This is a genomic window from Collimonas sp., assembly GCF_035566375.1.
GTDB lineage: Bacteria > Pseudomonadota > Gammaproteobacteria > Burkholderiales > Burkholderiaceae_D > Collimonas.
On sequence record NZ_DATMRK010000020.1, the window covers coordinates 1 to 57,008 of the forward strand.

Genomic DNA, 57,008 nt, shown 5'->3' on the forward strand with positions numbered 1-57,008 from the left:
TCATCAAACACCCCTTCATGACTCTGACGCGAACAGGGACGTTGGGCATGAACCCGGCCTGTTTCAAGCCGCTGCCATGCAAGCGTATCCAAAGCGTTTCGGGATTGTCGTCCTGATAGAAGGACACGGTGAGCCGTTGTGCTGCATTTACTACCGGCGTGTTGCTGTCTCGCGTATCATTGCGCTTAGCCATATTTAACTCCTGTTTAGTTACTTGTGGTTAGCGGGTTGGGGATGCTCTAACATCCCCAACCCGCGTCTTCTTCAAAACCTGTCAAAACAGCGCAGGCACTTAAAGCACTTCGCCTTTTTAAAAAGGTCTGACCAAATTACCATGTAAGAAACTGCAAAGACAGATTAAAAGATGCTTGCTGAAGGTTTTAAGTCAAAGCCCAATATACAGAGATAGAAGCCCATGCTCTTCCGCGCGCTCATTGCCTTCGTTGCTCTGCCAGGCGTGGTTGCAATCCTGGTTCCGGTGGTTTGGCTCTGGCTCACTTCACACTCCGATCTGGTTCACCCTTTGGGTCTCGTGCCGGTTGCCGTTGGCTTCGCAGCCCTGCTGTGGTGCGTGTGTGAGTTCTACTTATCTGGAAAAGGAACGCTTGCTCCTTGGGCGCCGCCAATCCGTTTGGTTGAAACGGGGCTCTACCGTTATTCGCGCAATCCCATGTATGTCGCAGTCACGTTGACATTGCTCGGTTGGGCAGCCGCGTTCGGCTCCTGGAGTCTGCTCATTTATGCTCTCGTCGTAGCAGTGGCGTTTCATCTACGTGTCGTACTCGGCGAAGAACCTTGGTTGTCGCGCACCCACGGTAGTCAGTGGGAGCAGTACAAGAGCCGGGTTCCTCGTTGGCTGTGATTAGTGAAGTCCCATATTCCTGGATGCCATTCCCGCGATTTTGGTGACCAGCGAGCGCGGCAGGAATCTGGGTAGCAATGTGCCCACTCGCACGCTCAGACGGGTAGGGTAGGCGACGCTTTTTCCTTGATCGAATGCTGCGAGCGACTTTTGCACCACGGACTCTGAACTGTCCATGTCTTTCGCCGATAGCTTGGTGGTGGTTCCGGCGAAGAAACTGGTGGCTGTCGGGCCCGGGCACACGGCCATCACATGCACGCCGTCGCCGGCTAGTTCGTAATTCAACGCTTCGCTGAAATGGAGCACGAAAGCCTTGGTCGCGGCGTAGGTAGCCATCGCCGGAAGCGGCTGAAAACTGGCGTTGGAGGCAAGATTGATGATGCCTCCCTTGCCACGGTTTTTCATGCCTTTGCCTAACAGATAGCTGAGGGAGACCAGCGTCTGTACGTTCACCTGGATGCTGCCTTGTTCCTGTTTCAGTTCGTGCGACAGAAAATTGCCGCTCAATCCTAAGCCGGCATTATTCACCAGCAGATCCACCTGGATGCCGCGCCGTTCAAGTTCGGCGGCAATCCAATTCGCGGACTCCGGATCAGCGAGGTCGGCATTGAGTGCGGTGCATTGAATGCCGTATTTGGCGGACAAGCGTTGTGCCAGGCTTTCCAAAGCGTCTAGCGAACGCGCAACCAGCACCAGGTTCATGCCGCGCGCGGCAAGATGCTCTGCGAAGACTTCGCCAATTCCTTTGGAAGCGCCGGTGACCAAGGCGGTCGATCCATGGTAGTTAAACATTTTCATTTCACTGTACCCCGCGCATACAACCAATACCCGCGAATGCTAAATGGAGGACGCTTTCCCTCTGTCAATCCAGCGACATTGCAAAAGAAGTTGCGAGTGGCTTCCAGATTGGTGGTGACGATGGTTGCGTGGTCAAGTTTCATGGGCGGCTGCTTTCGTTGAAATTAAGCTGATGGGCAGATTATCTGCGTAGTGTGTTCACTTGATAATTGGCATAGCATTTGAATTATTTTCAAATTATTTTGAATAATCTATGGACAACTTGGGGGACATCCGCCTTTTCGTGGAGGCTGCGAACCTGGGGGGATTGTCGGCTGCGGGACGCAAACTCGGCCTTACGCCTGCCGCTGCAAGCGCGCGACTAACCAAACTCGAAGAGACTCTGAGGACGCGCCTGTTTGAACGCACCACGCGGCAGTTGCGCCTTACCGACGAAGGCCGTCTTTATTTGGAGCATTGTCGTGTGGCGTTGCAAGCGCTCGATGATGCGCATGCGGCGCTGCAAACTGGCCGCAACATCGTGCGTGGCAAGGTGCGGATTTCAGCCACATCGGATTTTGGCCGCAATCTGCTGATTGAATGGCTCGATGAATTCAGTGCGCAATACCCGGAAGTAAGTTTCGCGTTGATCTTGTCGGATGGGCTCTCGAATATGCTGCAGGAAGACGTGGATTTGGCAATTCGCTTCGGCGTGCTTCCAGACAGCTCCCTCATCGCGCGGCGTCTTGCTTCGAATCGACGGATGCTCTGCGCATCGCCTGAATATGTCGCTCGGCACGGTATACCTAAAGAGCCACGCGACCTGGAGAATTTCCGTTGCATTGTTCACGGCACGGTGCCGGGAGCGATCAACGAATGGCGCTTCACGCGGGGTGAAGAAGTGCAGACCTATATCGTTCCGTCCGATACTGCACGCGAAACCAATGACGGTGCGGTCGCCCGTGAATGGGCGTTGCGGGGTTATGGCGTTGCAGTGAAATCGTTATGGGACATTGCTACGGACCTGCAGGCCGGGCGGCTGATGATCCTGATTCCAGAATGGCGTTGCCCGGAGGCGCCGCTGCACGCACTTTATCACCGCAACCGCTATCTGACGCCACGTTTGCGTGTACTGCTCGATTTCCTGGTCAGGCGTTTTGCACAGGCGGCGGATGAGCTGCAACCTCTCTTGAACTTGCCTTAGCGAACAAAGTTCGCGAAGTCCAGGAAAATACAAGTGCTGCAACGAAACTGCTTATCCCCGGGGCTTTTGATAAACCCTGATGTGGGACGTTAGCTGTACCCGGCATCCAAATAGCAGGCCAGGTACCTGATCGGCACGGTAGGGTTGCTCGTACTTCAAAAAAACCATAAGTCCATCTCACCTTGTCACGCGTGAATAAACGGGCGGACGTATATGCTTGCCCACCGTAATCTGATGAGTAATTGCATAATATTGCAATTCATGGTTATACCAACCCGTGGCATTGGCATTTGTACAGGAAGTGTCGGCATGGGCGGGAGCAGAGTCCGGGCCGCCACCACAGGCGACGATAATGAACGATAAGATTCCAGTTAAGACAATATTTTTTACCGTGGTTTTCATTTGGGAAGATCACCGCCAGCATCATGGGAATCACGACGATAGCGAGTGATTTTTGCTCCTTTTGTATTAATCAAACCAACCCAGCGTACGCTGGCAGAAAAATTCTCCGTTGCTGGAAAATCAAATTCGATTGCTGGAAAAGCCAGTCAACGTGGCTTGAATTGCATACTCCGTCAGTTCAATTCGTCTTCTGGCTTCCGCCCGCTTATGGGAGGGAATATTGGCAAGGTCAGGGCGAGGAATTTCGTCGCAGCAGAGCTGGTAGTCTCCGTCAGGACGTCCAGTCGCACCGATTTCCTGCCAAAAATCGTCATAATTGGCGAGCACCTTGCCGGTACGCACTTGATGGCACAGGACTCGATTTTGATTCCCGACCAGGATCATTTTTTTACATCCATAGGCGTGCCCGATCTCCCTTGCCAGGCGTACCATCAAGCTTTTCGGCCGTAAGCCGAACATGTCGCGGGTGGCGCGACGCACCTGCGCTTGTGCATCGTTGCCGCGCGGTCCTTGCAGGCAGCCGATCCCGATGCACGGCATCAAGTTCTCATGGTGAAAAGTAAAAGCGATCGAGAACAGCTGCTGTCGATCGCAGCAGAGCATCAGGGCCAGCTCGCCTTCGCGGTCAAGCGTGGCAACTGACGCTAGCCGAATCTCATAGACAGTCCCGGATTTCCCAGTGAAGCTACCGAGCGACACCGGCGATGTGCTTGCGCGCAAGACCAGCGGAGCAAGACCTTGCTGGCAAATGAAATCGTAATGATTCATAAGCAGATTCAGGCGCGCTCGGCGATGCTGCAGGCGTAGCGACTGGTAGGGGCGGTATATTTTCTGCAATAGCCGGGGAGTGGCTTTAGCCAGCTGGACGCGTATTGGCGTTGCGTTCCAATAGACTAACCAGCTCTGGGTCACCTGATAGTGCAGCATGCCTCTGACAGTGAGTTTGATGCGCTTTGCCAATCGTGAGAGACCTGGGCGTGAATGCGCAAGGCAGGTATATAACGTGACGCACTTGCTGCCCGTAACGGCGGTTGCCGGCACCCGCTTCAAGATGCGAAGCGGGATATTGAAAAACAAAGATGAAATCAGGAAAAAAGTCGGGACTGCGCAGCCGAGCCATACGGACTCTATGTCCGCAAACAGTAAAGGGAACAGCGCTATCGAGGGCAGCGCGCGCCTGTAATCAGATTTGAAATGCATAGCCATATCCAGAGCAAAGAGATATTTATCGGACCTATCTGCTCTGTATGTGCAACGAGACGGAGAAAGTGACGCTCTGTTACAAATTATTTTTTCATTCTGCGATGACGGTCACGGCAGTTGCCGGCCGACAGGCAATATCCGGGGCGGTCAGAACTCGAAAGTGTTGGTCAGCAGCAGTGTGCGGGCTGGTTCGACGCCCACCGTTGAAGTGGCAAAGTCGCTGTAGAGGCGTCGATTGAAGAGGTTTTTGACGCCCAGCGTTGTCGACCAGTGTCTTGATTTGTAGTAGATGCTGGCATCGGTACGGGTTTGACCTGCTATGCGGCCGAGCACATCGGTGTCCGGCAACGCCGTATATCCGCTGCGCGCCGTGAATCCCAGACCTGCACCCCAGCCGCGCCAGGCTTCCGACTGCAAATCATAGGTGGTCCACAGGCTGGCGCGGTGTCGCGGAAACTGCGAGATTTGCGGATCCTGGCCTGGCGGTTTCGCGTATTGAAAGGCGATATAGCTGTAACTTGCCGTCAAATTCCAGCCTGGCATCAGCCGCCCCGCGAAGTTCAGTTCGAGGCCCCGGCTGAGGGTAGAAGGAAGCAATACGTAATCGACATAAGTAGTCGCTGTAATCGGACCATTTATCGCTTGCAGGACGTTTGCATGCGTCGCCCGGAAAACCGCAGCGGAGAATGTCGCGCGATTGTTTAACAGTTTGAGCTTGAAACCGATTTCAGCCGACTTGCCGGTGGTTGGAGGCGCGGTAATTACCCCCGGAGGACCACCGTTCAGGGTGGCGTCAAGAATTGTGCTGCCCGGCGTGAAGCTGCGGAAAGTATTTGCATACAGTGTTGCATTCTCACTAGGCCGATAGGCGACGCCAAGGTTATACACCGGGGTGTTCTTGGGAGGTGATGTGTCGTGTTCCGTGCCGTTACTGTCAGTATCGGAGGAAAAATTATTGCGCTCCTGCTCATAACCTGCATTGGCCAGTACATGCCAGCGGCCCCAGGTCATCTGGTCTTGCAAGAAAAAATTGGTGTAATAGAAGGTGTCGTCAGTGGTAATGAGGCTTTGGGGTCCGGCTACAGGCGGCAGACGCAAATCGGACGGAGGCCAGGGGACGATGACGCTGCCTGGCGAGCTCGCATCGCTATACGACCCTAGCCGTGTCTGGCCATAACTCATGCCGGCCAGCAGCGTATGTTGCAACGGCCCGGTTTGAAATGTAGCGCGCACGCTATTTTCTATGTTGCGGCTGTAGCTCGTGATACTGGACTGATCGAGAAAACAAACGCCGGCGGTTGAGCCAAAGTCGGATTGGACGCAATTGTCGTATCCCGCCGCGTTATAGCGCAGTTTGCTATATTGCCCCTTGCTGAGAAAAGCCAGGTTTGGCGATAGGCGTTGCTCAAGATCGTAAAAAAACTCCGTTTTTGCTGAAAAGCTGTGGTCGTCAGAGCGCCCCCAAGGTGACGTATGCTGATCTGGCCCAGGGCCCTGCGCAGTCAGTTCGGCACTTTGGTAACCGCCAAACGGGGAGTGGTTGAGCTGATGGCTGAAGCCCGTGACGATGGCAGTTCCCTCATGTTTATAAGCTATCGACGGCGCCAGGTAGAGTTCGCGTGCGCCGTCGTAGCCATCGAATGTACGCGCATCGTCTGTAGCGGAGACAACGGTACGATAGGTCCAGCTTCGATCTGCCGACAGGCTGCCAGCCAGATCGAGTGCTGCATGCCGGTGGCCGTCGTTACCTATCTCTAGGGTTGCTTCCCTGATCAAATTTGCCTGCGGCCGCTTGGTGAGGATGTTGACGGTGCCGCCCGGTTCCATCGGACCACCGGCAATGATGGAATCCGCGCCCCCAAGCACTTCCACGCGCTCAACCGCGGCCATGGGAATATCTAACGAGGTGATTGAGCGTGATCCTGCTGCCCGGCCATTTGTCACATTGCTTAGTGAGACCAGGTCCGCCCAGCCGTTCTTCATGATCGGTGCAACAAAACCTCTGACGTAGATGGTGGCGGCCTGGTCAACGCCACTACCGCGCGCATACGTGACTGCACTCACATTGCGCAAGGCATCTACAACTGATTGTGCCTGTTGGCTCTCCATCAGATCCGTTGTCACCCCTTGAATTGATTGGGGGATGTCGGACAGCGGCGTATCAGTTCGCGTGGCAGATCGCGTGTTGCGCATGACGAATCCGGTGTCATGGTAGCCGTAGTCGATGTCGGCGTAGTTAGTAACGACGACCGATGGCAGTACCGACGGTGCAGGTTCGGAGGCGGCACTGACACTTGATGCCGGCACAATTTCCGGCGCAGTTGGCAACGCTGTTTTGACAGTAACGCGATGCACGCCAAATGATCCGTCGGGATTGGAGATAGCTTCCAGCCCGGTTCCCCGCATTGCCTCTCGCAGCGCGTCCTGCACAGTGAAGCTGCCGTTGACTCCGGCAGATTGCAACGATCCTGCCAAGGTCGGATCAAACAGGATGATACCTCTGACGGACCTGGCAATCGCGACCAGTACCTGCTCCAACTGGCCTGCAGGGATATTGAAGCTGACTTTGACAGGCAGGGTCGATGCAGCGGATGCGTGATCCGCCCAAACCGGCGTAGCGGCAACTACCAGCACAGATACAGTAAGGGGAGACATCATGACTCTGGTTGCACAACGATATCGCATGGTGGTTTGGGAGGAGAAGTGCCTTAGTCAATCTGCTGACTGCTGTGATCAACGAGATTTAAAATTCGAGATTTAAAATTGATGAACCAGCGTCGTGTCAGGTGACTATGCCAGCGCAGAAATCGTGACCCAGTATGGCGTAAAACGCGCAACCGCAACAGGCAGAGTGGCCGCCAATGCATTGAGCGCATGATCGGTATCATCCAGTGGAAAAGCGCCGCTAACTCTGAGTTGCGCCACCGCAGGTTCCACTCGGATCACGCCGCGGCGATAAGGGCGCAGGGCGCTAATCACATCGATCAATGGTGCATTAAATGCCGTGTAGTAGCCGTCCACCCATGAATTCTCATTGCCGCGATTGCTCTGAATCGAGGCAATTGTCCCCTGACTGAACCAGGTATGTTGACCTGGTTGCAACTGCCCGCTCTGGCCATTCAGCGTCGCCAGGTTGGTCAGCGAATGCAGGGATACAACTTCTGTGCGCTCTGCCAAAGAACGGACCAATAGTGTGCCGCTCAGAGTACTGGCACTACCATGCGCTGTTTCTATCACGAACGGATGTTGAGCTTGCGTGGCGACCTGGAGCTGCAATTCGCCCTCCGTCAGCCTAAGCAAGCGACGACTCTGGTCTATCCACCTGTCGGCAGAACTGCGTGCGTTCAATGTCACGACACTGCCGTCCGCCAGTGTGAAGGCCTGACGTTCGCCAGTGCCGGTGCGCAGGTCAGCATTCATGCCCCGGATCGGCGCAACCTGATTGACAAGCGCGGCCGCGCCAACGCTCAAACCAGCCAGGGCAGCGATCCGCTGCAGCGCCTTGCGGCGACTTTTCCGTTGCTGCAAAGTGATACGCAGTCCTTCGGTGGTCGCCCCCAATTGACGTGGCACATCGAACTGGCGCACCGACTTAGTCAAATTGGCGTAAGCCATTTCGTGGCGCGCATCTGCAGCACGCCAATGCTCAAAGGCTGCGCGATCGGCGTTGGTTAACTCCGGGAGTTCCAAGCGGAGCATCCATTCAATCGCTTGTTCGACGATTTTTTCTTCACTCATGGTCGAGGCTCAGGCAAGAGGCGCAAAAGAGCAGGCCTTGTAGCATTGCAGGAGTCCCTTCGCCACGCATCTTCTGGCGACACTCGCCGATATGCCCAACTGCAGCGCAATTTCCGGATAGGTCAAGCCATCGAGCTTGTACAGCAAAAACGCGGCGCATTCCCGAGCAGACAGCCCGGCCAACGCGCGGTCCATGGCGCGCAAAGCCTCGATCAACAGCATTTGATCCTCCGGCGAACTTGCAAATTGCTCGCCGCGACTGTGCTCGAGAGCTTGCAGGCAGGCCTGTTCAAGGTCACGCCGCCGCCAGATTTCATAGACAATGCGCTGTGAGATCGTTGTCAACAGCGCTTTAGGCTCACGAATATGTTGCGCAAGCGGAGCCGCCAGCAATTGTGCGAAGGTTTCGGCGGCGACATCATCGGCAGCAAATGCATCGCCGACACTACGGCGCAGACGAGTTCGCAACCAACTGTGATGCTGAACAAAGATGGCCTCGATATTATTAGCGTCAATTGATGAAACGGTCACAATGTCATTCCTGTCATATTTGAACTAGCAGCCGCAATAATGTGAATAGAAAAAAACCTTTAAGAACAGTGACTACACTGAGTAGTCAGCGCCAATGCCGATCCAAGAGTATCTAAAGTTTCACGCGACTGCACAAGCCATGTTGAGGCGATTGGCCAGGCGAATTTTGCTGTGGGGTTGATTAATGGCCAACTATCGTGATTTTGGGAAAACGACATTGTAAACGCGCCGTATTTTACCTTTATCTTATCGCCACGCCTTCCATTTGCTGGCACTGGGAAAATTATGTGTTTGTTCGTTACTCTATTCGGCGGAGGTTAAGGCAAAGGATAGGTAAAGCACCGTATCCCCCGACAGCGGGCGGGAGTAGTTAACAAGTAAAGTGGGGCTGCTCAAAGCGTCCGCCGTCCTCACTATTGTTCATACAACTCCAGCGGCAAGCCATCGGGATCGGCGAAGAAGGTGAAGCGCTTGCCGGTGAATTCATCGATGCGGATGGCTTCCACTGCGACGCCCTGTTGCTGCAATTCTTGCGCCGCAGCGGCGACGTCGGGCACCCGGAACGCCAGGTGACGCAAGCCGCAGGCTTCCGGCCGGCTTGGGCGCGGCGGCGGCGCGGGGAAGGAAAACAGCTCTATCTGTACGCCGTCTTGGGTGCGCAGGTCGAGCTTGTAGGAATCGCGCTGTTCTCTATAGGTTTCGGCAACGATAGCCAGGCCCAGCAGCTCGCTGTAAAAACGCTTGGAGCGCAGGTAATCGGAGGCAATGATGGCGACGTGGTGGATGCCGGAAATTTGCATGTGCGGTCGAAGGAAATAGTATCGGTAGGATGAATGTCAGCCGCCAGCTAGCGGCTCTCCAGCCATGACTATACCTGACCTATTCCGCTGAAACCCAGCAGCGCGCCGGCGGCCAGCACCCACAGCGGATGTACCTTGCTCTTGTAGGTGATCAGGGCGCAAGCCGCGGCGATTGCCGCTAGACCCCAGGTGTGTGCGGAGGCTTGTGTGATGAGGGCGGCGCTGGCTGCCACCAGGCCTACCGTCATCGGCACCAGCCCGGCTTGTACCGTGGCGCGCCAGGGCTTGTCCTTGAACCGTTGCCACAGATGCAGAACCACGCCGGTGAGTATCGATGAGGGGCCGAATTTCGCCAGGCTGGTGACCAGCACGCCGGGCCAGCCGGCGACATGCCAGCCGACCAGCGTCACCACCATCATGTTGGGCCCCGGTGCGGCTTGCGCCAGGGCGAACATGGCGCTGAAATCCTGGGGCGACATCCAGTGATGAATCTCGACTACCTGGCGTTGCATTTCCGGTAGGATGGTATTGCCGCCGCCAAAAGCCAGTAGTGACAATTGACTGAAAATCGTGGCAAGCGCGAGCAGGGTATCGGTCATGACGGCAGCTTCCAGATAGCGATTACGCTGAGCGGCGCCAGCACCAGCATGGTCGGCAGCAAGGGCAGGCGCAGCAAGGCAATCGAGATAAAGAACAGGGACGCGATCAGCAGCGGCAGCGGCTTCTTCAAGATCGGCATCAGCATTTTCAGCGCCATCGAGATCAACAGGCCGGAAGCAGCCGCGGCGAGGCCGGCAAACATATGCTGCACCGACGGATTGTCCTGGAAGCGCTGGTAGACCACGCCGAGCGCGATCACGATCGCCGATGGCGCTGCGATCAAACCCAGCAGCGACGCCAGCGCGCCGCTGACGCCGCGAAAGTGCAAGCCTATCGCCACCGACAGATTGATGATGTTGCCGCCGGGGAGAAATTGGCACAAGCCAAGCATGTCGGTAAATTCCGCCGCTGTCAGCCAGCGGCGCTGTTCGACGATGATGCGGCGCGCCAGCGGCAGCACGCCGCCGAAGCCTATTAATCCCAGCATCAGGAAACCGAGGAATAATTCCCGGCTGGAGGGCGCGGGAGTCTGGCGCACTGTGTTTTGGTCGGTGATGATGGTTTCTGTAGTCATTGCAGAATTAAAATTTAGACGTTAGCGACGATGAAAAGCCGTTTGAACGGCAATAGTGTGACGCCATTCTCGCGTTGCGGATATGCCGTGCGCATTGCTGCCGCATAGGCGGCGCGGAAAGCCGGGCGCTGATCCTCCGGCAAGGCATCCAGGTAGGGCCGCAAACTGGTGCCCGCGGCCCATTCCGCAACGGCGTCCGCGCCGCGCAAGGTATGCAGATAAGTGGTTTCCCAGATATCCAGCTTGGTGCAGTGGGAACGCAGCAGGTCGTAGTAGTTTTCCGCAGTCAGAATCGAAGGGTGTTGCGGCACTTTCTGCAGATGCGGGGCAAACGCCGGCGACCTGGCTAGCTCTGCCTGCATCTGGCGCAAGGGGGCGTTGTGCATGGCCGGCATCTGCACCGCCAGCCAGGCGCCACGGCGCAGGAACGATAGCAGCCTGGGGAGCAGGGCGGGGTGATCGGGCAGCCATTGCAGCGTCGCATTGGAGTAAATTACATCCAGCAAGCCATCTGGCTGCCAGTGCGCCAGGTCGGCGTGTTCGAAGCGGCATTCCGGCACCGCTGCCGCGGCGGCCGCCAGCATGTTTTCCGAGCTGTCGACCCCGAGTACGTCGGCGGCTGGCCAGCGCGCCTTCAACAAGGCCGACACGTTGCCGGTGCCGCAACCGAGATCGACTACCCGTTGCGGCTCCTGCTCTGGAACATAAGCCAGCAGATCGAGGGCGGGGCGCAGGCGCTCATTGCCGAAGTGCATGTACTGCTTAGCGTCCCAAAAATCTGCTGTCGTATTAGTTGTACTTGCATTCATGTCATCTCCTAGGATTTATCACAAGGTAAAGCGTCTGGGAAGTTCTTGGCGGGTCCCGATGAAATCCGTCGTTGCATCAGGAGTGCCGGTGAATATTGCCTCAATAAGCGCATGGTACAGAAATCGGGGCGCCTTACAAATCGACTTTTTTAACGGTTTGTTGTGACATATAATCACAAGCATGTCTCGACAACTCCCTCCCTTGCAAGCGCTGCGCGCATTCGAAGTCGCGGCGCGCTTTGAAAATTTCTCGGCCGCCGCCGAAGAGCTGCATGTGACGCACGGCGCTGTCAGCCGCCAGGTGGCGGCGCTGGAAGCCTGGCTTGGCATGCAAGTGTTTCATCGCATCGGCAAACGGGTGCAATTGACCGATGACGGCCGCCGCTACCTGCTCACCGTGCAGGCGGCTTTCGACAATATCGCCACCGCTACCAAACTGCTGCGTGAGTCCGGCACGGTACGGGTGCTGCACATCAACGCCTTGTCGACTTTTGCGATGCGTTGGCTGTTGCCGCGCCTGAGCGGCTTTCAGCGACTGTATCCGGGGGTGGAGCTGAAGCTGTCGACCTCTACCTCACTGCAGCCCTTGGGCGAAGCGGGCGAGCTGTTCGATGTCGCGATCCGGCGCGGCCCGGGCCATTGGCCGAATTGCGTGAGCGGCGAGTTCCTGGAGGAGAGTGAGTTGCCGGTGTGCAGCCCGGCGCTGCTGGCGCGTGCACCGATCCGGGTGGCCGGCGATCTGGCGGCCCACACCTTGTTGCATTCGGATACGCGTCCGGAGGCCTGGCCGAAATGGCTGGCGACAGCCGGCGTGGCGCCAGCCTTGTGCAAGAAAAAACAATCGTTCGATCATTTTTATCTGGCGCTGCAGGCGGCGGTCGACGGTCTCGGCGTGGTGCTCGGGCCGTTGCCGTTGATTACCGACGAGCTGGCCAGCGGCCGCCTGGTGATGCCTTTGGCCGAGCCGGTGATCCGCGCCAGAAGTTATTGGTGGATAGTGGCGAGGCATCAGGCCGATGTGCCATTGATCCGGCACTTTTGCGACTGGCTGCAAGAGGAGGCACTGCGGGAGGCACAACGCCAGACGCCGCGCTGACCTGGTTCGCTAAATAGTGATGCATAATGGCAACGGCTGTTTTGAACTCAGATCACAAAAAAACATGAGGAGACAAAAGTCATGCGCCTTATCCGCATCTGCAGTTGTTCCAGATTTCTTGCCGTCACATTACTTGGCCTGGCCGGCTTGACGCTTAGCGCCTGCGGCGGCGGTGGCGATAATTTAGCCCCGCAATCGAAAGCGTTTACGGCCGACGGCGGCGTATCGTCGTTTTACCGATGGGACGGCGCTGTCCCAACCACCCCCGGCGTTCTGCTGCAGCAGGAAGCGTTGGCGGCCGCTCAGGTGTTGCCGAATGCTGCGCAAGGCATCCGCATCCTGTATAGCTCGACCGATGGCGACGATGGCAAAACCGCGATCTACGTTTCCGGCGATTTGCAACTGCCCAAGGGCGCGCCGCCGGCCGGTGGCTGGCCGTTGATCGCCTGGGCTCACGGTACTGTCGGTGTGGCTGACGTTTGCGCGCCCTCATGGACCTTGCGTGACGCCCGCGATATAGCGTATCTGGACGCCTGGCTAGCCCAAGGTTATGCGGTGGTGTCTACCGATTACCAGGGCTTAGGCACGCCCGGCTTGCATCCGTATTTGCACGCACGGCCCGAAGCCTACAGCGTTCTGGATAGTATTCGGGCGGTCACCAAAGCGTTTCCGCAACTCTCCAGTTCGGTGGTGATCGTCGGCCAGTCACAGGGGGCGCAGGGAGCGATTGCGACTGCCGCCTATGCGCCCAGCTACGCTCCTGACATCAAGCTGCTGGGAACGGTGGCAACCGGCGTTCCGTATCAGTTGCAAAGCGTGCTGGCGTATCTGAACGCGCTGACGGCGCAGGTGCCAACCAGTGGTTTCACTTCGGTACTGTCGACGCTGGAAGCCTATGCCTGGCTGGGTTACGCCACTGCAGAAAGAGTCGTGCCGAATTTCCTGCTGTCGGATCATCTGACTGCCAAGGGCAAGGCGTTTTACTCGGTGGCGGCGACGCAATGCCTGGGGCCGATTGAAGATTACATCACGCAGAACAAGCTGGTCACTGCCGATGTGTTTAACGGCGACGTCACCGCCTGGGCCACCCAAACTCTGCAATCCGCCAATTATCCGACAGTCAAGTTCGCCGCGCCGATATTTGTCGGCACCGGAACCTTGGATACGGATATTCCAACCGTGGTCCAGTATCAGTTTGCCAAAGACGCTTGCAGCGCCGGCAGCACCGTTGAGCAGCATTATTATGTCGGCCAGCATCACGATGGCGCGGAGCTGGCGTCGCTGGTGGATTCAAAGCCGTTCGTACAGAAACTGTTTGGCGGCCAGCCGATTACCTCGAATTGCGCGGCGTTGACGCCACCGCCTTAGAGTTGTCCGGCGTTGACCTGCTCAGGGCGGCGGCTTGGCCACCAGATCCATGCGGCGTTGAATCCGCGTCTGCGCCTCGCGGTCGGCGGCTGCCCGGGCGCGCTGCAATTGCACTCCTAGCCAGGCCAGCAGTGGACGGCGCCAGCCTTGCGCTGAGGCGGTCTCGGTAGCGTTAGTGATATCCGCCGGCGTTAAGCGGCCGCTTTGCAATAGCGCGGCGGCGGCCACCAGCCGCGCCAGTGGATCGTCGATCTCGCCTATGCGGCCGCTGCTGACCACGGCCCTATGTTGGGCCGGCAGCAAGCCGGCGTCCAGTCCCTGCCATTGACCGTTTATATAAGCTGAATAACTGCGTTCGCTGGCGTCGGCGTCCGGCGCCAGCGGCTGAAATCCGGCGCAGTTGTCAAACTCCAGGCTGGCGGCACGGGCGGCGCAGCGCATCAGTTCGACACGCGCTACCAGATCGGCACGGCCGGTGCTGGCGACGGCATCGCGCGCGCGTGTAAACTCCAGATCGGCAACACGGCTGTCGCCGCTCAGGTAGGCCGAGGAAAAACTTTGCAGTGAACTAAAGGCGTTGCCCTGCCAGTCAGGCGCCGGCGGTTTGCTGCTGCAAGCCGCCAGCAGTACGGCTACAGACAGGGATAGTGATAGTGAGCCGGGCAGACAGGCGATTTTCATGGCAGTTTTAGCTCCGTATTGCGGGCGAAAGGCCATTTTCGGTTGATCTCATCGACCAGTTGGGTCACTTTACGCAAACTGACCTCCACTTCTGCGCGCAATGTGCCCAGATCGTTGCTGGCGACGCGGACATTGCTGCCAACCGCTTGCGCCTCGGCCAGCACCGCATCGACTTTGGTCAGGCTGGTGCGGGCGTCGGCCAATACTGCGTTGAGCTGGACGATGGCGGCTTGTGCATCGTCCATCACGCCGCGTTGGCCGGGCTGGCCGAATACGCGCTGGTCCGTCTTGGCCAGCAGCGCATTGACGCGGTCTAGCGTGGCGAGGAGTTTCCTGGCGTTTTCGTCGCTACCCAAGGCGCCGCCCAGAACCCCGTATGGTCCGGTCAGGCGGCCGGTCATGGCCTGCACATTCGCCAGGCTGGTGTTGAGGCTGGAATCGGCGGCGGTGATGGTTTGCAGGTTTTCCAGCAATTCCCGGGCGGTTGCTACCAGGCGCGGAATTTCCGCTGCGGTGTCGCCACGCAGCACGGTGCGTACCGAGTCGGGCGGCAGCAGCGGATCGTCGAGGACGCCGCTAAAGGCGCGGATGCGGGTGTCGCCGACCAGGCCGCGTTCCAGTGTGAATATGCTGCTGGTGCGCAGCCAGTTGGCGTCTTTGCTGGGGACGTCAATCAAGATGCGGGCCTTGCCGTCCGGACCCAGATCTATGCGTTGCACGCGGCCGATGGGAAAGCCGGAGAAAGTCAGGTCCATGCCCACCAGCACGCCCTCGGAATCGTCCGCCACCAGCACCAGGCGCTGCGTGCTTTCGAACACGCCGCGCGCATACATCACATACAGCACAAAACCGCATACCAGCGCAGCCATCAGGATCAGCAGCAAGAGCGCCTTGAATTCAACGTTGGCTGGCGGCTGGGGAGGTGCGGGAGGTACGGGAGAGTCGGGGGCTGATGCCATAATCGTGTTTTCTTATCGTCCGGGTTAAATATATTTCACTGCCAGCGCCCCGACCTCGATCAGGACCAGTACAAACAGCAGGCGGGTAGCGCCCGGTTGCAGCGTTGACGAGAGTGTGACATTGCACCGTGCGTTTTCAAGAATCGCCGCCGTCGGGACGACCGCCACCGCCAATCCGAATAACAGGGTTTTGAGGGCGAATCCGAGCGTCACCGCCGGCTCAAACACCCGCCCCACGGTGCGCGTGTAGTCAAGCAAGCCCCAAGGGGTTATGCCGTAGACATTGATATAAGCCAGCAGCAAGACGATCAAGCCGCTGACCGTCGCCAGGCTCATCACCGAAAAAGCGCTGGCGATCACGCGTGGCACCAGATCCTGTTGCAATTGCATTATGTCCGGCACTGCTGCGGTTTGGGCGGTGGCGGGGAGCTGCGCGCTGTTAAATGCCAGGCCGGCGCGCAGCGCGACAAACAGGGCTGCCGACAATGGGATCAACTCCAGTACCAGCACCCGCACCATCATTTCCAGTGCGTAGCGCGACAGGCCGTAGCTCAGCGCGGTGACAATCACGATGCGGATCAGCACCAGGCTGAGCAAGGCCGCCAGCAGGGTGAACCAGGGCAGGATTTGCCAGGTGCCGGTATAGATATAGCGGTAGGTCGCGTTGCGGTTAGCCTGGCGATAGGTAGACCGAGAAAATCCCATCACCAGCGCAATGCCGACCAGATGCAGCATATGCCACCAGCTGCTCAGGGTGCGCATGAAAGTCACGGCCCATTGTTCTGGTTTCAAGTAGCGGGAGTGGGGTGAGGTTGGATGCATGGTTCAATGATAACGCAGCAGCAACTGTCAAAGTGTTTCTTTGAATGGCTGCGAATTTAATTGCTGTATAACATCATTTTCAGTATGATCCGATTGCATAAAATCAACTACAAGACAACGCAACGGGTTTTCTCAGGGGGAAAGCAGATGATAAAAAGAACTTCGAGAACTTCGGCATTGCTTGCCGTAATGGCATGTTTCGCGCTCAGTTCATGCGCACCTATGGTGGCGGTTGCACCAGCCAAAATCGATCTGCCTGCTCAAGGCCAGGCTGCTCGGCAAATTCGTGTCTTGAAGGCCGCGCAAGTCACTCTCGACACCGGTTATCAGCGGGAGATAGCGCTTAACTCGATCTGGCGCTACGCCGGCAATGTGCCGCAAGGCCAGGTATTCCGCCCGTTCCAGACCATATTCACAATTGAAGGCAGGCAAGTGCATGAGGCTTATCTGGTGATCTCAGATGCGACGCTGGTGGGATTTTATTTGCCCGGTGAATCAAATTATTCCGCTTTATCTAACCATGTAGCTTTAACTATAGGAAATGTCTCAAATGATTAAGATGATTCGTCCATTGTTTGCGGTTGCCGTACTGGCGACCTTGGTAAGCGGCTGCGCCAGCGGCGTAAAGTACTCAGAAATGGCAAGTTCGATTCCCACTCTCAATGCGAATCAGGGACGCGTTTATTTCTTTCGTTCCTCGTCAATGTTTGGAGCCGCGATTCAACCGGAGATCCGTTTGAACGATAAGGTTGTAGGTAAGTCGCAGCCTGGTGGATTCTTCTACGTCGATCGCCCGGCCGGCCAATACAACGCAGTCTGCTCCACGGAAACCGATAAGACCTTGAGCTTTTCGCTGGACGCAGGCGAAACCAAATATGTACGGACCGCCGCATCGTTCGGACTGGCCGTAGGGCGTATCAATCCGACTTTGGAAACTCCTGAGTTGGCGAATAAGGAATTGCCTTCGCTTAGTTTTACCGGCGAGACAGCTGCAGCCAAGTAATTCTTTGTTTTGGCAGTCGCAGATAAAGCGGCCCTATATGGGCCGCTTTTTTTCTGGCGCTGCAGTTGCGTCTGCTAAGCGAGCAGAGAAGCATCAGTCCGATCGGCGCGAATAAGTAGGTGTAGACAGCGAAATGCACCGATCATCTGCAGCGCATCAAATCCATGCAGTCCTGAGGTCAGGCTGCTCCGCGGTAAGAATTCAGATCCGGTGTAAGCCGCTGCGGGCCTTGCGGTTGGGAGGGCAGTTTGGGCCTCTGCGACTCGGCGACGCTTTCTACGCCGTCGGCAGCAATCGCTTCGAGGAAGCCGAGGACGTTACGATAATAATCGACTCGCATTTCCGCTTCCAGCAATTGCCTCTCTGATTGATACAATGCCAGGCGCGTATCGCGCAGTTCATTTTCTGCCAGTTTTTCCGGCGTCAGGATATATTTCGTCGCCAATCGATTTAGCCATCCCATGTCGTCACCTCTTTTGTGTGGAGACGATTTGATCTTAAATCGTTCTCTACGAAAAGTGTGAATAATTGACATCAATTTACATCTTTTAACTTTGTTGTTGCGCAATTCCTACGCGAATATTTACGTAAAACAACAACGCATATTCGTTGGAAAATGCAAGGTGTGAAAAGCCGGCGGCGCTTAATGGACCAGCAGCGGCGAACGGTAAGATTTAATGCGATCAAGCTTGGCGGCATACAGATCGTGATCGTTGCGGCTGGTGCTGTTTTCCATGGCGATGCTCAAGTGTTTGACCGCCTGATCCATTTCACCCAGGCGCAGGCAGGCGATGCCCAGCCAATACTGGAATTCGTGATAGTAGGGATCGCGCGCCAATTCCCTGGTGAACTGCTGCTTTGCTGTCTTGAAATCTCCCGCGCGCATTGCCGCCATGCCTAGATTGAACGCCTGGAACGGCGCTTCAGGCTGCACTTGCGCCAGCTTGGCTGCCAGCGGTTTTGATTCGGAGAGTTTACCAAGGTCGTTGAGAACGCCGATCAGATTGAACATGACTACCGGGTTATCCGGTTCGCGTTCGAACACTTGCCGGAAGGTGCGCTCGGCTTCCTGCAAATTATCATGACGCCGGTAGATCACGCCCAAGGTATTGTAGGAAGCCAGGAATCTGGCGTCTTGCCGGATCGCTTCGCGCGCCCACCAGTAAGCGTCGTCCAGCTGGTGCGCAGCTAAAGCTTCGGCTGCCCGGTTATTCATATACATGGCGACGATGGTGCTCTCGTCGATCTCTTGCCGCCGCTGGCCGTCGGTATCTTCCGGCGGCAGGAAATCAATCGTCATCAGACGGTTTTGGTCGGATGAGGTGCGGATAGCGGTCGCTTTTCTGCCAAGGATCAGATTCACGTGTCCGCTGGCAAAATACAGGTCGTCATTGCGGCTCCAGGCGCGATCCATCAGTATGCTCTGGTAGTGCAGCGGCAGCCTTAGTTCCTTGGCGAAGGCGGCTGTCATGATCACCAGCGACAGGCAATTGCCGCTGCGGGCGGCGAAGGTCTGCGCCGCATTGCGGGTGCTTTCCGAGTTGTAGTCCAGCTTCAACTGGCCCTTGCTGTATAGCGCATCGAACAGCCCTTGCTGCATGCCGTTTGCGCGCATCTGACGGGCGGTCTTGCCGTTGCTCAGATATTCTTTCATTGCGGGGCTGACGGCAAATACGTCGTCGACGCTGATGCGCTGCGAGGGCGCGGAGAACAATTGATCGTTGAATAGATTATCGGCTCGCGGCGCCTGCGGCGCAGTCGCGCAGGCGGCGAGCATGATGCATAGAGGCAGGACTACCCAGCTTTTCATCTGAGGCCACCGTTTGGAAATTTCTGGTGGCTCCTAATATATACCTAAATGAATCAGGTTGGAGGGCGTCCCATGATGTAGTGTTCGAGCTGCTGAATGATGAACTGCTGCTCGGAAATAATATCCTTCACCAGATCGCCGATGGAGATGATGCCGATCAGCTTGCCATCGTCCATGATCGGCAAATGCCGCATGCGATTTTCAGTCATCAGCGCCATGCATTGTTCATTGGTGTCATCCAGACGCACATACATGACGGAGGAGGTCATGATGTCGCGCACGAAGGTGTCGGTTGACGAGCGCCCCTTGAGTATCATCTTCCTGGCATAGTCACGCTCGGTGACGATGCCGACGACTTTTTCCTGTTCCGTCACCAGCAGGGCGCCGACGCTTTTTTCCGCCATCATTTTTACCGCATCGAGCACTTTGGCCGCAGGAGAAATTGTATAGACGGCTTGGTTTTGCTTGGTCTTAAGAATCTGTGCGACGGTTTTCATCTGCTTTCCCTTCGGATAGGCCTGCAATTCGACTAATTATTTTCGACCCTGCTTAGTTGAGAAAGTAGCCTCTTCGTTTTCAAATTGCAAGGGACTTTAGTGAAGAGCTTCTGGCGCCGGGCTCAGCGTGGCTGGCAATTCTGACAGTAGCAAACGGATTGCCAACCATACTATCATTGCATTTTGGAAATAAAATCTTGTCCGTACCGGCATCCAACCGCAAGTGTGCGCTCGACTTAGTCGGAGAAACCCGAGACGGATGCCGAGGCTGTCGCATGGCACAGGAAACTCCCTATCAATGACGATATATTCCAGTGGTTGTTTTGCCGATGACTGATTCTGGTTTTGCCGCTGTACTGAAAAAAATACGGAAGTTAAATGTCGCAATGGTTTTGTCACGCGGATCGGATATCCGCTTGTCGCTGTTTCTTTTCGCAAGCCTATTAATCGCATGTATATGGGTAATAACCTTATTTGACGAAGCCAGCGAAACGCAGCGCGAGCTGGAGAAGGTCGGGCGTGATGCGCAGAATGTGGCAAGAGCGTTCGACGAGAACATCAGTCGTGTCATTCAGCAGGCGGATGAAGCCAGCAGTCTGCTGAAATTTCAATACGAGCGCTATGGAGAGAAAATGAACAGCCCGGAAAATCGGGATGCACGCTTCATACAGAACAGTCTCGCCAACCGTTTCTTCATTCTTAATGAGCACGCGGCGCAGATTTATGGCGATGAAGATTTTGTACTTGACGATCAGGTTGCTGAGCAACATATGCAAATGCATAGGCTGCGCGACACCGGTCAGCTGCTGTTCCTTGCCAAGCCGACGCGCGATCGCATATCCGGGGAGTGGTCGCTGCAAGCCAGTCGTCGCCTGAACCGTTCCGACGGCAGTTTCAGCGGTGTCGTCGGCGTTTCGATGAATAGTGCGATCGTGACCAACTTCTATCGTCAAATCAATATAGGCAGCAAGGGGGCAATCAGCCTGGTCGGTGATGACGGCACGATCAAGGCGCGAGAGCCGGACGCTAGCTTTGCTAGCGGACTGGATGTTTCCGGAGAGCCGTCGTTTGATCTGATCAAGGCTCGCCGCCAAGGTTATCTGATTACCCAAAGCCCGGTCGATGGCAGGTTGCGGGCGTATGCCTATCGGCATATGGAAAAATATCCGCTGTATGTGATCGTCGGTATTGCCATAGATGAGGCTATGCAACCCTTTTACAGCAATCGCTATCGTGGGGCGATGCTGGCCGGTATTGCGATCACGATGGTGTGTGCGTTCACCGGTTTTATGCTGGTCCTGGCGAATGAATTATTGAATACGCGCCGTACCGCGACACTTGCCAATCAGGCAAAGTCGCAATTCCTGGCCAATATGTCGCACGAATTGCGGACCCCGCTGACCGGCATCCTGGGTTACGCCGAGCTGCTGCGCGACGATCTGTACGGCACCGCCAGCTGGGATTTTGCGCAGGCGATTCATGACAGCGGCTCACATTTGCTGTTACTGGTCAATACCGTGCTAGACGCCGAGCGGATTGCAGCAGGGAAAATGGGGCTGACTATTGCAACAGAAAATTTGCGAGATCTGATGCAGCAGATCGTCGCCGGCCACGCATCCACTGCGATGCGCAAAAAGATCGCGCTGAGACTGATGCTGAGTCCTGTGTTGCCGCATGAATTCGCCTGTGACCGCAGCAAGATCGTCGCAGTGCTTAACAACCTGATCCACAACGCTCTCAAATATACGCATCAGGGAAGGGTAACGGTATGGGTTCTTGCTGCTGATCAAAAGCTGATATTCAAGGTGGTGGATACTGGAGCAGGCATCCCTGCGGAATTCCAGGATGCTATTTTTGAAAAATTTTTTCAGGTGGGAGGATCGGAAATGCGGGGGCAGACGGGCAGCGGCCTGGGCCTGGCGCTGGTCAAGGATCTGGTGTTGTTCATGGGCGGCACGATTGCGATGCGGTCGCGTCCTGGCAGAGGTTCCATCTTTACTTTCACGCTACCGGTCTGAGTAAAACGTTAGAGGGAGATCAAGATGCATAGTAAAAATATCGTAGTAGTGGACGACAATCCGCTCAACAGCAATCTTGCTTCGATCATATTAAGCAGGGCCGGACATTCGGTCCAGGTGTTTACCGGCGCATCCGAAGCTTTGCACTATCTTGAGAAAAACAGAGTGGATGTCGTGTTGAGCGATGTCGGCATGGGGGACATGAACGGCAAGGAATTTTGCCGCCTGATCAAGAATGGCGGCAATGCAGCCATTCCGCGCATGGTGGCATATACCGCATTTGCGATGGCAGAGGAATTGTCGTCGATCATGGCTGCAGGCTTCGATGCAATTGTAGTGAAACCGGCTAGCCGGGCGCAAATTCTTGCGGCCTTGGATCCTGTCCGCTCATCCTGATGAAAAGATGAACAGGCCGATCATGCAATCCCGACCCTGCAGCCATTTCAGCGCGGAGATGTTTTTAAGGCACTCCTACAACGACAACGTCATTCTTGCGAAGCTGTGCGGATTGTTTCTGCAGGTGGGGGGCGAGCAATTTACCCGGCTGGAAGCTGCCGTACGGGCGGGCGAAGTCGCAGCCGCGACCCGCGAATGTCATGCGCTTAAAGGGACGTTGCTCATCGCCGGCGCGCATTCCGCCACCCAGATATTAGATAGTATCGACGCTGAGTTTAATCGCCAAAAACTGGTGTGTACCCATGCCAGGTTTCTGGAGTTGCATACCGAAATAATGCTGACCTTTGATGAGGTGCGCTGTTTCCTTGATCGCATCGCAGAGCCGAGCGCTTCCCTTAAGTCTTTGTCTGGCGACGCCCCCCATTTTGCCTGACGACTATTCGTCGTCTGTCTGGTGTGACACGGCCGCACCGCCAGCCACTAAAGCTAGCCCTTCAATCGGATATTCATGGAATTGTGAGAATGCCCAGCACGCCAAGGCCGTTCACCGCCGGCTGGCCGGATCCTGCGATCGAAACAGACAAGCCCTTTACCGCGGTTTTGTCGGTCTCGCTCCTGATATTCAGGTTAGACACAACAAATTTCGTGTTGAATGTACCGCTGAGATTTTTGAGATTGGAAAGCAGCGCGCTTGATTGCCCCTGAAGCTGGCTGAGCATGTGTTTCAATACAATGCCCGTGTTGACCGTCAACTTGTTATCCACGACCTCGATGAATTGAATGTCTGAGATTTTGGTAAGCGTCAAATTGGCGCCAGTGCCGCCACTGGTTTTGGCGGACACATACATCTTGGCTCCTGCCGGTATCGCAACGGACAACTGCTTATTGCCGTCCAGCGACAGATCTGCCTGATCCACGATGACTTGCAGTACCAGTCCGCTGTTGCCGGTGTCCGCCAACTCAACTCCCAGGCTGACATTACTTGTCATGACGCCGCCGGCATTCCTGGGAATGGGGCTGCCGATCACCTTATACGTAAAGCTGACGGTATCGGTCGACGCCGGTTTGGCCGGCAGGACCACGCCGCTGGAGAACTGCTTCAGCGTATAAGGATTGCCGTTAAATTCGATGCGGTCATTCTGGATTGCGAGGAAGTTCGTAGGTTGTGACCAGCTACCGATGGCAACTGCCGGGGCCGAGACGCCAGCTAGCTGCGCTTGCGCGGCTATAGCCGATGACATGGCAGCACTTGCTGCTGCATCGTTGCTGCTGTCGCTGTCACTCAATACCGTCAGAGCGGTTCCCAATGTCGTCAAATCCACTTTGCCGGCGACGGCGGTAGTCAGCAAGACCGCCACCCCGGATGCCGCGTTTGCAATCGTAGGATCTGCTTGCAGCGACTGGGTCAGGCTTAGCAAGTCAGTGTCGCCGGCTTTAGTCAACGCCTGTGCCTGGCCCGCAACGGCGCCTGAGATCAGCACCGCCACGCTGCTTGCACTAAAACCGCCCAGGCCGGCCTTGGCGGCAGTCAATGAGGTGTCGCTCGCGGCCGCTATGTTTGTCACCGACTGTTGCACCATACCCGACACCAATGAAGCATTTACGCTGTTGTCGCCGCCAATCAGCTTTGCCGTCGGGTCGGCTACCAGCGTGGTCGTAACTGCCTTGGCCACCTGGCTGTAAATTGCCTGGACAGTAGCGGGACTGGAGTCTTGCGCCAAAGCGCCAAGCGTATCCGTGACTTGCTGGATGATTTGCTGCATGGCCAGGGTCTTTTTATGAAGGTCGGCATTGCTCATCGGATCTGTCATGCGGATATCTGTACCGGCAGGCAGGCCCAAGGCGCTGGTAATCTGGGCAGCGGTCATGCCGCCATTCACCATCAAACTGGTCAATGGCGTTGCAACAGTGCTGCCGGCCTGGGCTTTCAGAGTGCCTTTGAACGGCAAGCCGGTGTCGATACTGCTGCCGCCGTTCACCACAATCGTGCTCGAGCATGCGGGTGCAAAGGTGAAATTGCCTTGAGCGTCGGTCGTGACAGCTGTTTCCCCGGCATCAGCCACACCGTTGTTGTTGGTGTCGCAAAGAGCCGACGCGCCGCTCAAATAGCCGTCAACCGCCTTCCCTGCGGCTGTCTCGGTGACTGCCGGTGTTGTGGGTGTGACGGCTGTCGATGTGCCGTCACTACCTCCGCAGGCGGTCAAAATCGAAGCGACGGCAACCGACAGTAGAGCCAATTTCTTCTCGAACATTTTGGAATTCCTTTAAGTTGATTGTCCGTGCCGGACAAATTCCCAAATATCAATTGAAGCTGTTCAAGGACGTCGATCGTATAAATTACATCATCAAGGGGAATGTAAATAGCTGTCAGAATTGACGGGTGGGGGACGTGTGTGACGCTCAGGCATGCAACGTAAGTTGAGAAAAATACGTATTAAGTCTTTTGCCTGGCGATGAAATCTATTTTGCCTGACGATCGTTCGTCGTCTGCCTGGTATGGCCCGACAGCAAAGCCGCCGCGCTCTCGATCAGGGGTTCAGTTGGGATGGGCTTGGCAAACGATGCTGCCAGCAGAGTCGCGAAGCTGCCGACGACGAGGGCGCGGTTCAACTCCGGCTTTGGCATTTGTTCTGCAAGCCAGAGAAAGCAGAGGCAAACAGCTGTTCCCAATATCCATCCGCTGAGCGCTTCTGAAATCGAATGGAAATGCAAAAGCACGCGAGACATGGCGATCAGTGCGGCAAAAGACATGCCGAGCAGGGCTGTGGAGAGGCGCACTGCGAGCGTGTTTTGTTGCAGGAGGATATAGAAAAACGGCGGGATAATGGCAGCGGCTCGCATCGCATGGCCGCTGAAACCGGTGAAGTCAACTGCTTCTATGCCGATGCCCCAGCCGACATAGGCGATTTTCGACGCTGCAACCAGCAGCAGGCCGCCAGCGAACAGCAGGCACCAATACCACGCCAGGCGCCAGGCCTGGCCGGCAGAAAGCCACGCCGCGATCGCGGCAGCGGCCGGCAGCAAGATAGTGCTGCCACCGATTTGGGTGATTTGCATCCATGAAAACATAGGACTAAGCGCCTGAACGTTGATGACAATACGGGTTTCTTGCGACAAAAGCAGAGCGATAGGCGCAGATCGCGTTGCTGCTGTTTATTCGGATGCAGCTGCCGGGGCCGCCAAACGAGATTGGCGCGCCTTGCGTGCGGCGCAGCCGCGCAAGAAGCCTCGCAGTTCTTCAAAGACAATAGGCTTTTGAAAGAACAGCACCTCATCCGGCAAGCCACCGCGGGCGTCCAGATCGTCTTTGTCGAGCGTAGTGAGAACCGCAATCTCGATATGCCTGAGCTCAGGGTTGGCTAGCACCGCCTTGACTATCTCATAGCCGTCTATCCCATCCATCACGATGTCGAGCAACAGGATGTCGTGCTTGCGTCGCGCGATTTCTATCAGTGCCTGATAGCCGTTTTCACAGAAACGGAGTTCGATCGGGATATTCCAGGAAGAAATCTCCTTCTCGTAGATCATCCGTTGCAGTTGATTGTCTTCAACGATCAATGCGCTCAAGTTCGAGGAAAGCGAGCCTTTGACTTTTTCCACCAGTAGATCGCTGCGTTCAGCTTTGAGCGCATCTATCGCTTCACGCGGAATGCGGCGATGCCCACCTTGTGTTTTCCAGGCAACCAGAACCCCGCGTTCCACCAATTGCTGAACCGAAGTAACGGAAATGCCGAGCAGGCGGGCTGCCTCTTGCGTGGTGACATCGCTTTGATTGAGTTTCACTGCTGTCATCGGGAGATTGGAGAAAGTTGGTTAAGTATTTTAGCAAATTATGAAATGTCATGGATCAACAGAATTTCTGGTTATTCAAATCAAAATACTATAAAATCACAAAAAACGTTATTAATTCAATTTTATCGGCATTTACGTTATATTTTTGTTTTGAAATTACATGCTTACTTTGCAATTGCCTCGCTTGGACGGGCTATTGCTAGTCAAACTGGAACGGCGTGAATGAAATTGAAAAAAATATTACTGCTGACTTTCTCTCGGACTTTCTCCCTGATTCTCTCTCTGGCCCTGGCCGGTTGCGCATTTGCGCCGGGCATGAAATTCGATTCAAATTCACCGTTGGATCCCAGTGATCCCGCTTCCATCCCGGTCATCACACCGATCACGCTTAAATTGATACAGCAGGAAAATGCCGAGCACGCACGGGAAAAGCTGCGTACCGACAATTACCGGGGGCTGATCGGCAAGCCGCAACCGTATCGCATGGGGCCGGCCGACGTCTTGTCCATCATCGTCTGGGACCACCCCGAACTGGTGGTTCCCAATCTGACCTATACCCTCGGCGCAACCGGCAACCTGTCGAGCAGCGGCATGACTTCGCAGACCTTGCCGGGTTACGTGATCAGTAACGAGGGCGAGGTTCAGTTTCCCTATATAGGACAGTTCCAGGCAGGCGGGTTGACCGAGGGCGAAGCGCAAAAGAAGTTGCGCGAAATGCTGTCCAAATATATCCGCGATCCTCAAATCACTTTACGCGTGATTGGCTACCGCAGCCAGAAAATCTATGTCGACGGCGAAGTCCGTGCGGCCGGCGTCAAGCCGATCACCGATGTGCCGATGACCTTGTCTGAAGCACTCAACCAGGCCGGCGGCATCCCCTCCAGCGGCGACTCAAGCCGGATTACGCTGGTGCGCGGGGCCAAAAATTATCAGCTTAGCGTACCGGCGATGATCGAGCGGAATATCAGTCCATCCACGATTGTGCTGCTGGACGACGACGTGATCCGGGTCGCGCCGCTGGAGGAGAACCAGATATCGGTGGCGGGAGAGGTTCTGAGGCCGGGATCGCAGCCGCTGCGCAGCAATGGCCGCCTGAGTCTGAGCGACGCCTTGAGCGGCGCTGGTGGCGTTGACGCCAATACCAGCGATCCGAGCGCGATTTACGTAGTGCGGGCTGCCGCTGACGGCGGCATGCCGACAGTGTTTCATTTGGATAGCAAATCGCCGGTTGGCATGGCGCTGGCAGAAAATTTCGCGCTCCAGGCCAAGGATGTGGTGTATGTCGACGCCCCTGGCCTGGTGCGCTTCAACCGCGTGGTGACGCAATTGGTCGGCAGTTCCACCACAGCGGTCAACTCGCGTAATGCGGTGGATAAGAAAAATTGATCAAGTCCATCCTTATCGTTTGCATCGGCAATATCTGCCGCAGTCCGATGGCGGCAGCGCTGCTTGCGCAAAAATTGCCCGCTGTCGAGTTGCGCTCGGCAGGCATCAATGCCTTGATCGGCCAGCCTGCTGCGCCGCATTCGATCGCGTTGATGCAGCAACGCGATATCGATATCAGCGCGCACCGGGCGCAGCAACTGCAGGCATGGTTGTGTGAAAGCGCCGATTTGATCCTGGTGATGGATGCCCAGCAAAAACAGATTATTGAAGAACAGTACCCGACCACGCGCGGCAAGTTGTATCGACTGGGTCAGTACGGCCAGTTCGACGTGTTCGATCCGTATCGGCGCAGCCGCGAGCAGTTCGAGGATTGTCTGCGGCTGATCGAGCAGGGGGTGGCCGACTGGGTAAGTCGCATCGAAGCGATCAATCAATCATCAGCAGAACATTGACCTGTCCATGACCCAACTTAACCCGCCTCAGCCACATTCAGCACGCTCGCCGCACTTGCCCGACAAGGAAGACGAGATCAGTCTGGCTGCGATTCTCGATGTCTTGTTGGATAATCGCCGCCTGATCTGCCTGGTTACTCTCGCATGCATCGTGATTGGTGCGTTATATGCTTTTTTAGGGACGCCAATCTACAAAGCCGATATTCTGGTGCAGGTGGAAGACAACTCGCCCAGTGCTGCCGCCAGCAATGTACTGGCCGACATGTCGTCGATGTTCGACCTTAAATCGACCGCGCCGGCTGAAATCGAAATTCTGGGTTCGCGCCTGGTGGTATCCAGGTCGGTCGACAATCTGCACCTTTTCATCGATCAGCGGCCAAAATATTTCCCGCTGATAGGCGCTGTCATCGCGCGCGCAAACAAGGATCTTTCCAACCCGGGATTGTTCGGTATCGGCGGCTACGCCTGGGGCAGTGAAAAAATCGATGTCGATGTTTTCAATGTGCCGCTACTCCTGGAAGGCGAATCGTTCAAGCTGAAGACGCTAGGCAAAGGCCGTTACGTTTTGTCGAGTTCCAAGTTCGACCAGGTATTTGAAGGTACGGTGGGGCGGACGGAAATTTTTCATCTCGCCGATGGCGTGATAGAACTGCACGTCGTTCAGCTGCAAGCTAATCCGGGCATCGTTTTCGATCTGGCGCGCAACTCAAGACTGAAGACCATCCAGGATTTGCAAGAGCTGCTGAGTATCGCAGAAAAGGGCAAGCAATCCGGTGTGATCGGCGCAGAACTGTTGGGGGCGGAGCCGTTGCTGATCAGTGAAACATTGAATGAGATCGGCCGTCAATATGTACGTCAAAACGTCGAGCGAAAATCCGCCGAGGCGACCAAATCACTGGACTTCCTTGATGGCCAGCTGCCACAGCTGAAACAGGAGTTGGATCGGGCTGAGAATCTTTACAACGCGCTGCGTGAACGGGCCGGCAGCATCGATATCGGCGAGGAAGCCAAGATAGTCCTGCAGCATGCAGTGACGGCCGAAACCCAGATATTCGAACTGAGGCAGAAGCGCAAGGACCTGGTTACCCGCTTTGCCGATTCGCATCCATCGATCCTGGCGCTCGACCGCCAGATCGCCGCGCTTCAAAGTGATCAGGGAAAAGTCTCCGGGCAGATAAAAAAACTGCCGAATAGCGAGCAAGAGCTGTTGCGTCTGATGCGCGATGTGACGGTGAACACCACTCTATATACAGAGTTGCTGAACAATATTCAGCAATTGAAACTGGTCCAGGCGGGCAAGGTCGGCAATGTCCGGGTGGTCGACGTTGCTGCAGTTCCGGAAATCCCGGTCAGGCCGAAAAAGATATTGGTGCTGCCAATTGCCGCAATATTCGGCCTGTTCGCGGGGATAGTGGCGGCCGTTGTACGTGAGACTCTCTACGGCGGCATCAGTAACCCAAACGATATCGAGCGCTTTGCAGGTTTGAGCGTGTATGCCACCGTTCCCTTGAGCAATGCGCAAGAGGAGTTGAACAAGAAAATCAGAAGGAAAGCCAAGGAACCGGCCGTGCTGGCGGTGTTCCAGCAGCACGATACTGCGGTCGAAAGCTTGCGCAGCTTACGCACGGCCCTGCGCTTTGCCATGCTGGAAGCGCATAACAATATCGTGTTGCTGACCGGCCCCGCCCCTGGGGTTGGCAAGTCGTTCATCGCCGCCAATCTGTCGGCACTGATTGCTGCTTCGGGAAAACGCGTGCTGCTGATTGACGCCGATCTGCGCCGCGGCCATCTCAATCAGTACTTCGGATCAGCGCGTGGCAAGGGCTTGTCTGAAATGATTGCGGGCGCCGCAACGCCGGCTGAAGCACTGCAGAAATCCATACTGCCGAATCTCGATTTCATTTCCACAGGCAGGTTGCCGCCTAATCCGGCCGAGCTGTTCCTGGCCGGGCGCACCTCGGAATTGCTGCAAGATTTCTCCGCGCAATACGACATCGTGCTGATCGACACAGCGCCGGTGCTGGCAGCCTCGGACGCCGGCATTCTGGCGGCAATGGCCGGCACCGTGTTCCTGGTGGCGAAGGCTGAGGTGAGCAAAATCGGGGAAATTATCGAATGCGTCAAGCGCCTGGCGCAGAACGGGATACGGGCCAAGGGAGCGATATTCAACGGCATCAGGCACGACACGCGCAGGTATGGCTATGGCGCCAGGTCAGGGCGGTATCGGTACGCCGCTTACTCCTATAAACCGCAAGACCTCATCTCTTGAGCTTGCCCTCGCCATGAAAAAAACCAAAGCGCTATTGCACATCGTATTTGAGCAAGCCGTTTTCACTTTTTCTTTTTTTTCTACACAGGCTTTGCTGGCGCGCTATCTGAGCGTGGAGGATTTTGCCACGTTTTCTGTCATCTACTCGGCTGTGATCCTGTTGAATATCGTGCATGGCTGCACGGTCATGGAGCCATTGCTGGTGTTTGCCAAGGCGGACTATGCGATCGACCGCAAGTTGCTGGTGAAATTGCATGTGCCGCTGGCGCTGGTCAGTGTGCCGGTGCTGCTTTATCTGGTATGGCGAATTCTCGATACACCGCCGTATTTCGGTTACGCCTTGGTTCTTTCGCTCATGGGTTTTGTGGCGTACTGGACGGTCCGCTCGATTGCCATTCTGGAAAATAAAAGCCTTAAATCGGTGATTCCTGCGCTGGCGCAACTGGCCGGCGTATCGGCGGCAATTGCGCTGATTCCGAAGAACAGTCCCTATGAGTTGAGCGAGCTGCTCGCCGCGCTGGGTCTGCCAATGCTGCTGGCGAGCGCACTTATCGCTGGCCTGGCTAAAGAAAAGAGTCGTCAGCCAAATGAGACGCCGATTGCAAACAATGCCTGGCTGAGTTTTGGCCTCAATAATTCCCTCAGCCAGATCCTGATCTGGGTGATGACCAATGGCCTGGTGATCTACTACATGTCGCGGCAGCAGGCGGAGTTGGCGGCCAATTTCCGGGTGGTATTGATGCTGGTGCTGCCGGCACAGTATTTGAACATTGCGATCTCGAATTTCGGCCTGCCGAGGCTGGCGCGGATGTTCGATGAAAAGGCGGCAGAATTTTCATCGATGGCGCGCATTCTGATCGCGGCCACCCTGGCCTCCAGCCTGTTGTACAGCCTGGTCTTATGGATCTGGGGGCAGTTCCTGGTCGGATTGCTGTTCGGCGCCAAATACAGCGGCCTGAACATGCACGACTATATTTTGCTGCCGGTGATTCTGGCTGCGATTCAGGGCACGCGCACCGTATTGAAGGCGCTCAGATTGACGCACTGCGCGAGCTGGGCCGTAACCGGCGGATTCCTTTGTTTCATTCTGGTATTCCTTGCCCGTCCGGCGGCATCCGTCAGCACCTTCTTCATTCCCACCATCTTCGGCCTTTGCCTGGCCTCCGTGATCATGTTTTACCAGATTCGCAAAAGCTTAACGGTGAGTGTTTTATGAAAATAGTGATTGCTGCTGTTCCTTTTAGCCCAAACCTGGGCGATGGAATTATTTATGAAAACATCCGGCAGCTAATGCTGGAACATATGCCGAATGCGCAGGTCAGCGCGCTCGATATCGCCGGCCGGGACGATTATGAGGCGCCCGGTGTCTCCAGGAAAACCTTGATCAGCAAGGTGCCGAAGTGGTCGCGTCCCTATCTGGTTTGCGCTTACTTCAGCATACAATATTTTTTGCGCTGGCGTCGCAAGTGGCTGGGGCAACTGGCCGATGCGGACCTGATTGTGATCGGCGGCGGGCAGCTGTTCCTGGACGTGAATCTGAATTTTCCGATCAAGTTGTTCCTGCTATCGAAAACCATCAAGGCCGCTGGAAAATCCGGCAAGGTTGCGATTCTGGGGGTTGGCGTTGCCACCACCATGTCCGGCGCCGGCACAGGATTGCTGCGCCGGACGCTGGCCAATCTGGCGCCCGTGCAGATCAGCACGCGTGACAGCGCTTCCGCTCACAATCTGCAACAGATCCTGGCCGCTAAACTGGTAGTGCGAGTCACACCGGATCCTGGCATCTATTCAAAGCAAACCTATGCAAGATCTTTGCCGGTACGCACTCCAGGGGAAGTTTTGGGAATCTGCATTTCAAGCCCGTTGGAGCTGAATCAGCTTGGTTCGGAGGGGGCGGATTATGCGCAGCGGATCGGCCTGTATTTCCAGCAGCTGGCGCGGCAAGCGGTTGAGATGGGGTATCGGGTTCTGCTGTTTACCAACGGTTCCGGGGACGACGAGACATTTAAAGAAACGCTGGCAACCGATCTTGATCCCAATACAGTGCTTAGCCTGCCGCGGCCCGACCTGCCGGCGCAATTGGTCGCCAACATCGCCAATTGCGATTGCATCGTCGCTCACAGGCTGCATGCCAATATCGTCGCCTACGCGCTCGACATTCCCAGCATCGGCTTGAGCTGGGACAGCAAGATCAAGTCTTTTTTCAAGCAGACCGGCCGCGACCGCTTTTTCATTCCGGCGCCGATACCGGATGTCCGGCGCACGCTCAGCTTGCTTGATCATGCGCGCCGCAGCCGGGCTACAACAAAAAAACCGGAATTGACGCAGCAACTTACATCGGAAATTGCTGCCTTGCTCAACGCATCCAGTCCTTCTTCTGCGGTGGTCTTGCCGGCAGACGCAAGCGCTGCGGCCACGGCGACGGCATAACAACGACGATGAAAAAACTTTTCGACAAGCGCATTGCGGCCGAAATCAGGCTGATCAGCGGCGCGCTGATGCTGTTGCTGGGTGCGTTGGTCTATTTATATCAGCGAGTTTTTCTTCCCGCCTATTTTTTTACCGATGAAAGAACGATTCTCGATTTGATCCAATATACGGATCTTCATCTGGCAGAGCAAAACTCCTTTGTCAGCATGGCCGTGATTTTCTCTTTTCTCGGCCAGGCCGGGTCGCAACTGTTATTGGTGAGCGCCACCGGGCTGGTGATGATCTTTGTCAGCAAACGCTCTTTCCGTTTTGTCGATCTTGTGTTTGCCTGCGTCCTGATGGCGTCGTTCGCATTGTTCAACCTCAAGCTGTCCAAAGAAGTCGTCGTCATTCTCCTGAATCTGGCGGTGTGCCTTATCTGCAGCTGGCGCCTGTCGAACCATAGCAAAATCGGATTGACGGTAGCCATTTATTTGCTGTACGCATGGCAGTTCCGCATCTACTACGTGCTGATTGCCGGCATCCTGCTGGCGCTGCATATGGTGGCCAGCAGCCATGGCAAACTGCGCGCGGTAATTGTGCTCGGCATCCTCGCTGCGTGCCTGGCGCTGCCGGGTGACTTCTGGAATCAGTTGCAGCAGGCGCGCGATATCGTCAATGAAAACAGGGAAGGGATGGCGGACGCCAAGACCGTCTTCACGAATATCCTGACGCCCAACGGCGTACTGACGGCTCTGCCGAATGTCGGTTTTGCGACGATACGCTTTTATTTCGCGCCGGTCTTTTCACTGCGTGCGCAAGAGCTGATCCTGTCCTTTACCTTGTGGTATCTGACCTTCGTTCTTTTCAGGCGGCGCAACTACCAACATCCATTGTTCTTGCTGCTGCTAGCCAATTTTGCCGTTCAGACTTTCTTTGAACCGGATCTCGGATCTTTTTTTCGCCATTTGACAGCCTATGCCTTCTGCGTGTTCGGCATTGACTATCTACAGCCTGCGCAGGAGGAGCTTGCGCGCAGATTTCCGGCTGCCAGGCCGGTTTATTTTTCACGGGAGGCATGAATGGATAACAATCAGCATAAAAATCGTCCGCTCAATGTGTTGAACGTAGCAGAGACCATCAAAGGGGGAATCGCCACTTATCTCGATACGCTGGAGCGCCTGAGCGCTGATTTCAATTGCCATTTCTCGTATTTGATTCCTGCCGCGCAAGCCGATCAGCTGAATGCCGGCCGCAAGCATTTTCATGCTTATTCGCGTGCAGGCTTTGGGACTCTCAAACTCGCGCTAGCTATCGTTCATCAAGTACGCTTGCAGTCCCCCGATATTGTCTTCGCGCACAGCACTTTCGCCGGGGTAGCGCTGTGCCTGGCCAGGCCGTGGCTTGGACGCAAGACAAAAACGATGTATTGCGCACACGGCTGGGCCAGCTTCCGTGACCGCAGCAAACTGGTGACGCTGCTTACCCGGCTGGTCGAAACGGGTATGTCCTACGTTCCAGACTCGGTGGTAGAGATTTCGCGTTATGAATATGATAAAAACCGCAGATCCGGCTTTTCCCGCAACTGTACTTTGATCCAAAGCAGCGTGCTGGATCGCAAGGATGCGCCGCGTCCGCAAAGCCGGGACGACGGCCATTTACATATCTTGTTTGTCGGCCGTCTGGACCGGGAAAAGGGCTACGACATCCTGTTGGAGGCAATTCGCATTTTGCAAAAAACCAGACCGGAATATGTGTACCACATAGTCGGTGCTCCGGTGCTGGCCAATCTGGCGCTTGAAAAACTGGATGCCTGGAATGTACGTTATTACGGCTGGATCGACCAAGCTCATATCGATACGTATTACGACCGCGCCAACGTGCTGGTAATGCCGTCACGCACAGAGGGATTCGGCTTGGCGGCATTGGAAGCTTTTCGCAGCTATGTGCCGGTGATTGCCAGCAATCGCGGGGCGTTGCCCGATATCGTCGAGCACGCGGTGAACGGCCTTATATTCAATTGCACCGCCAGCGACCTGGCGGAGAAACTGGAAAATCTCAACCACGATACCCTCAAGCGCTATGCATTGGCGGCGCGTGCTGCCTATGTGGAACGCTTTTCGCCGGTGCAGTTCATTGCGGGTTATCAGAAATTATTTTCCCATCTGCGACAATTAATTAACCAGCCAACGTGGCGACAACATTTTCTTATGCAGAAAGACAAACGATGAAATCGCGTATGGCTTATGTTTCCCCTGTTTTTCTCTGTAGTCTATTGCTGGCCGCACCTGCCAGCGGCTGGGAAAAATACGGCATTCACTCCATTTATCCGGTCGCCATCGGCGTCCAGGTCAAACCTTCCGCGTTGTCGAATGATGATTTGAAAAGGATCAAGAAGGCGGGCTTCGAGTACCTGCGATTTGGTATACGCCCGCCTATTGCGGCGGTCACGAAAAGCATGCCGGATTATTCGGCGCTTCTGACCCAGATCCATAACGCGCAACTTAAACCCATCGTCACGTTGTTTGGCGGGGTCGATGTCTGGGGCGGACAAAAACTGGAATCGCGCATGGTCAGGACTCCGCGTGAATCCGCAGATAAATTTGCCGCCTTTGCGCTGGACACCCTGCGGCAATATGCAGATCCAGATATTTTATGGGAATTATGGAATGAGCCGGACGATCCTACTTTCTTGAGGCCGGGGCTGTTGCAATCCGGATTGCTGCCATCGATACAGACAATTTGCGCAGCTCTGAAGGGTGACGGGCAACAGCAGGGCTTATCGCGAAAAAAGCTATTTGGCTTCGGTTTCAGCAAAATGCCGAATCTGACTCCTGATTCCATCGGCAACCAGCTGCTAGCGGCGTCGCTGGAGAACTGTCTCGACGGCGTTTCTGTACATCCTTATCGAAACATTCCCGAGACGGTCATCGACGATGCGCAGCAGACGCGCAGCCTGATGCAACAACACGGACGCGCCGAATTGCCGATGATTGCATCGGAATGGGGGTATTCAAGCTTTACCGCCACCCGCGATCAGGACGTGCAGGCGGAACTTATTCTGAGAGAGTATTTGTCGGCGGCATTCGCCAATATCCCGCTATTGAATATCTACGAGTGGAAAGATTCAGGAACCGATCCGACGGCGATCGAGCACAACTACGGCCTTGTCGATAACGACGACAGACCGAAGCAAGCGCTGCTGGCGCTCAGCTATTTACTGAGCAAGCTGGAACATACTCAGCTAGTTGCCAGCAACAAGGACGGATCGGCGTATCAGCTGACCTTGACTAGCCAGGCTGGCGTCAAGGAAAGGCGGACCGTCTACATGTTATGGACTTCTGCATCGCGTAAAGGCAGGCCGTTCAGCATCCAAAGGAATGGCGCCAAACGCTGCGTCATCAGTCAGTTTCACCCGCAGCAGAGCGATACGCCTTGTCCGGGAAACGGCGAAACCATCGAGGTGAGTGCCGGTTCGGTGCCAGTCGCGGTAACGCTCTATTTCTAGCCGGAGATCGACAGAAGGAAGGGCAGTGGATGCGCCGCCTGCCAGGCTCCCTGTATTGGGAGTCTCGGCTCCATGCTCGGTTCATCTCAATAAGCAGTCTTGCCGGTCCAGCCTTTGAAGGCAGTCCAGACCAGGATCCGGAAATCCATCAGGAAAGACCAGTTCTGTATGTAGTGCATATCGAACTGAACCCGCTTTTCCATTTTTTCAAGTGTGTCGGTTTCGCCGCGATAGCCGTGGATTTGCGCCCAGCCAGTGATGCCGGGCTTGACCCGATGGCGCACCATATACAAATCCAGAAGTTCTTCATACATCTGATTATGTTGCAGCGCATGCGGCCTTGGTCCAATCACTGACATGTCGCCCAGCAAGACATTGATGAATTGCGGCAGCTCATCCAAGCTAAAGTGGCGCATGAATTTTCCTATTCTTGTGACACGCGGATCGTCCTGGGTGGCTTGCGTGACCTTGCCGTGTTCCTGATGCAGTTGCATGGAGCGGAACTTGTAAATCATGAATTTCCTGCCGTTTAATCCTAGCCGGACCTGTTTGAAAAATACCGGTCCGGGCGAAGACATCTTGATGCACGCCGCCAGCAGCAGGAACAGCGGACTCAATGCCATCAGCGCCGCCAGCGCGAATAATTTGTCCAGAAAGTGCTTGGCAATGCCGCTGGCGCCGCTGCTGGCAGGACGATTCAGATCGAAGGTTGGGGTGCCGAGGAAATTGCTCATCCTGCTGCTGATCATCTGGATCGCCTTGGTATCAGGCACCCAGCGGATATCTACCAGCGAGTTGCGCAGGTAGATTTGCAAGGGCCTTAGCTGAGCGGCTGCGGTCATCGGCAGCGTGATCCAGATTTCATCGATCTGATTGGCGAGTACATAGTCAGGGATCTGATTGAGCTGTTCGATCCGCGTGATATCGGCGTCACGCAGAATGCCGGCTTCGTCGGCATTGGCCACTATGGCCTTGACGTCATAGCCTATCCACGGCTGGCGCAAGGCGCGGCGATGGATTTCCTGCCCGGCCTGGCCATAGCCGACGATCACCACCCGCTTGCTGCCGAGGTGGAGTTTGCGCAACCTCACTAGAGTGACGTAGGAGAAGGCACGGTACAGCAACAGCAGCAGCATGCTTGTCATGTACCAGTAAAGCAGCCAATGGTGCGAGAGCTTGCCGATGCCGTGTACCATGCGGCTGAGTAAAATTCCCAGGATCAGCACCAGCGCCCAGGATACGGCAAGCCGCATGAACATGGCCGCAGCGGGCAGTTCGGGCCAGGCTGTGTAGAGATTGAGCTGGGCAAACAGTAAAAACGCCAGTGCACAGCAAAAATATAGCAGCACCGTGTGGACCGGCGCCGCTTGCGATAGGGCCATGTGGAAATGGAGATAGGCAACGGTCTCGGCCGCGATAGCCAGAATCGCCATATCTGCGATCCGCCTTGGGAGCTCCTGTCCCAAAACATACTGGAGAAAAGTCAAGTGTGTTGAGCGTGACATGAGTGTCTATCCATTGGACTGTCAAAAAGCGGATGAAGGCTTACGCCCGCCTTTCAAACTTTGAATCAGCAATCATTCAAAGTGATTTTTGCAATTGTCGTCATGCAACAAATTGCCCTCATGAATCATTTTAATCATTGAAATCAGTTTATTCAACGTAAACATTTTAATTAAAATGTTTGCAGAAATTTAGTGATAATTTGTTATTTTGATATTTTTTTAAAGATTCCTCTGACCTGAGGACGAAGACGGAGCAGCAGTGGTGAGTTGTTGCAGATGACAGCTGTGGGTAAGCGCGCGATTGGAAAGGCGGTTTCAGGTAGCGATGGGGGCAGGGAGCTCGTTGCAATTCGAACGGGTGGGATTTCCTCGGCCTAGCCATTGCGGCCAGGCCACCAGCTTTGCAAAAAGCTTAGGTTTTAATGAGAGCAGGCGGCTTCACGGATAGGCAAGCGTATCGCTTTTGCCGATAAAATTTTTCCCGCGCGCACCTTGCGTGGCGCGGTGCATCATCTGCTGCGCCTCTTCAGCTGTCACGCCGTAGTCGGAGAAATTGCTGCCAACGCCGAGCTGGTGCAGGAAGTGCCGCAGGCACTGTTCCGCCGCTTCCGGCGAGGCGCCAAACACGCGCTGCAGTACAGCATCCCGCTCCTGATCCGCACCCCATGCCAAACGCAGCACCATAGGCAGAGTGAACGAACAGGCGATGCCATGCGGTAGGCCATGACGCAAGGTCATCTCGTAGGAAATGGAATGCGCCAGCGCGGTCTTGGTATTGGAAAACGCCAGGCCGGCCTTGAGCGCCGCCAGCGCCATGGTCGAGCGCAAACTACGGTTTTCCAGGTCTGCCGCTAGCGCCGGCAGGCAAGCCAGGATATCTTCGATGGCCGATATCGCGTAGGTGTCCGAAATCGGATTGGCGTTGACGTTCCAGATCGACTCCAGCGCGTGCGACAAAGCGTCCAGGCCGGTGGAAATGGTAACCGCCCGAGGCACGCTCAGCATCAGGTCGGGATCGATGATCGCCGTCTTGGGCCAGGTGCAATCCAGATGCAAGGAATATTTCTTCTGTTGGCCGGCGTCCCAGATAGTAGCCCACGGCGTGACTTCGCTGCCGGTTCCTGCAGTGGTAGGGATCGCGATCAGGGTCTTGCTCTTGGCCGGGATGAAGGGCTGGCCGGCGGACAACAGCGCCAGCAGTTCCTGGAAACTGCCGCTGGCGGTGCCGACCATCAGAGCCTTGGCGGTATCGATGACGCTGCCGCCGCCCAGCGCCACCAGAGTGTCGCATGCATGTTCCTGTTGCCAGAAATGTTCATACATCGAACTTAATCCTGAGACGTCGGGATTGGGCTGGACATTGTCGATGACATAAGCCAGCCGCTGGCCTAGCATCTGCTGCATTTTTGATAACAGGCCGAGCGAGCGTGCTTCGGGGAAGGTGACCAAAACCACTTTCGCGTCGCCAAGCAACTTAGGCAGTTCCTGCAGGCTCGCCGGACCGTAATGAATAGCTACGGGGTTATGAAATCGTTGCGCCATCACGTTTCCTTTTTTCTGGGGATTGCTGCGGGTTGCTACGGGTTGCTACTACTTGCTGCCAAATACGCGAACTTGCAATCCACCGTCAAAGACGGCGTCCACGGCCAGCGACAGAAAATAACACAGGGCGCCGTGTCATGTGCCTGTCATGAATTCAGGGCTTGATATTGTATTTTTAAAATGCGTGTGGTGTCGGCGTGTCATGGGTAGAATCTACTAACTTGACCGTAGTTCGAAATTAACCATTCGAAAGAAAATCATGCATACAGCCGCCATAGAAAGAAAACAGCAAAAGCTGGCAGAGATGGTCGAATTCGCTCGCGATCGCTTGCCGCCGGAAGTGTTTGCACCGATGCAAGCATTCCTGGTCGAGTATTACTCGCAGGTGGGGGAAGAGCAGATACTGAGCCGCGATATCGCCGATTTGTATGGCGCCGCCGTCGCCCATTGGCAGTTTGCGCGGCATTTTGTGAGCGGCACGCCGCGCGTCCGCATCTACAATCCGCAAGTCGAAGAGCATGGCTGGCAATCGGCCCATAGCGTGATCGAGATCGTCAACGACGATATGCCGTTCCTGGTCGATTCGGTCACCACCGAGATCAACCGCCTTGGCTTGACCTTGCATGCGGTGATTCATCCGATATTCCGCGTTTGGCGCGATGCCGGCGGACAGATAGTGCAGATCCGGCGCGCCAGCGAGAGCAGCGGCCAGGATAGCGGCGGCCCGGCAGGGCTGGAACCTAAGCTGGAATCGCATATACATATAGAAGTCGACCGCTGCACCGAGGCCGCCAGGATAGAGGAAATCCTGGCTGGCGTACTCAAGGTGCTGGGCGATGTCCGGGCTGCGGTGGAAGACTGGCGCCAGATGATGACGGCGGCCAAAGCTGCGATCGACGACCTCAAGCAACAAGACCATAGCGACGCCGCGCTGCATAGTGAAATTGCCGAGGCGCGCGCCTTCCTCGAATGGATGGTGGACGATCATTTTACGTTTCTCGGCTATCGCGATTACGAGCTGCTGGTACAAGACGGTGAAAATTATCTGCAAGGCGTGGCCGGTTCCGGCCTCGGGGTATTGCGCGATTCCCTGCGGGCGGCCGATAGCGCTGACATGACCAAATTGCCGGTCAGCGCGCAAGGCATCATAGACTCCCGTTCGCCGATTTTCATTACCAAGGCGAATTCACGTGCAACGGTGCACCGAGCCGGCTATCTCGATTATGTTGGCGTCAAGCGCTACGGCGCCGACGGCAAGGTGGTCGGCGAACGCCGCATCGTCGGCTTGTACACCTCGACCGCCTACATGGTGCCCACCAGCGAGATCCCGCTGGTGCGACGCAAAGTGGCGAAGGTGCTAGAGCGCGCCGGCTTTGTTCCGAGAGGCCATCTGGCCAAGACCCTGACCACCATCCTGGAGCAGTACCCGCGTGACGAACTGTTCCAGCTCGATGAAGATGAATTGTTCGACACCGCCAGCGGTATCCTGCGCCTGGAAGAACACCAGCGGACTCGTTTGTTTGTCCGCCGCGACGCCTTCGGCCGTTATGTTTCCTGCCTGGTGTTCGTGCCGCGCGACCGTTTCAACACCGAACTGCGCGAGCGTATCCAGAGCTTGCTGCTGGAAGCCTTCAACGGCACCGGCATCGAGTTCACACCCTTGCTGTCGGAATCGATGCTGGCGCGTATCCAGTTCACAGTACGCACCGAACCCGGCACCGCGCCGGGCAGCGTCGCCGAGATCAACGTCGAGCAACTGGAAGCGCGCATCGTGCAAGCCACCCGGCGCTGGCAAGACGATCTGACCGAAGCCTTGCTGGAACAGCGTGGCGAAGAGCAGGGCACGCGGCTGCTGCGCCGTTATGCAACATCGTTCCCGGCCGGTTTCCGCGAAGACTATGCGGCACGCACTGCGGTGCATGACATCGCCTTGCTGGAAACCGCGCAGAAAAATATCGGCCTGGCCATGAGTCTGTACCGCCCGATCGAAGCGGCGCCAGCCGCCTTGCGCCTGAAGATCTACCGTGCCGGCAAGCCGATGGCTTTGTCGCAAAGCCTGCCGATGCTGGAGCATATGGGCGTCAAGGTGAACGAGGAACGTCCTTACCGGATTGAGCTGCAAGATAGCGAACCGGCCTGGATACACGATTTCGGCATGCAAACCGCGGACGATAGCGAAGTCGAGATCGATCGTATCAAGGGCATATTCGAAGAGGCTTTCGGTCGCGTCTGGAGCGGCGAAGCGGACAATGACGATCTCAACCGGCTGGTGCTGGGGGCGCGTCTCAACTGGCGCGAAGTCAGCATCCTGCGCGCTTATGCGCGTTATCTGCGGCAAGTCGGATCGACTTTCAGCAACGCCTATATCGAACAAGCCTTGACCGCCAACCCGGAGATTGCGCGCAAGCTGGTGGAACTGTTCCTGGTTAGATTTGATCCAGCCCTGGCGCAGGACGCCGGTGCAGAAGCAAAAGCCAAGACCTTGCTGCAGCAGACCGAAGAAGCGATGGACCAGGTGCCGAATCTCGACGAAGACCGGATCCTGCGCCAGTTCCTGGGCGTGATCGGCGCCACCTTGCGCACCAATTATTTCCAGCGCGGCGCCGACGGCCAGCCCAAATCCTATCTGTCTTTCAAGTTCGATCCGGCCAAAGTGCCAGGGCTGCCGACACCCAAGCCGATGTTCGAGATCTGGGTCTATTCGCCGCGTTTCGAAGGCGTGCATCTGCGTGGCGGTAAAGTGGCGCGCGGCGGTTTGCGCTGGTCTGACCGGCGCGAGGATTTCCGCACCGAGGTGCTGGGGCTGGTGAAGGCGCAAATGGTCAAGAATGCGGTGATCGTCCCGGTTGGCTCCAAGGGCGGATTCGTCCTTAAGAGCGCACCGCTGGCCGCCGAGCGCGACGCCTATCTGCGCGAAGGAGTCGCCTGCTACCAGAATTTCCTGCGCGGCCTGCTCGACCTGACCGATAACCTGGTCGACGGTAAAGTGGTGCCGCCGCCGGACGTGGTGCGCTACGACGCCGACGATCCTTACCTGGTGGTGGCGGCCGACAAAGGCACTGCCAGTTTCTCCGATTACGCCAATGCGATTTCTGCCGAATACGGTTTCTGGCTGGGCGACGCCTTCGCCTCCGGCGGCTCGGTCGGCTATGACCATAAAAAAATGGGCATTACCGCACGCGGCGCATGGGAAGCCGTGAAACGCCATTTCCGCGAAACCGGGGTGAATACCCAGGAACAGGATTTTACGGTAGTCGGCATCGGCGACATGTCGGGCGATGTGTTCGGCAACGGCATGCTGTTGTCGCGCCATATCAAGCTGGTGGCAGGCTTTGACCACCGTCATATTTTCCTCGATCCGAATCCGGACCCGGCGGCCAGCTTCGCTGAACGCGAGCGTTTGTTTGCCTTGCCGCGCTCTAGCTGGGCCGATTACAACAGCCACCTGATCTCGGATGGCGGCGGAATCTATGCGCGCAGTCTCAAGACGATTGCGCTGACGCCGCAAGTGCAAGCGGCGCTAGGCGTAACCGCCAGCGAGCTGGCGCCGACCGAATTGATACGCGCGATCCTGCTGGCGCCGGTCGATCTGCTGTACAACGGCGGCATCGGCACCTACATCAAGGCCGGCCGCGAAAGCCACGCCCAGGTCGGTGACCGCAGCAACGATGCGATCCGCGTCAACGGCGCCGAACTCAACTGCAAGGTGGTGGCCGAAGGCGGCAACCTCGGTTGTACCCAGTTCGGCCGTATCGAGTTTGCGCAAAAAGGCGGCCGCATCTGCACCGATGCTATCGATAATTCGGCCGGCGTCGATTGCTCCGACCATGAAGTGAATATCAAGATCATGCTCGGCCTGATCGTCAGCGAAGGCGAAATGACCGAGAAGCAGCGCAACAAGCTGCTGGCAGAAATGACCGAAGAGGTCGGCCTGCAAGTGCTGACCGATAACTACTACCAGACCCAGGCGCTGTCGGTGGCGGGGCGCCGCGCCGCCAGCCTGCTGGAACCGGAAGCACGTTTGATCCGCTTCCTGGAACGCGCCGGCCGGCTTGACCGGGCGGTCGAGTTCCTGCCGTCGGAAGAAGAATGCGCGGAACGCAAGACCGCCAAGCAGGGACTGACGGCGCCGGAACGGGCGGTGCTGATGGCGTACAACAAGATGTGGCTGTATGAGGAGTTGCTGGCCTCGGCCTTGCCGGCGGACCCGTTTATCGCCAGCTCGCTGGCGGCATATTTTCCGCAGCCGCTGCGTGAGCGGTTTCCCGACGCCATGCGCCGACATCCGCTGGCGCGCGAGATTATCTCGACCTATCTGGTGAACACGCTGACCAACCGGGTCGGCGCCACCTTTGTCCATCAACTGGCCGACGACAGCGGCGCCAGCCCGACCGATGTGCTGCGCGCTACCGTTATCGCACGCGAAGTATTCGGCTTCGAGGAAATCTGGCAAGACATCGACGCCCTCGACAACCTGGTGCCGGACGCCTTGCAGGCGCAAATGTTTGTCGATGTCGGCGGCCTGATCGAGCACGCCAGTTTCTGGTTCCTGCATCGGCATGTGCAAGAAGCCTCGATCGAAGCCACGGTGGCGCGTTTCCGCCAGGCTGCCGATCAGTTGGGGCCGCAATTGGTCTCGCTGCTGGCGGCCAGCGACGCCGAGGCGCTCAAGGCAAAACGCGATGCGCTGATACAAGCCGGCGTCTCCGAGCAACTGGCGCGCCGGGTCGCCAGCGCCGAACTGATCGGCGCGGTGCTGGATATCGCCGAAGTGGCGGCGTCCACCGGGCGCAGCCTGGAACTGGTGGCGGCGGTCTATTTCGCGCTGGACGTCAATTTGAACTTCGGCTGGATGCGTGAACGGGCCGGCGCGCTGCCGGTCGATTCGCATTGGCAGGTTTTGGCGCGCACCGCCTTGCAGAGCGATCTGACCGGCTTGCAGCGTGCCTTGACGGCCAAGGTGATTCAGTCGTCGCCGGCGTTGGAACAGTCGCAGGAAATGATCGAGGTCTGGCAGGCAGCCAGCCGCACGCCGCTGGAACGCTATCGCCGCCTGCTGACCGATTTTCAGATGGGCGGCAATGTCGATCTGGCGATGCTGTCGGTGGCGGCGCGCGAGATGCGGACAATTGAGACAGTCTGAGGAGTTGTGGCAGGCAACAAGGATCATTATGCACACCATTTCGTTCGACACCGACGGCGCCATCTGCACCATCACCATGATGCGGCCGGAGAAACGTAACGCCGTCGATCGTCCTATGGCCGAGCAATTGCGTCTGGCGTTTGAACGCTTCGAAGGCGATGCTGCGCTGAAGGTGGCGGTGCTGACCGGCGCCGGCGGTCATTTCTGCGCCGGCGCCGATATGAGCGCGATCGGCGATCCCGGCTTGCGCAACCAGCTGACCGCTGACGGCAGCGGCAGCGGTCCGATGGGGCCGAGCCGTATGCAACTGTCGAAACCGTTGATCGCCGCGATCAACGGCTGTGCGGTTGCCGGCGGACTGGAGCTAGCTTTGCTGGCCGATCTGCGGGTGGCCGACGAAGACGCGGTATTTGGCGTGTTTTGCCGGCGCTGGGGCGTGCCCTTGATAGACGGCGGTACGGTACGTTTGCCGCGTTTGATAGGTATGGGCCGCGCACTGGATCTGATCTTGACTGGACGGCCGGTAACGGCGGCCGAGGCCTTGAACATGGGCTTGATCAATCGCGTCACGCAGCCCGGCGGCGCACTAGCTTTGGCGCAGGACCTGGCGCGGGAGATTGCCGGATTCCCGCAGCAATGCATGCTGACCGATCGCCGTTCTGCTTACGAACAGTGGGATTTATCGCTAGCCGAAGCGCTGCGCCGTGAAGGTGCGCAAGGGGCGCCGATCGTGTTTGCCGAAGGCGAGGCTGGCGCCGCCAGGTTCACCCGCGGCGCCGGCCGCCACGGCCGCTTCCATGATTGATCCCGAGCTCAACACTTGCAGTATCATGCATGGCGTTTCGGTCGTAAAATTCGGATAAGTATTGAATGTCATGTTTTTTTATAAAGGAGATGGGCATGGGTCAGGAAAAATACACGGTTGAGCATGAGTGGTTGCGTATCGAGGACGACGGTCTAGTCACGGTCGGTATTACCGCTTACGCGCAAGATCATCTGGGCGACCTGGTTTTTGTGCAATTGCCTGAAGTCGGCGCCGCTATCGCCAAGGGTGAAGAAGCCGCGGTGATCGAATCGGTCAAGGCTGCAAGTGAAATCAATATGCCGGTTGCCGGCACAGTGGTCGAAATCAACGAGACGCTGGCGGATGAACCCGGCAAGGTGAACGAAGATCCGCTGGGCGCCGGCTGGTTCTTCAAGATGAAAATAGACGATACGGCCGAGTTGAACAGTCTGATGGACAAAGCAGCTTATGACGCCATGATCAAAGGCCTGGCTTAAGCGCAATTATGCACAAGCACAGTTTCACTGTTCATTAAATGAAGGATGCACCCATGACACAATCACGGCCTGCTCTTGAAGATCTGGTACAACATGCCGATTTCATTGAACGCCACATCGGTCCGGATCACACCCAACAAAAGGCCATGCTGACAATGCTCGGTTTCGATTCGATCGAGGCATTGATACAGAAAGTAGTGCCGGCCGCCATTTTGCAGCGGCAGCCGCTGCAACTCGGTTCGCCGCGCAGCGAAGCGGAAACGCTGGCGGCGCTGCGCCAGATCGCCGGCAAGAATCAGCTGTTCAAATCACATATAGGCATGGGTTATTACAACTGCCATACGCCGACCGTGATCCTGCGCAATCTGCTGGAAAACCCAGCCTGGTATACCGCCTATACGCCATATCAGCCGGAAATTTCGCAAGGACGGCTGGAAGCGCTGCTGAATTTCCAAACCATGGTGACCGATCTGACCGGCATGGAGATCGCCAACGCTTCCTTGCTGGATGAAGCCACCGCAGCAGCCGAAGCCATGACCTTTTGCCAGCGCCTGTCGAAAAGCAAGAGCAATATCTTCTTCGTTTCGCAAGACTGTTTCCCGCAAACCATCGACGTGCTGCGCACCCGCGCCGCGCCGATCGGGGTCGAGGTGGTGGTCGGCGATCACCGCAAGGATCTGGAGCGGCTGGACTGTTTCGGCGTGCTGCTGCAATACCCGACCGTCAACGGCGACATCAACCACTATGCCGACACCGCACAGCTGGCGCACAGCAAGCAAGCGCTGGTAGTGGTTGCCGCCGATCTGCTGGCATTGACGCTGCTGACGCCGCCAGGCGAATTCGGCGCCGATGTGGTGATCGGCAGCGCCCAGCGTTTCGGCGTGCCGCTCGGTTACGGCGGTCCGCACGCGGCGTATTTCGCTACCCTGGACGCAGACAAGCGCGTGATGCCGGGACGCCTGGTCGGAGTTTCCATCGATAGCCGCGGCGAACCCGCTTACCGGCTGGCGATGCAAACTCGCGAACAGCACATCCGCCGCGAGAAGGCCACCAGCAACGTCTGCACCGCGCAGGTATTGCTGGCCAATATCGCCAGCATGTATGCGGTCTATCACGGCCCAAGCGGGCTGAAAACAATCGCGCAACGGGTGCACCGTCTGACGGCGATCCTGGCCGAGGGCTTGCATCAGTTGCACCATGCGGTGCCGACTGCCAGCTTCTTCGACACCATCACCGTACATACCGGCGGCCACACCCAGGATATCCATGCGGCGGCGCGCAGCCAGTCGGTCAACTTGCGCTTGATCGACGATGGCAGCGTTGGCGTTGCGCTGGACGAAACCAGCACCCGTGCCGATGTGGAAGCACTGTGGCAGATTTTCTCCGTTGGCAAGCCGTTGCCTTCGTTCGCAGCGTTGGAAGACACTGTCGCCGAACGGATCCCGCCGACGCTGGCGCGCAGCAGCGCTTTCCTGACGCACCCGGTGTTCAACAGCCATCATTCGGAAACCCAGATGCTGCGTTATCTGCGCGCACTGGCGGACAAAGACCTGGCGCTGGACCGCAGCATGATACCGCTCGGTTCCTGCACCATGAAGCTCAACGCCACCACCGAAATGATCCCGGTGACCTGGCCGGAATTCGGCGCGCTGCATCCGTTTGCGCCGCTCAATCAGGCCCAGGGTTATCAGCAGCTGGTGGCCGATCTGGAGCAAATGCTGTGTGTCTGCACCGGTTACGATGCGGTTTCGCTGCAGCCTAACGCCGGCTCGCAAGGCGAATATGCCGGCTTGCTGGCGATCCGCGCCTATCACCAAAGCCGCGGCCAGGGCGAGCGCAACATCTGCCTGATCCCGAGCTCTGCCCACGGCACCAATCCAGCCACTGCGCACATGGCTGGCATGCAAGTGGTGGTGGTGCAATGCGACGAGCAAGGCAACGTCAATGTCGCCGATCTGCGCGCCAAGGCCGATCAGCACGCCAACGATCTGGCGGCCCTGATGATTACCTATCCTTCGACCCACGGCGTGTTTGAACAAGCCATCGGCGAGATCTGCGAAATCGTCCACGCGCATGGCGGCCAGGTGTATATCGACGGCGCCAACATGAACGCCATGGTCGGCTTGTGCGCGCCGGGTAAATTCGGCGGCGACGTCTCGCATCTGAACCTGCACAAAACCTTCTGCATTCCACACGGCGGCGGCGGACCCGGTGTCGGCCCGATCGGCGTCAAAGCCCATCTGGCGCCTTTCCTGCCCGGTCACCGGATGCTGGAAAACGGTATCGCACCGGTCTCGGCAGCACCTTGGGGCAGCGCCAGCATCCTGCCTATCACCTGGGCTTACATCACGCTGATGGGGGCGCAAGGCTTGCGCCAGGCCAGCGAGATGGCGATCCTCAACGCCAACTACATCATGCATCGGCTGGCGCCGCATTATCCGATCCTGTACAGCGGCAGCGACGGCCTGGTGGCGCATGAAGGCATCATCGATCTGCGGCCGCTCAAGGACAAGACTGGCATTACAGTGGAGGATGTCGCCAAGCGCCTGATCGATTATGGTTTCCACGCGCCGACCATGTCGTTCCCGGTGGCCGGCACCCTGATGATCGAACCGACCGAAAGCGAATCCAAGGAAGAACTGGATCGTTTCTGCGACGCCATGATTGCCATCCGGGCAGAGATCAGGGCGGTCGAGAATGGCGACATCAAGGCCGAGCAGACGGCCTTGCGGCATGCCCCGCATACTGCTCAGGATCTGACCGACGAATGGCAGCGCGTGTACTCGCGCGAGCAGGCGGTATTCCCCTTGAAATCGTTGCGCCAGAATAAATACTGGCCGCCGGTCGGGCGCGTCGATAACGTCTATGGCGACCGCAATCTGGTTTGCTCTTGTCCGCCGATGTCGGATTACGAGTAGAGCACAGGGAAGAGAGAGGCAGGACAGACGTTGCGCAAGGCGCGACGTCTGTCCCCTCAATCCGATCAAGCTATTGATGAAAAAGGACATTTCTCATGAGTGATACCACCAGCGGCGCCGCTGCAGCGCGCACGCCGCTCTACCAGTTGCACCTGGAGCTAGGCGCCAAGATGGTGCCGTTTGCAGGCTACGACATGCCCCTGCAATATCCCAGCGGCATTCTCAAAGAGCACAACCACACCCGCAGCCAGGCCGGCCTGTTCGACGTTTCGCACATGGGGCAATTGCGCCTGAGCGGCGCGGATGCAGCCGCCGCGCTGGAATCGCTGGTGCCGGTCGACATTGTCGACCTGCCGGTGAACCGGCAGCGTTACGCCATGTTTACCAATCCGCAAGGCGGCATCCTCGACGATTTGATGGTTGCCAATGCCGGCGATCACCTGTTCCTGGTGGTGAATGCGGCTTGCAAGCAGCAAGACACGGCGCATCTGCGGCAGCATCTGTCCAGCCGTTGCCAGATCGAGGAATTGAGCGATCGTTCCTTGCTCGCCTTGCAGGGGCCGGCGGCGGCGGCCGTCATGGCGCGTATTGCACCGAATAGCGCGCAGATGGTCTTTATGCAGACTGCCAGAATCACGCTAGCCGGCAGCGATTGTTTTGTCAGCCGCTCCGGCTATACCGGCGAAGACGGTTTTGAAATTTCAGTGCCGAATGCTGACGTCGAAGCGTTGGCGCGGCTGCTGCTGGCGCAACCCGAGGTGGCGCCCATCGGCCTCGGCGCGCGCGATTCCCTGCGGCTGGAAGCCGGCCTCTGCCTGTACGGTCACGACATGGATAGCAGCACCACGCCGGTCGAAGCCAGCCTGGGCTGGGCCTTGTCCAAGGCGCGCCGCAGCGGCGGCGCCCGCGCCGGCGGTTATCCCGGCGCCGAGCTGATCCAGCGTCAGCTTGAGCAAGGCGTCGGCCGCAAGCGGGTCGGCTTGCTGCTCAAGGATCGCATGCCGGCGCGTGAAGGCGCCGAGCTGGTCGACGCCGATGGCAAAACGGTCGGCAAGATCACCAGCGGCGGTTTCGGACCGACGCTAGGCAGTCCGGTGGCGTTGGGTTATGTCGATAGCGCACACGCGCAAATCGGCACATTGTTGGCGGCTATGGTGCGTGGCAAGGCGGTGCCGATTGAAGTGGTCAAGACGCCATTCACCCCGACCCGTTATTTCCGCGGCTGACAGCTGAATTAAGCGGTTTGCCAACGGTTTGCCAATAGAACGGCCCGACACTCTGCCGACTGCATGAGAACGCGCCCAATTGAGATTTGTATCTCAGTTGGGCGCGTTCTTTTTTTTTTGCGTTCCTCCGGCAACCGTTGTTCAGCGCTTCCAGAGCGTCCATGATTTCCTTGATATCTGAATTCCGACTATCCGGAGAAGAATTTATTCGTTCTTTTTATTTTGTCCTCTGATTAAGATCGGGCTAACTTAACCCGCTCCATCGAGAAGGCAATATGAGTGATAACAACAGATCCGGATTCAAAAATAATACGCAGGCGGGCCAACGCCGCCGCCTGTTACAAGCCGGTTTGGGCATCGTCGCAGTGGCGGCTTTATCACCACTGGCCGCCAACGCCGCGCAACGCGAATTCCGTATCGGCTATCAGAAAGGTTTGCTCAGCCTGCTAAAAAAACGCGGCACGCTGGAGCAACGCCTGGCGCCTTTGGGCGTGGCAGTCAAGTGGATAGAATTCAGCGCTGGGCCGGTACAGCTGGAGGCGCTCAATGTCGGCTCCATCGATTTCGGCGATGTCGGTGAAGCGCCGCCGATCTTCGCCCAGGCCAACGGCACGCCTATCGTGTATGTCGCGGCAACCGTGCCGCGGCCGGCGGTGGAGGCGGTGCTGATCCCGGCGGCTTCTGCGATTAAGACAGTGGCTGATCTGAAAGGTAAAAAGATTGCCCTGAACAAGGGCTCGAATGTGCACTATTTTTTAGTCAAGCTGTTGCAAAAGAATGGCTTGAACTATAGTGACGTCAACCTGGTCTGGCTGGCGCCGGCCGACGCCCGCGCTGCGTTCGAGAAGGGCGTGGTCGATGCCTGGGTGATCTGGGAACCGTTTCTTGCCGCGGCCGAGAAAACCTTGTCAGCCCGCATCCTGGCCGACGCCAGTGGCATCGTCAAGAATCGCGCCTATTATTTTTCTTCCAGGGAGTACTTGCAGAAGAACGGCGACGTACTCACTATCGCCATCGAAGAACTGAATCAGATCGATCTTTGGGGCAACGCGCATCGTAGCGACCTGGCGGCTGAGCTGTCGGCAATATGGGGTTTGCCCAAGCCGATTGTCGATGTACTGGTTGCGCGCTCATCCTTTGGCACGGGGCCGATCACCAAAGCAATAGTGGCCGAGCAGCAGGTGATTGCCGACACTTTCTTCGAGTTGAAATTGATTCCGAGGCAGATCGATGTGCGCGATGCCGCTCCTGCGGCTTTGGGGTGATCCTGTCGGTTGTGCGATACAGGGCGCCGCCGCAGATGCTGCGGCGCGCCACCGCCATGCACTGAAGCTGCGCTCAACGCCGCTGTGAAACCAAGGCGAACATGGCGCCTTGCGGATCGAAGCCCTGAACGATCCAGCTGCCGCCGGGAACCTGGTGCGGTCCCATGATGACCTTGCCGCCATTCTGGCCGATGCGCGCCACCGCGGCATCGATGCCGTCGACATTGACGTAATACAACCAGCATGGCGTCGGCATGTCGTCTGTTTTAGTCATCATGCCGCCGATTGCCGGGCCGCCGCTGGCGAAAGTCTGGTAGACACCCATTGGCCCCATGTCGATCGCCTCGTCCTTGGTCCAGCCGAACAGGTCGGCATAGAAAGTAAATGCGCTGGCGCCATTGCCGGCGTGTAATTCATGCCAGCCGATATGGCCTGGCGTGCCGGCGGCCACCGGCGCCGGCTCGGCGTCGCTATTGCCTTTGAATAAAATGAATGCCGCGCCGTGCGGATCGGCGGCCACCGCGAAGCGGCCGACGCCGGGAATATCTTCAGGCGGGCGCCGGATCGAGCCACCTGCTGCGGTGACGCGCGCTGCATAGGCATCGACGTCGCTGACGGCGATATAGCCGCTCCAGCAGGGCGGCGCGCCCATGGCGCGCGCTTCATCCGGGATCGGCATCAAACCGCCGACTGCGGTTGGCCCGGCTGACAATATGGTGTAGGAAGGATCGCCCATACCAGAGTCCTGCATATTCCAGCCGACTACGTTTTTATAGAAAGATTCAGCAGCCTTGAGATCGCTGGTCATGAGGTCGTACCACACAAATTTTGCTTGGTGTTTTGTTTGATTTGCAGACATTTTTCCTGACTCCTTTGTTTGAGTTTGATGGAAACGCCGTACAAGTTCTTGGCGGATTGCAAGCCGGCGAATGCTGGCATCGCAAGTGCTTGAATACTACATCATCCTTCCCTTATTCATAGGGTGAGAGGATGTACTCATTTTGATTGCTTTAGAGCTACAATCCATAGTTTTCATGGTCATCCCTCCTTCAACCGGACATGTTCCGACAAGCCTGTTTCTTTGATTAGCGAGAATTGAATTGCGGCACCTGATATTTGCGCTCTTGTTTATGGTGGGCTTGGTGGGCCCCGCTCAAAACTCGGCCTGGGCTTTCGATGCCTACAAGTGCCGTGTCAAATCTTGTGCGTCCGGAGACGGTCAATGCGCAGTCGAACAGATCATCGACCCAGGCACCGTCATCGAAGTAACTAATGATTCAGATGACAGCGCGCATATCACTTTATGCTCGCCTACCGAAGGAAAAATCGGCTTGGCCCGTGCTTGCGATGAACTCCAGGTTGACAAGATTGAAGTGCGAGCACTTTGTCATATGCGCGGACATAAGCCTTTCAAAAAGGGCGAGGAAGGCTACTGTGGAGAGCATCAAAAATTCTACAGCCATTACAAGCTGGAAGATCTCCAGATCAATACAGAGACAAACCGCTTTCTATATAACACCGGGAGTGGAGTGATACTTTTTGACAGCTGCGAAAACGTCAAGTGAAAATATTTCAAAAAGTACCTGAATTGCAGTTTCCAGCATCGCGCGTATTGGATATATTTCCTTAGTGCGCTAAAGTACCGAGCATGATACTGCCGCCTTCCGATCTGCAAAAAATCGCCGCTCTTACTCTTGAGCATTACAATCAGCGCGCCGACGATTTTCGCGAAGGCACCCGCGATCATGACGTCAGCCAAAATATTGCTGCGCTGCTGCGCCACATCAAGGGCGCGCCGCCGTTCTCGATTCTGGATGTCGGCTGCGGCCCGGGGCGCGATCTGCGCACATTCAGCAAGCTCGGGCACATCGCCGTTGGTGTCGAAGGCGCTGAGCGCTTCGTCGAGATGGCAAGAGCAGACAGCGGCTGCGAAGTCTGGCACCAGGATTTTCTCAAGCTGGATTTTCCAGATAATCGTTTCGACGGCATCTTTGCCAATGCGGCCCTGTTCCATATTCCCAGTCAGGAGCTGCCGCGCGTGCTACGCCAGTTTCACGCTACGTTGAAATCTGAGGGCGTGCTATTCAGCTCCAATCCACGCGGCAGCAACGAAGAAGGCTGGAATCGCGGACGCTACGGCGCCTACCATGATCTCGCCGCATGGCGGCATTTCATGGCCGACGCCGGTTTTATCGAACTTGAACATTACTACCGGCCGGACGGTTTGCCGCGCGAGCAGCAACCCTGGTTGGCCAGTGTCTGGCGCAAGCAGTAATGATGCAAGCGTCACAGAGCCGCCGCTACCACCACTAAGCGCCTCTAGTTTTTCGGCCCGAGGAACTGTGTCACCGTTGCTATCACACTCGGATCCTTCAACAAGCGGCCATGTCCCAGGTTGCGGGTTCTATACAGCTGCGCATCGGGTAGTTTCTCCATCAGTATCTGTGCTGCAGCGAACGGCACTATGCTGTCGTCGCTATCGTGTACTACCAATGCGGGCACAGCTATTCGCGGCGCCACATGGTTGGCGCCCATGCGTTCGAAAATCATGCCTTCGCGCGCCTCCAGATAGGACACCATAGCGTTGCGGATGCTGTCGCGCAGGCCGAAGGCGAGGGCATAGTCACGGGTCGCCTGCAACATGGAAACCGGTGCGGAAATCAATACCAGCCGGTCTAGCGCGAGTCCGTTTGCCGCTGCGATATATGCGGCAGCGCCGCCCATGGAGTGTCCAATCATCGCCTGCACCCGGCCCAGGCGCGCAGCCGCATAAGCCAACGCGCGCACAAACTGCGGCAGCGTGCTGCTCCAGGCGGCGCTGCGTCCATGCGCCGGCTGATCGATCAGCACCACAGCCCAGCCGGCGCTACTCAAGGCGTCGGCCAAGGCCGTCATTTGCAAACCCCAGCCAGCCCAGCCGTGGCTGATTAACACCTGCGGCGCATTTTCCGGCGCCGGCCAATGATAAAGAGTGATCGAAGCGCGTTCAAAAGAGAGATTCTCAATCCGCACATTGGCCGGCGCTGTCAATCGGCGCGAGGCCAGCTTGCTGGGCAGCGGCGTGCAGAACACGCCGGCAGCGATTCTGGCGCTCCAGCCTGGGGCGACGCTTTGCGACAGGCGCAAGCAGGCTCGCAGCAACTTGAACACGGGCTTGGCTGAAGCCTTTTTGCTGGCAGAGGTATTGGCGCTGAGCTGTTTGCTTGAACCGGGGTAACTATCCATGAAAAAAAATCCTTTGGCAGGGGGGGGCGTTCGATCAAAAGAAAATGAAGTCGTCGTTGCAAGCGGGGACAGTCTGCCCCGTCAGCCAGATCAAGCGCCATACCGCCAGGCCGGCGGCGACCGCGAAAATGATGAGTCCGAGAATGATTGGCATGGAAACCTCCAAAATCGCACTATCGTGCGAAATGTGCGCGTTAAAAATCGAATATGTCGTACGGCAGAGCTTTATTGCAGGGTTTTATCCGTGGTAGTTGAAGCTGCGATAGGTCGAGGTCAGGCGCTCATAGGCGTTGCGCACTCTATCTTGCGCCTTGGGATCGCGCAAAAAACGCGCATCGTGCATCAGCCCGACCATCAGGCTGTAGATTTCGAATACCAATTGCTCGGGATCGGTGTCGGGCCGTAAATGACCGGCCTCCAACGCCTGGACGATGGCGCGACGCAGCACCGCGCGCCAGCGCAACACATTCTGTTGCAGCCGCTCACGCATGGGGCTGTCGACATCGTCGTATTCGAAAGCACCGGCTACATAAATGCAGCCGGTGACATTGCAGGCGCGATATATCCAGTTCATCACCAGCGCGTTGAGGCGCGGCAGGCCACGCGCTTGCGCCATTGCAGGGGTAAATACGTCGGCGGTAAAGCGGCGGTCGAACTCATTCATCACCGCCTCATGCAAGGCTTCACGCGAACCGACACGCGAGAATACGCCACTCTTGCTGATCCCCAGCCGTTTTGCGACTTCACCCAGAGACAAACTCTCCAGGCCTTGGGCAGCGACCATATCCAAGGCCGTATCGACAATGGCCGCCAGGGTGAGCTCGCTTTTTTCGGTGTGGGTATCCATGTGGAGCAGTTTAGCACTGCCGTGCGAAATGTGTTAGGTGTTTTTTTCGAAGTTTCATATGCAAGGTATGCGCCATTGTCAAAAAAACAGGCCTGAGGCTCAGGCCCGGCGTCGCTCTAGTCAACCAGATAAGAGTCTTGCTGCGTCGGCGCCTGCGCCAGCAGCAACTGGCGCAAAGTGGCGACGGTATAGTCGATTTCCTCGACGGTGGTGTAGCGTCCCAGCGAAAAACGGATCGCGCTGCGCGCCAACGCATCGGAACGCCCCAGACTAGCCAACACATAGGACGGTGCGGCATTGGCCGAATTGCAGGCGGAACCGGCCGATACCGCTATATCCGTCAATCCGGCTGCGATCGGCAACTTACTATCGAGATCGAAGCTGAGATTCAGATTATGCGGAACCCGCTGTTGCTCATCGCCATTGAGAACCACGCCGGGACAGTCGCTCAATCCCTGCCACAAGCGGTCGCGCAAGCCGCGTATGCGCTCGCCTTCACTCTCCAGCGATTGCGCCGCCAGGCTGAAGGCTGCGCCCATGCCAACGATCTGATGCGTCGCCAGGGTGCCGGAGCGCATGCCATTTTCATGGCCGCCGCCGTCGATCTGCGCCTCCAGCTTGAGTTTGGGGTCGTGCCGGACGAACAGCGCGCCTATCCCCTTGGGGCCGTAAATCTTATGCGCGCTGAATGACATCAGATTAACTTTCAGCGTGCCCAGATCGATCGCAATCTTGCCTGCCGCTTGCGCTGCATCGACATGAAACACAATATCCCGCTCGGCGCAAATTTCCCCCAATTGCGCGATCGGCTGGATCACACCGATTTCATTGTTCACCATCATCACCGAGGCCATGATGGTATCCGGGCGCAGCGCAGCCTTGAAGCCATCCAGGTCGATCAAGCCGTTCGGCAGCGGTTGCAGATAAGTCACTTCGAAGCCTTCGCGCTGCAGCGTGCGCATGGTATCGAGCACTGCCTTGTGTTCCGTGCTCAGCGTGACCAGGTGACGCCCGCGACCACTCTCCCGCAGGACATGGGCGGCGCCCTTCAACGCCAGGTTGTTGGATTCGGTGGCGCCGGAGGTCCAGACGATTTCAGCGGTTTTCGCACCGACCAGCGTGGCTACCTGTTTGCGCGCCTTTTCCACCGCCGCCCGAGCGTCCCAGCCAAACGCGTGCGAGCTGCTGGCCGGATTGCCGAATTTCTCCGTCAGGTATTCGCACATCTTGGCGGCTACCGCAGGATCGACCGGTGTGGTGGCTGCGTAGTCGAGATAGATGGGGAGTGATGGGGGGAGTTGCGCGGGAAGCCGAGGTGCTTGTGCGGCGGCGCCGGTCTGGCTGGTCGCGTGATGGTTAGGGACTTCGGTCGTACAGGGACTGATGGCGGTCATGATGGTTGATTTAAAAATAGGATTGACGCCAGTTTACGGTGAAATTGTTATTTGGAAAACGAATGTTATTAAATTTCAATATACGTTTTTAGATGGCAGCCATTTTAGCCTGGGCCAATCGGCTGATGCTGAGCCTGGGGAGATTTTCTGTAGCTGCTGCAATCCTGCATAAGTGCTGTTTTGGTTCGGCGCGCAAACGAGCAACGCGAGGCAAAGGCGACAGGCCTAGCCCGATATTTCGTCCCGTTTGGCAACAGGATTTCAGACATGGTGAAGGCACTGGACTGTCTGGCTGCGCATGGTGCAAAACAAGTTCAATTGCAGCACGGCGGTTCAAACGGTTCGAAGACTAACTTGTGTTGTTCCACAAGCACTCGAACGTTTCGAAAAGACTTTTTAGAGTGAGTGATGATCTGGCGGTTAACACAAAAAATCGAGGGTGGGTACTGTAAAGATTACTCGTTGTCTATTTATTTTCGCTTGACTATGATCTGGGAAAATCAGCCTAGGGTACTCAAGAAAGCGATTTTCGAGCGCGCTAAGCAGCGAAGCGACGCACCCTGGTGAATCAGTTTAGGCATGGAGATACCGCACTTGGCCGGCAATTCATAGTTCAGTCTGAAGACATCGCGCCGCAAACGCAAATCACCCGCCGGTCGAGTGAGGCGCAATGCCTTCAGGTTTATGCTGCATAAA

Annotated in this window: 53 protein-coding genes and 1 pseudogene; 26 read left to right on the top strand and 28 right to left on the bottom strand. The window is 56.7% G+C overall.

Going from position 1 to position 57,008, the window contains the following annotated elements; genetic code table 11:
- A partial coding sequence (locus VNZ60_RS05465) for a SymE family type I addiction module toxin (protein WP_325657413.1) occupies positions 1-193 on the bottom strand: 193 nt, incomplete at its 3' end.
- Positions 194-415: 222 nt separating this feature from the next.
- On the opposite strand from VNZ60_RS05465, the gene VNZ60_RS05470 reads away from it, so the two are divergent.
- The gene (locus tag VNZ60_RS05470; RefSeq protein ID WP_325657414.1) at positions 416-862 is read left to right on the top strand and encodes a methyltransferase family protein; all 447 of its coding nucleotides are present in this window, start codon (positions 416-418) and stop codon (positions 860-862) included.
- Here VNZ60_RS05470 and VNZ60_RS05475 read toward each other — a convergent pair whose 3' ends face one another.
- Both VNZ60_RS05475 and VNZ60_RS05480 read right to left on the bottom strand, forming a co-directional pair.
- A complete protein-coding gene (locus VNZ60_RS05475) occupies positions 863-1,654 on the bottom strand; it encodes an SDR family NAD(P)-dependent oxidoreductase (protein ID WP_325657415.1) in 792 nt (263 codons plus the stop codon).
- Between the two features lie 14 nt (positions 1,655-1,668).
- Positions 1,669-1,803, bottom strand: a pseudogene (locus VNZ60_RS05480) (VOC family protein); the annotation flags it as partial.
- 110 nt (positions 1,804-1,913) lie between these two features.
- Between VNZ60_RS05480 and VNZ60_RS05485 the strand changes: the two are divergent.
- Positions 1,914-2,843 (top strand): LysR family transcriptional regulator, encoded by a 930-nt coding sequence (locus VNZ60_RS05485; protein WP_325657416.1) that lies wholly within the window; start codon positions 1,914-1,916, stop codon positions 2,841-2,843.
- A gap of 177 nt (positions 2,844-3,020) precedes the next feature.
- Here VNZ60_RS05485 and VNZ60_RS05490 read toward each other — a convergent pair whose 3' ends face one another.
- The 9 genes from VNZ60_RS05490 to tam all read right to left on the bottom strand — a co-directional run bounded on the left by VNZ60_RS05490 (position 3,021) and on the right by tam (position 11,500).
- Entirely contained in the window at positions 3,021-3,245 is a 225-nt protein-coding gene (locus tag VNZ60_RS05490; RefSeq protein ID WP_325657417.1) for a hypothetical protein, read from the bottom strand.
- A gap of 120 nt (positions 3,246-3,365) precedes the next feature.
- A complete protein-coding gene (locus VNZ60_RS05495; RefSeq protein ID WP_325657418.1) occupies positions 3,366-4,445 on the bottom strand; it encodes a VirK/YbjX family protein in 1,080 nt (359 codons plus the stop codon).
- Positions 4,446-4,595: 150 nt separating this feature from the next.
- Positions 4,596-7,106, bottom strand: a complete 2,511-nt coding sequence (locus VNZ60_RS05500; RefSeq protein ID WP_325657419.1) for a TonB-dependent siderophore receptor — start codon at positions 7,104-7,106, stop codon at positions 4,596-4,598.
- 132 nt (positions 7,107-7,238) lie between these two features.
- Positions 7,239-8,186 (bottom strand): FecR domain-containing protein, encoded by a 948-nt coding sequence (locus tag VNZ60_RS05505; RefSeq protein ID WP_325657420.1) that lies wholly within the window; start codon positions 8,184-8,186, stop codon positions 7,239-7,241.
- A 9-nt stretch (positions 8,187-8,195) separates the two neighbouring features.
- On the bottom strand, positions 8,196-8,717 hold the full coding sequence (locus VNZ60_RS05510; RefSeq protein WP_325657421.1) for a sigma-70 family RNA polymerase sigma factor: 522 nt from the start codon (positions 8,715-8,717) through the stop codon (positions 8,196-8,198).
- A 413-nt stretch (positions 8,718-9,130) separates the two neighbouring features.
- Entirely contained in the window at positions 9,131-9,517 is a 387-nt protein-coding gene (gene gloA2, locus VNZ60_RS05515; RefSeq protein WP_325657422.1) for an SMU1112c/YaeR family gloxylase I-like metalloprotein, read from the bottom strand.
- Between the two features lie 68 nt (positions 9,518-9,585).
- A complete protein-coding gene (locus VNZ60_RS05520) occupies positions 9,586-10,116 on the bottom strand; it encodes a chromate transporter (protein ID WP_325657423.1) in 531 nt (176 codons plus the stop codon).
- Complete coding sequence (locus VNZ60_RS05525; RefSeq protein WP_325657424.1) at positions 10,113-10,691, bottom strand: chromate transporter; 579 nt, start codon at positions 10,689-10,691, stop codon at positions 10,113-10,115. Before VNZ60_RS05525 ends, VNZ60_RS05520 begins: the two co-directional genes overlap by 4 nt.
- A 14-nt stretch (positions 10,692-10,705) precedes the next feature.
- Positions 10,706-11,500 carry a trans-aconitate 2-methyltransferase gene (gene tam, locus VNZ60_RS05530; RefSeq protein ID WP_325657425.1) on the bottom strand — a complete coding sequence of 265 codons (795 nt, stop codon included), beginning with the start codon at positions 11,498-11,500 and terminating at the stop codon, positions 10,706-10,708.
- Positions 11,501-11,681: 181 nt separating this feature from the next.
- On the opposite strand from tam, the gene VNZ60_RS05535 reads away from it, so the two are divergent.
- Positions 11,682-12,596: a transcriptional regulator GcvA gene (locus VNZ60_RS05535; RefSeq protein ID WP_325657426.1), complete on the top strand. Its 915-nt coding sequence runs from the start codon at positions 11,682-11,684 to the stop codon at positions 12,594-12,596.
- Between the two features lie 81 nt (positions 12,597-12,677).
- Complete coding sequence (locus tag VNZ60_RS05540) at positions 12,678-13,964, top strand: lipase family protein (protein WP_325657427.1); 1,287 nt, start codon at positions 12,678-12,680, stop codon at positions 13,962-13,964.
- Positions 13,965-13,985: 21 nt separating this feature from the next.
- On the opposite strand, the gene VNZ60_RS05545 is transcribed toward VNZ60_RS05540, so the two are convergent.
- Genes VNZ60_RS05545 through VNZ60_RS05555 form a run of 3 tightly spaced genes read right to left on the bottom strand, consistent with a single transcriptional unit; the run spans position 13,986 to position 16,426 of the window.
- The gene (locus VNZ60_RS05545) at positions 13,986-14,645 is read right to left on the bottom strand and encodes a hypothetical protein (protein WP_325657428.1); all 660 of its coding nucleotides are present in this window, start codon (positions 14,643-14,645) and stop codon (positions 13,986-13,988) included.
- Positions 14,642-15,604, bottom strand: a complete 963-nt coding sequence (locus VNZ60_RS05550) for an MlaD family protein (RefSeq protein ID WP_325657429.1) — start codon at positions 15,602-15,604, stop codon at positions 14,642-14,644. Before VNZ60_RS05550 ends, VNZ60_RS05545 begins: the two co-directional genes overlap by 4 nt.
- Before the next feature lie 24 nt (positions 15,605-15,628).
- The gene (locus tag VNZ60_RS05555) at positions 15,629-16,426 is read right to left on the bottom strand and encodes an MlaE family ABC transporter permease (RefSeq protein WP_325657430.1); all 798 of its coding nucleotides are present in this window, start codon (positions 16,424-16,426) and stop codon (positions 15,629-15,631) included.
- A 147-nt stretch (positions 16,427-16,573) separates the two neighbouring features.
- Here VNZ60_RS05555 and VNZ60_RS05560 point away from each other — a divergent pair, with 147 nt between their 5' ends.
- Together VNZ60_RS05560 and VNZ60_RS05565 are read left to right on the top strand one after the other, a co-directional pair.
- Positions 16,574-16,984 (top strand): hypothetical protein, encoded by a 411-nt coding sequence (locus tag VNZ60_RS05560; RefSeq protein ID WP_325657431.1) that lies wholly within the window; start codon positions 16,574-16,576, stop codon positions 16,982-16,984.
- A complete protein-coding gene (locus VNZ60_RS05565; RefSeq protein ID WP_325657432.1) occupies positions 16,977-17,429 on the top strand; it encodes a DUF2846 domain-containing protein in 453 nt (150 codons plus the stop codon). The genes VNZ60_RS05560 and VNZ60_RS05565 overlap by 8 nt, the downstream gene beginning before the upstream one ends.
- A gap of 178 nt (positions 17,430-17,607) precedes the next feature.
- Here the strand turns inward: VNZ60_RS05565 and VNZ60_RS05570 are convergent, their stop codons facing one another.
- The 4 genes from VNZ60_RS05570 to VNZ60_RS05585 form a co-directional block, all read right to left on the bottom strand.
- Positions 17,608-17,892, bottom strand: coding sequence for a hypothetical protein (locus VNZ60_RS05570; protein WP_325657433.1), 285 nt, complete (start codon positions 17,890-17,892; stop codon positions 17,608-17,610).
- 180 nt (positions 17,893-18,072) lie between these two features.
- Complete coding sequence (locus VNZ60_RS05575) at positions 18,073-19,239, bottom strand: tetratricopeptide repeat protein (protein WP_325657434.1); 1,167 nt, start codon at positions 19,237-19,239, stop codon at positions 18,073-18,075.
- A 53-nt stretch (positions 19,240-19,292) separates the two neighbouring features.
- Positions 19,293-19,736: a CBS domain-containing protein gene (locus VNZ60_RS05580; RefSeq protein WP_325657435.1), complete on the bottom strand. Its 444-nt coding sequence runs from the start codon at positions 19,734-19,736 to the stop codon at positions 19,293-19,295.
- 470 nt (positions 19,737-20,206) lie between these two features.
- Entirely contained in the window at positions 20,207-20,506 is a 300-nt protein-coding gene (locus VNZ60_RS05585; protein ID WP_325657436.1) for a hypothetical protein, read from the bottom strand.
- Between VNZ60_RS05585 and VNZ60_RS05590 the strand changes: the two genes are divergently transcribed.
- The 3 genes from VNZ60_RS05590 to VNZ60_RS05600 are packed head-to-tail and all read left to right on the top strand — an operon-like array spanning position 20,507 to position 22,583.
- Positions 20,507-21,754, top strand: coding sequence for an ATP-binding protein (locus tag VNZ60_RS05590; protein WP_325657437.1), 1,248 nt, complete (start codon positions 20,507-20,509; stop codon positions 21,752-21,754). It begins immediately after the preceding gene.
- A gap of 24 nt (positions 21,755-21,778) precedes the next feature.
- Positions 21,779-22,150, top strand: coding sequence for a response regulator (locus VNZ60_RS05595; protein WP_325657438.1), 372 nt, complete (start codon positions 21,779-21,781; stop codon positions 22,148-22,150).
- A 7-nt stretch (positions 22,151-22,157) separates the two neighbouring features.
- Positions 22,158-22,583, top strand: coding sequence for an Hpt domain-containing protein (locus VNZ60_RS05600; RefSeq protein ID WP_325657439.1), 426 nt, complete (start codon positions 22,158-22,160; stop codon positions 22,581-22,583).
- A gap of 73 nt (positions 22,584-22,656) precedes the next feature.
- Here the strand turns inward: VNZ60_RS05600 and VNZ60_RS05605 are convergent, their stop codons facing one another.
- The 3 genes from VNZ60_RS05605 to VNZ60_RS05615 form a co-directional block, all read right to left on the bottom strand.
- Positions 22,657-24,402, bottom strand: a complete 1,746-nt coding sequence (locus VNZ60_RS05605) for a hypothetical protein (protein WP_325657440.1) — start codon at positions 24,400-24,402, stop codon at positions 22,657-22,659.
- Between the two features lie 208 nt (positions 24,403-24,610).
- Positions 24,611-25,267, bottom strand: coding sequence for a phosphatase PAP2 family protein (locus VNZ60_RS05610; RefSeq protein WP_325657441.1), 657 nt, complete (start codon positions 25,265-25,267; stop codon positions 24,611-24,613).
- A gap of 36 nt (positions 25,268-25,303) precedes the next feature.
- Positions 25,304-25,942 (bottom strand): helix-turn-helix domain-containing protein, encoded by a 639-nt coding sequence (locus tag VNZ60_RS05615; RefSeq protein ID WP_325657442.1) that lies wholly within the window; start codon positions 25,940-25,942, stop codon positions 25,304-25,306.
- A gap of 45 nt (positions 25,943-25,987) precedes the next feature.
- Between VNZ60_RS05615 and VNZ60_RS05620 the strand changes: the two genes are divergently transcribed.
- Genes VNZ60_RS05620 through VNZ60_RS05660 form a run of 9 tightly spaced genes read left to right on the top strand, consistent with a single transcriptional unit; the run spans position 25,988 to position 35,966 of the window.
- Positions 25,988-26,164 carry a hypothetical protein gene (locus VNZ60_RS05620; protein WP_325657443.1) on the top strand — a complete coding sequence of 59 codons (177 nt, stop codon included), beginning with the start codon at positions 25,988-25,990 and terminating at the stop codon, positions 26,162-26,164.
- A complete protein-coding gene (locus VNZ60_RS05625; protein WP_325657444.1) occupies positions 26,165-27,328 on the top strand; it encodes a polysaccharide biosynthesis/export family protein in 1,164 nt (387 codons plus the stop codon).
- Positions 27,325-27,780, top strand: coding sequence for a low molecular weight protein-tyrosine-phosphatase (locus VNZ60_RS05630; RefSeq protein WP_325657445.1), 456 nt, complete (start codon positions 27,325-27,327; stop codon positions 27,778-27,780). The genes VNZ60_RS05625 and VNZ60_RS05630 overlap by 4 nt, the downstream gene beginning before the upstream one ends.
- A gap of 7 nt (positions 27,781-27,787) precedes the next feature.
- A complete protein-coding gene (locus tag VNZ60_RS05635; protein WP_325657446.1) occupies positions 27,788-30,049 on the top strand; it encodes a polysaccharide biosynthesis tyrosine autokinase in 2,262 nt (753 codons plus the stop codon).
- A 13-nt stretch (positions 30,050-30,062) separates the two neighbouring features.
- On the top strand, positions 30,063-31,265 hold the full coding sequence (locus tag VNZ60_RS05640) for a hypothetical protein (RefSeq protein WP_325657447.1): 1,203 nt from the start codon (positions 30,063-30,065) through the stop codon (positions 31,263-31,265).
- The gene (locus VNZ60_RS05645; RefSeq protein WP_325657448.1) at positions 31,262-32,479 is read left to right on the top strand and encodes a polysaccharide pyruvyl transferase family protein; all 1,218 of its coding nucleotides are present in this window, start codon (positions 31,262-31,264) and stop codon (positions 32,477-32,479) included. Before VNZ60_RS05640 ends, VNZ60_RS05645 begins: the two co-directional genes overlap by 4 nt.
- A gap of 8 nt (positions 32,480-32,487) precedes the next feature.
- Positions 32,488-33,540: a hypothetical protein gene (locus VNZ60_RS05650; RefSeq protein WP_325657449.1), complete on the top strand. Its 1,053-nt coding sequence runs from the start codon at positions 32,488-32,490 to the stop codon at positions 33,538-33,540.
- Entirely contained in the window at positions 33,541-34,689 is a 1,149-nt protein-coding gene (locus tag VNZ60_RS05655) for a glycosyltransferase (RefSeq protein WP_325657450.1), read from the top strand.
- Positions 34,650-35,966: a hypothetical protein gene (locus VNZ60_RS05660; RefSeq protein WP_325657451.1), complete on the top strand. Its 1,317-nt coding sequence runs from the start codon at positions 34,650-34,652 to the stop codon at positions 35,964-35,966. Before VNZ60_RS05655 ends, VNZ60_RS05660 begins: the two co-directional genes overlap by 40 nt.
- A gap of 86 nt (positions 35,967-36,052) precedes the next feature.
- Here VNZ60_RS05660 and VNZ60_RS05665 read toward each other — a convergent pair whose 3' ends face one another.
- The gene (locus VNZ60_RS05665; RefSeq protein ID WP_325657452.1) at positions 36,053-37,399 is read right to left on the bottom strand and encodes an undecaprenyl-phosphate glucose phosphotransferase; all 1,347 of its coding nucleotides are present in this window, start codon (positions 37,397-37,399) and stop codon (positions 36,053-36,055) included.
- 510 nt (positions 37,400-37,909) lie between these two features.
- Positions 37,910-39,013 carry an iron-containing alcohol dehydrogenase PsrA gene (gene psrA / locus VNZ60_RS05670; RefSeq protein WP_325657453.1) on the bottom strand — a complete coding sequence of 368 codons (1,104 nt, stop codon included), beginning with the start codon at positions 39,011-39,013 and terminating at the stop codon, positions 37,910-37,912.
- A gap of 274 nt (positions 39,014-39,287) precedes the next feature.
- Here psrA and VNZ60_RS05675 point away from each other — a divergent pair, with 274 nt between their 5' ends.
- The 6 genes from VNZ60_RS05675 to VNZ60_RS05700 all read left to right on the top strand — a co-directional run bounded on the left by VNZ60_RS05675 (position 39,288) and on the right by VNZ60_RS05700 (position 50,846).
- Positions 39,288-44,156 (top strand): NAD-glutamate dehydrogenase, encoded by a 4,869-nt coding sequence (locus VNZ60_RS05675; RefSeq protein WP_414648782.1) that lies wholly within the window; start codon positions 39,288-39,290, stop codon positions 44,154-44,156.
- Between the two features lie 28 nt (positions 44,157-44,184).
- Positions 44,185-44,961 (top strand): crotonase/enoyl-CoA hydratase family protein, encoded by a 777-nt coding sequence (locus VNZ60_RS05680; RefSeq protein WP_325657455.1) that lies wholly within the window; start codon positions 44,185-44,187, stop codon positions 44,959-44,961.
- 95 nt (positions 44,962-45,056) lie between these two features.
- Positions 45,057-45,437: a glycine cleavage system protein GcvH gene (gene gcvH, locus VNZ60_RS05685; protein WP_349255796.1), complete on the top strand. Its 381-nt coding sequence runs from the start codon at positions 45,057-45,059 to the stop codon at positions 45,435-45,437.
- A gap of 38 nt (positions 45,438-45,475) precedes the next feature.
- Entirely contained in the window at positions 45,476-48,355 is a 2,880-nt protein-coding gene (gcvP, locus tag VNZ60_RS05690; protein ID WP_414648781.1) for an aminomethyl-transferring glycine dehydrogenase, read from the top strand.
- Between the two features lie 95 nt (positions 48,356-48,450).
- The gene (gcvT, locus tag VNZ60_RS05695) at positions 48,451-49,581 is read left to right on the top strand and encodes a glycine cleavage system aminomethyltransferase GcvT (protein ID WP_325657457.1); all 1,131 of its coding nucleotides are present in this window, start codon (positions 48,451-48,453) and stop codon (positions 49,579-49,581) included.
- A gap of 275 nt (positions 49,582-49,856) precedes the next feature.
- A complete protein-coding gene (locus tag VNZ60_RS05700; RefSeq protein WP_325657458.1) occupies positions 49,857-50,846 on the top strand; it encodes a sulfonate ABC transporter substrate-binding protein in 990 nt (329 codons plus the stop codon).
- Positions 50,847-50,919: 73 nt separating this feature from the next.
- Here VNZ60_RS05700 and VNZ60_RS05705 read toward each other — a convergent pair whose 3' ends face one another.
- Entirely contained in the window at positions 50,920-51,705 is a 786-nt protein-coding gene (locus tag VNZ60_RS05705) for a VOC family protein (protein WP_325657459.1), read from the bottom strand.
- A gap of 241 nt (positions 51,706-51,946) precedes the next feature.
- Here VNZ60_RS05705 and VNZ60_RS05710 point away from each other — a divergent pair, with 241 nt between their 5' ends.
- Together VNZ60_RS05710 and VNZ60_RS05715 are read left to right on the top strand one after the other, a co-directional pair.
- The gene (locus tag VNZ60_RS05710; RefSeq protein ID WP_325657460.1) at positions 51,947-52,411 is read left to right on the top strand and encodes a hypothetical protein; all 465 of its coding nucleotides are present in this window, start codon (positions 51,947-51,949) and stop codon (positions 52,409-52,411) included.
- 83 nt (positions 52,412-52,494) lie between these two features.
- Positions 52,495-53,121, top strand: coding sequence for a class I SAM-dependent methyltransferase (locus VNZ60_RS05715; protein ID WP_325657461.1), 627 nt, complete (start codon positions 52,495-52,497; stop codon positions 53,119-53,121).
- Positions 53,122-53,165: 44 nt separating this feature from the next.
- On the opposite strand, the gene VNZ60_RS05720 is transcribed toward VNZ60_RS05715, so the two are convergent.
- From VNZ60_RS05720 to VNZ60_RS05730, 3 genes are all read right to left on the bottom strand, one after another.
- On the bottom strand, positions 53,166-54,071 hold the full coding sequence (locus VNZ60_RS05720) for an alpha/beta hydrolase (protein ID WP_325657462.1): 906 nt from the start codon (positions 54,069-54,071) through the stop codon (positions 53,166-53,168).
- A 238-nt stretch (positions 54,072-54,309) separates the two neighbouring features.
- Positions 54,310-54,918 (bottom strand): TetR/AcrR family transcriptional regulator, encoded by a 609-nt coding sequence (locus VNZ60_RS05725; protein ID WP_325657463.1) that lies wholly within the window; start codon positions 54,916-54,918, stop codon positions 54,310-54,312.
- A 116-nt stretch (positions 54,919-55,034) separates the two neighbouring features.
- On the bottom strand, positions 55,035-56,312 hold the full coding sequence (locus VNZ60_RS05730) for an IscS subfamily cysteine desulfurase (protein WP_325657464.1): 1,278 nt from the start codon (positions 56,310-56,312) through the stop codon (positions 55,035-55,037).
- Positions 56,313-57,008: the final 696 nt, after the last annotated feature.

Bases quoted from the DNA above. Each gene is read 5' to 3' on its own strand.
- VNZ60_RS05475 (WP_325657415.1), bottom strand. From the start codon at position 1,654: ATGTTTAACTACCATGGATCGACCGCCTTGGTCACCGGCGCTTCCAAA.
- VNZ60_RS05565 (WP_325657432.1), top strand. From the start codon at position 16,977: ATGATTAAGATGATTCGTCCATTGTTTGCGGTTGCCGTACTGGCGACC.
- VNZ60_RS05580 (WP_325657435.1), bottom strand. From the start codon at position 19,736: ATGAAAACCGTCGCACAGATTCTTAAGACCAAGCAAAACCAAGCCGTC.
- gcvT (WP_325657457.1), top strand. From the start codon at position 48,451: ATGAGTGATACCACCAGCGGCGCCGCTGCAGCGCGCACGCCGCTCTAC.
- VNZ60_RS05665 (WP_325657452.1), bottom strand. From the start codon at position 37,399: ATGGCGATTCTGGCTATCGCGGCCGAGACCGTTGCCTATCTCCATTTC.
- VNZ60_RS05725 (WP_325657463.1), bottom strand. From the start codon at position 54,918: ATGGATACCCACACCGAAAAAAGCGAGCTCACCCTGGCGGCCATTGTC.
- VNZ60_RS05485 (WP_325657416.1), top strand. From the start codon at position 1,914: ATGGACAACTTGGGGGACATCCGCCTTTTCGTGGAGGCTGCGAACCTG.
- VNZ60_RS05495 (WP_325657418.1), bottom strand. From the start codon at position 4,445: ATGCATTTCAAATCTGATTACAGGCGCGCGCTGCCCTCGATAGCGCTG.
- VNZ60_RS05615 (WP_325657442.1), bottom strand. From the start codon at position 25,942: ATGACAGCAGTGAAACTCAATCAAAGCGATGTCACCACGCAAGAGGCA.
- VNZ60_RS05540 (WP_325657427.1), top strand. From the start codon at position 12,678: ATGCGCCTTATCCGCATCTGCAGTTGTTCCAGATTTCTTGCCGTCACA.
- gloA2 (WP_325657422.1), bottom strand. From the start codon at position 9,517: ATGCAAATTTCCGGCATCCACCACGTCGCCATCATTGCCTCCGATTAC.
- VNZ60_RS05595 (WP_325657438.1), top strand. From the start codon at position 21,779: ATGCATAGTAAAAATATCGTAGTAGTGGACGACAATCCGCTCAACAGC.
- VNZ60_RS05720 (WP_325657462.1), bottom strand. From the start codon at position 54,071: ATGGATAGTTACCCCGGTTCAAGCAAACAGCTCAGCGCCAATACCTCT.
- VNZ60_RS05645 (WP_325657448.1), top strand. From the start codon at position 31,262: ATGAAAATAGTGATTGCTGCTGTTCCTTTTAGCCCAAACCTGGGCGAT.
- VNZ60_RS05570 (WP_325657433.1), bottom strand. From the start codon at position 17,892: ATGGGATGGCTAAATCGATTGGCGACGAAATATATCCTGACGCCGGAA.
- VNZ60_RS05575 (WP_325657434.1), bottom strand. From the start codon at position 19,239: ATGAAAAGCTGGGTAGTCCTGCCTCTATGCATCATGCTCGCCGCCTGC.
- VNZ60_RS05605 (WP_325657440.1), bottom strand. From the start codon at position 24,402: ATGTTCGAGAAGAAATTGGCTCTACTGTCGGTTGCCGTCGCTTCGATT.
- VNZ60_RS05620 (WP_325657443.1), top strand. From the start codon at position 25,988: ATGTCATGGATCAACAGAATTTCTGGTTATTCAAATCAAAATACTATA.
- VNZ60_RS05635 (WP_325657446.1), top strand. From the start codon at position 27,788: ATGACCCAACTTAACCCGCCTCAGCCACATTCAGCACGCTCGCCGCAC.
- VNZ60_RS05545 (WP_325657428.1), bottom strand. From the start codon at position 14,645: ATGAAAATCGCCTGTCTGCCCGGCTCACTATCACTATCCCTGTCTGTA.
- VNZ60_RS05655 (WP_325657450.1), top strand. From the start codon at position 33,541: ATGGATAACAATCAGCATAAAAATCGTCCGCTCAATGTGTTGAACGTA.
- VNZ60_RS05560 (WP_325657431.1), top strand. From the start codon at position 16,574: ATGATAAAAAGAACTTCGAGAACTTCGGCATTGCTTGCCGTAATGGCA.
- VNZ60_RS05700 (WP_325657458.1), top strand. From the start codon at position 49,857: ATGAGTGATAACAACAGATCCGGATTCAAAAATAATACGCAGGCGGGC.
- VNZ60_RS05625 (WP_325657444.1), top strand. From the start codon at position 26,165: ATGAAATTGAAAAAAATATTACTGCTGACTTTCTCTCGGACTTTCTCC.
- VNZ60_RS05590 (WP_325657437.1), top strand. From the start codon at position 20,507: ATGCAAATGCATAGGCTGCGCGACACCGGTCAGCTGCTGTTCCTTGCC.
- VNZ60_RS05600 (WP_325657439.1), top strand. From the start codon at position 22,158: ATGAACAGGCCGATCATGCAATCCCGACCCTGCAGCCATTTCAGCGCG.
- VNZ60_RS05490 (WP_325657417.1), bottom strand. From the start codon at position 3,245: ATGAAAACCACGGTAAAAAATATTGTCTTAACTGGAATCTTATCGTTC.
- VNZ60_RS05640 (WP_325657447.1), top strand. From the start codon at position 30,063: ATGAAAAAAACCAAAGCGCTATTGCACATCGTATTTGAGCAAGCCGTT.
- VNZ60_RS05550 (WP_325657429.1), bottom strand. From the start codon at position 15,604: ATGGCATCAGCCCCCGACTCTCCCGTACCTCCCGCACCTCCCCAGCCG.
- VNZ60_RS05505 (WP_325657420.1), bottom strand. From the start codon at position 8,186: ATGAGTGAAGAAAAAATCGTCGAACAAGCGATTGAATGGATGCTCCGC.
- VNZ60_RS05555 (WP_325657430.1), bottom strand. From the start codon at position 16,426: ATGCATCCAACCTCACCCCACTCCCGCTACTTGAAACCAGAACAATGG.
- psrA (WP_325657453.1), bottom strand. From the start codon at position 39,013: ATGGCGCAACGATTTCATAACCCCGTAGCTATTCATTACGGTCCGGCG.
- gcvH (WP_349255796.1), top strand. From the start codon at position 45,057: ATGGGTCAGGAAAAATACACGGTTGAGCATGAGTGGTTGCGTATCGAG.
- VNZ60_RS05650 (WP_325657449.1), top strand. From the start codon at position 32,488: ATGAAAAAACTTTTCGACAAGCGCATTGCGGCCGAAATCAGGCTGATC.
- VNZ60_RS05680 (WP_325657455.1), top strand. From the start codon at position 44,185: ATGCACACCATTTCGTTCGACACCGACGGCGCCATCTGCACCATCACC.
- tam (WP_325657425.1), bottom strand. From the start codon at position 11,500: ATGAATGCAAGTACAACTAATACGACAGCAGATTTTTGGGACGCTAAG.
- gcvP (WP_414648781.1), top strand. From the start codon at position 45,476: ATGAAGGATGCACCCATGACACAATCACGGCCTGCTCTTGAAGATCTG.
- VNZ60_RS05525 (WP_325657424.1), bottom strand. From the start codon at position 10,691: ATGACTACAGAAACCATCATCACCGACCAAAACACAGTGCGCCAGACT.
- VNZ60_RS05520 (WP_325657423.1), bottom strand. From the start codon at position 10,116: ATGACCGATACCCTGCTCGCGCTTGCCACGATTTTCAGTCAATTGTCA.
- VNZ60_RS05705 (WP_325657459.1), bottom strand. From the start codon at position 51,705: ATGTCTGCAAATCAAACAAAACACCAAGCAAAATTTGTGTGGTACGAC.
- VNZ60_RS05500 (WP_325657419.1), bottom strand. From the start codon at position 7,106: ATGATGTCTCCCCTTACTGTATCTGTGCTGGTAGTTGCCGCTACGCCG.
- VNZ60_RS05470 (WP_325657414.1), top strand. From the start codon at position 416: ATGCTCTTCCGCGCGCTCATTGCCTTCGTTGCTCTGCCAGGCGTGGTT.
- VNZ60_RS05730 (WP_325657464.1), bottom strand. From the start codon at position 56,312: ATGACCGCCATCAGTCCCTGTACGACCGAAGTCCCTAACCATCACGCG.
- VNZ60_RS05715 (WP_325657461.1), top strand. From the start codon at position 52,495: ATGATACTGCCGCCTTCCGATCTGCAAAAAATCGCCGCTCTTACTCTT.
- VNZ60_RS05585 (WP_325657436.1), bottom strand. From the start codon at position 20,506: ATGTTGCTCAGCAACCTGATCGTCAAGTACAAAATCTTCATCGCCATA.
- VNZ60_RS05535 (WP_325657426.1), top strand. From the start codon at position 11,682: ATGTCTCGACAACTCCCTCCCTTGCAAGCGCTGCGCGCATTCGAAGTC.